At 69.6% G+C, this 57,061-nt stretch carries 53 protein-coding genes and 3 tRNA genes; 39 read left to right on the plus strand and 17 right to left on the minus strand.

Annotated elements, in window-relative coordinates; all coding sequences use genetic code 11:
- Positions 1–273 precede the first annotated feature (273 nt).
- The 5 genes from ME121_RS15590 to ME121_RS15610 form a co-directional block, all read right to left on the minus strand.
- Positions 274–594, minus strand: coding sequence for a hypothetical protein (locus ME121_RS15590; RefSeq protein WP_059409145.1), 321 nt, complete (start codon positions 592–594; stop codon positions 274–276).
- 52 nt (positions 595–646) lie between these two features.
- A complete protein-coding gene (locus ME121_RS15595) occupies positions 647–2,107 on the minus strand; it encodes a primase-helicase family protein (protein WP_059409146.1) in 1,461 nt (486 codons plus the stop codon).
- Between the two features lie 62 nt (positions 2,108–2,169).
- Complete coding sequence (locus ME121_RS15600) at positions 2,170–2,457, minus strand: hypothetical protein (RefSeq protein WP_059409147.1); 288 nt, start codon at positions 2,455–2,457, stop codon at positions 2,170–2,172.
- Positions 2,454–3,656 (minus strand): DUF7146 domain-containing protein, encoded by a 1,203-nt coding sequence (locus ME121_RS15605; RefSeq protein WP_059409148.1) that lies wholly within the window; start codon positions 3,654–3,656, stop codon positions 2,454–2,456. Before ME121_RS15605 ends, ME121_RS15600 begins: the two co-directional genes overlap by 4 nt.
- A gap of 261 nt (positions 3,657–3,917) precedes the next feature.
- Complete coding sequence (locus tag ME121_RS15610) at positions 3,918–4,514, minus strand: hypothetical protein (protein ID WP_491892840.1); 597 nt, start codon at positions 4,512–4,514, stop codon at positions 3,918–3,920.
- Between ME121_RS15610 and ME121_RS15615 the strand changes: the two genes are divergently transcribed.
- On the plus strand, positions 4,513–4,827 hold the full coding sequence (locus tag ME121_RS15615) for a hypothetical protein (RefSeq protein ID WP_059409150.1): 315 nt from the start codon (positions 4,513–4,515) through the stop codon (positions 4,825–4,827). The two genes, ME121_RS15610 and ME121_RS15615, sit on opposite strands and share 2 nt — an antisense overlap.
- Positions 4,828–4,829: 2 nt before the next feature.
- On the opposite strand, the gene ME121_RS15620 is transcribed toward ME121_RS15615, so the two are convergent.
- Positions 4,830–5,081 carry a hypothetical protein gene (locus ME121_RS15620; protein WP_059409151.1) on the minus strand — a complete coding sequence of 84 codons (252 nt, stop codon included), beginning with the start codon at positions 5,079–5,081 and terminating at the stop codon, positions 4,830–4,832.
- Positions 5,082–5,154: 73 nt separating this feature from the next.
- On the opposite strand from ME121_RS15620, the gene ME121_RS33680 reads away from it, so the two are divergent.
- From ME121_RS33680 to ME121_RS15680, 14 genes are all read left to right on the plus strand, one after another.
- Complete coding sequence (locus tag ME121_RS33680) at positions 5,155–5,865, plus strand: S24 family peptidase (RefSeq protein ID WP_491892841.1); 711 nt, start codon at positions 5,155–5,157, stop codon at positions 5,863–5,865.
- Between the two features lie 795 nt (positions 5,866–6,660).
- On the plus strand, positions 6,661–6,951 hold the full coding sequence (locus ME121_RS15625) for a hypothetical protein (protein ID WP_059409152.1): 291 nt from the start codon (positions 6,661–6,663) through the stop codon (positions 6,949–6,951).
- Entirely contained in the window at positions 6,948–7,289 is a 342-nt protein-coding gene (locus ME121_RS15630; protein WP_053608900.1) for a YfdP family phage-associated protein, read from the plus strand. The genes ME121_RS15625 and ME121_RS15630 overlap by 4 nt, the downstream gene beginning before the upstream one ends.
- A 14-nt stretch (positions 7,290–7,303) precedes the next feature.
- Positions 7,304–8,353: a DUF2303 family protein gene (locus tag ME121_RS15635; protein ID WP_059409153.1), complete on the plus strand. Its 1,050-nt coding sequence runs from the start codon at positions 7,304–7,306 to the stop codon at positions 8,351–8,353.
- An 89-nt stretch (positions 8,354–8,442) separates the two neighbouring features.
- Positions 8,443–9,564, plus strand: coding sequence for a DNA polymerase III subunit beta (gene dnaN, locus ME121_RS15640; protein WP_059409154.1), 1,122 nt, complete (start codon positions 8,443–8,445; stop codon positions 9,562–9,564).
- 35 nt (positions 9,565–9,599) lie between these two features.
- Positions 9,600–9,875 (plus strand): hypothetical protein, encoded by a 276-nt coding sequence (locus ME121_RS15645; RefSeq protein WP_491892842.1) that lies wholly within the window; start codon positions 9,600–9,602, stop codon positions 9,873–9,875.
- A 211-nt stretch (positions 9,876–10,086) separates the two neighbouring features.
- Positions 10,087–10,383: a hypothetical protein gene (locus ME121_RS15650; protein ID WP_059409156.1), complete on the plus strand. Its 297-nt coding sequence runs from the start codon at positions 10,087–10,089 to the stop codon at positions 10,381–10,383.
- Between the two features lie 100 nt (positions 10,384–10,483).
- A complete protein-coding gene (locus ME121_RS33685) occupies positions 10,484–10,723 on the plus strand; it encodes a hypothetical protein (protein ID WP_491892843.1) in 240 nt (79 codons plus the stop codon).
- Positions 10,724–10,785: 62 nt separating this feature from the next.
- The gene (locus ME121_RS15655) at positions 10,786–11,343 is read left to right on the plus strand and encodes an HD domain-containing protein (protein WP_059409157.1); all 558 of its coding nucleotides are present in this window, start codon (positions 10,786–10,788) and stop codon (positions 11,341–11,343) included.
- A complete protein-coding gene (locus ME121_RS15660; protein ID WP_059409158.1) occupies positions 11,336–12,235 on the plus strand; it encodes a phage Gp37/Gp68 family protein in 900 nt (299 codons plus the stop codon). Before ME121_RS15655 ends, ME121_RS15660 begins: the two co-directional genes overlap by 8 nt.
- Positions 12,232–12,618, plus strand: a complete 387-nt coding sequence (locus ME121_RS15665) for a DUF4031 domain-containing protein (RefSeq protein ID WP_491892844.1) — start codon at positions 12,232–12,234, stop codon at positions 12,616–12,618. The genes ME121_RS15660 and ME121_RS15665 overlap by 4 nt, the downstream gene beginning before the upstream one ends.
- Positions 12,615–12,971, plus strand: a complete 357-nt coding sequence (locus tag ME121_RS15670) for a hypothetical protein (protein WP_491892845.1) — start codon at positions 12,615–12,617, stop codon at positions 12,969–12,971. The genes ME121_RS15665 and ME121_RS15670 overlap by 4 nt, the downstream gene beginning before the upstream one ends.
- Positions 12,972–13,026: 55 nt before the next feature.
- Positions 13,027–13,311, plus strand: coding sequence for a hypothetical protein (locus tag ME121_RS15675; protein ID WP_491892846.1), 285 nt, complete (start codon positions 13,027–13,029; stop codon positions 13,309–13,311).
- Positions 13,304–14,566, plus strand: coding sequence for a site-specific integrase (locus ME121_RS15680; protein ID WP_059409161.1), 1,263 nt, complete (start codon positions 13,304–13,306; stop codon positions 14,564–14,566). Before ME121_RS15675 ends, ME121_RS15680 begins: the two co-directional genes overlap by 8 nt.
- Before the next feature lie 89 nt (positions 14,567–14,655).
- On the opposite strand, the gene ME121_RS15685 is transcribed toward ME121_RS15680, so the two are convergent.
- The 3 genes from ME121_RS15685 to aroA all read right to left on the minus strand — a co-directional run bounded on the left by ME121_RS15685 (position 14,656) and on the right by aroA (position 16,817).
- Positions 14,656–14,731 (minus strand) — tRNA-Lys (locus ME121_RS15685).
- 92 nt (positions 14,732–14,823) lie between these two features.
- Entirely contained in the window at positions 14,824–15,462 is a 639-nt protein-coding gene (gene cmk / locus ME121_RS15690) for a (d)CMP kinase (protein WP_059409170.1), read from the minus strand.
- 5 nt (positions 15,463–15,467) lie between these two features.
- Positions 15,468–16,817 (minus strand): 3-phosphoshikimate 1-carboxyvinyltransferase, encoded by a 1,350-nt coding sequence (aroA, locus tag ME121_RS15695; RefSeq protein ID WP_012322503.1) that lies wholly within the window; start codon positions 16,815–16,817, stop codon positions 15,468–15,470.
- 268 nt (positions 16,818–17,085) lie between these two features.
- On the opposite strand from aroA, the gene ME121_RS15700 reads away from it, so the two are divergent.
- The 3 genes from ME121_RS15700 to ME121_RS15710 all read left to right on the plus strand — a co-directional run bounded on the left by ME121_RS15700 (position 17,086) and on the right by ME121_RS15710 (position 17,841).
- On the plus strand, positions 17,086–17,472 hold the full coding sequence (locus ME121_RS15700; protein WP_012322502.1) for a TIGR02300 family protein: 387 nt from the start codon (positions 17,086–17,088) through the stop codon (positions 17,470–17,472).
- A 162-nt stretch (positions 17,473–17,634) separates the two neighbouring features.
- Positions 17,635–17,710, plus strand: a tRNA-Ala gene (locus ME121_RS15705).
- A gap of 55 nt (positions 17,711–17,765) precedes the next feature.
- Positions 17,766–17,841, plus strand: a tRNA-Ala gene (locus ME121_RS15710).
- Between the two features lie 98 nt (positions 17,842–17,939).
- Here ME121_RS15710 and ME121_RS15715 read toward each other — a convergent pair.
- A complete protein-coding gene (locus ME121_RS15715) occupies positions 17,940–18,428 on the minus strand; it encodes an Lrp/AsnC family transcriptional regulator (RefSeq protein WP_012322501.1) in 489 nt (162 codons plus the stop codon).
- A gap of 198 nt (positions 18,429–18,626) precedes the next feature.
- Between ME121_RS15715 and mdeB the strand changes: the two genes are divergently transcribed.
- The 6 genes from mdeB (at position 18,627) to ME121_RS33690 (ending at position 26,228) form a co-directional block, all read left to right on the plus strand.
- Complete coding sequence (mdeB, locus tag ME121_RS15720; RefSeq protein ID WP_059409171.1) at positions 18,627–21,302, plus strand: alpha-ketoglutarate dehydrogenase; 2,676 nt, start codon at positions 18,627–18,629, stop codon at positions 21,300–21,302.
- Between the two features lie 75 nt (positions 21,303–21,377).
- On the plus strand, positions 21,378–22,739 hold the full coding sequence (locus ME121_RS15725) for a 2-oxo acid dehydrogenase subunit E2 (protein WP_058621157.1): 1,362 nt from the start codon (positions 21,378–21,380) through the stop codon (positions 22,737–22,739).
- Between the two features lie 11 nt (positions 22,740–22,750).
- Positions 22,751–24,472 carry a dihydrolipoyl dehydrogenase gene (gene lpdA, locus ME121_RS15730; protein ID WP_024827994.1) on the plus strand — a complete coding sequence of 574 codons (1,722 nt, stop codon included), beginning with the start codon at positions 22,751–22,753 and terminating at the stop codon, positions 24,470–24,472.
- A 190-nt stretch (positions 24,473–24,662) separates the two neighbouring features.
- Positions 24,663–25,409 (plus strand): hypothetical protein, encoded by a 747-nt coding sequence (locus ME121_RS15735; RefSeq protein ID WP_059409162.1) that lies wholly within the window; start codon positions 24,663–24,665, stop codon positions 25,407–25,409.
- Between the two features lie 34 nt (positions 25,410–25,443).
- The gene (locus ME121_RS15740; protein ID WP_012322496.1) at positions 25,444–25,854 is read left to right on the plus strand and encodes a DUF2147 domain-containing protein; all 411 of its coding nucleotides are present in this window, start codon (positions 25,444–25,446) and stop codon (positions 25,852–25,854) included.
- Between the two features lie 251 nt (positions 25,855–26,105).
- Positions 26,106–26,228 (plus strand): hypothetical protein, encoded by a 123-nt coding sequence (locus ME121_RS33690; protein WP_408902498.1) that lies wholly within the window; start codon positions 26,106–26,108, stop codon positions 26,226–26,228.
- Positions 26,229–26,398: 170 nt separating this feature from the next.
- Here the strand turns inward: ME121_RS33690 and alaS are convergent, their stop codons facing one another.
- Positions 26,399–29,077, minus strand: coding sequence for an alanine--tRNA ligase (alaS, locus tag ME121_RS15750; protein WP_059409163.1), 2,679 nt, complete (start codon positions 29,075–29,077; stop codon positions 26,399–26,401).
- 229 nt (positions 29,078–29,306) lie between these two features.
- On the opposite strand from alaS, the gene ME121_RS15755 reads away from it, so the two are divergent.
- The 5 genes from ME121_RS15755 (at position 29,307) to ME121_RS15775 (ending at position 33,884) form a co-directional block, all read left to right on the plus strand.
- Positions 29,307–30,473: a transglycosylase SLT domain-containing protein gene (locus ME121_RS15755; protein ID WP_012322493.1), complete on the plus strand. Its 1,167-nt coding sequence runs from the start codon at positions 29,307–29,309 to the stop codon at positions 30,471–30,473.
- Positions 30,474–30,593: 120 nt separating this feature from the next.
- The gene (locus ME121_RS15760; RefSeq protein ID WP_083743781.1) at positions 30,594–31,190 is read left to right on the plus strand and encodes a response regulator; all 597 of its coding nucleotides are present in this window, start codon (positions 30,594–30,596) and stop codon (positions 31,188–31,190) included.
- Positions 31,191–31,263: 73 nt separating this feature from the next.
- Positions 31,264–32,193: a transglutaminase family protein gene (locus ME121_RS15765; protein ID WP_024828000.1), complete on the plus strand. Its 930-nt coding sequence runs from the start codon at positions 31,264–31,266 to the stop codon at positions 32,191–32,193.
- Between the two features lie 77 nt (positions 32,194–32,270).
- Positions 32,271–33,089, plus strand: coding sequence for a transglutaminase-like domain-containing protein (locus ME121_RS15770; RefSeq protein ID WP_024828001.1), 819 nt, complete (start codon positions 32,271–32,273; stop codon positions 33,087–33,089).
- 147 nt (positions 33,090–33,236) lie between these two features.
- Positions 33,237–33,884: a L,D-transpeptidase gene (locus ME121_RS15775; protein WP_012322489.1), complete on the plus strand. Its 648-nt coding sequence runs from the start codon at positions 33,237–33,239 to the stop codon at positions 33,882–33,884.
- Positions 33,885–33,984: 100 nt separating this feature from the next.
- On the opposite strand, the gene ME121_RS15780 is transcribed toward ME121_RS15775, so the two are convergent.
- Together ME121_RS15780 and ME121_RS15785 are read right to left on the minus strand one after the other, a co-directional pair.
- Positions 33,985–34,320, minus strand: a complete 336-nt coding sequence (locus ME121_RS15780; protein ID WP_012322488.1) for a hypothetical protein — start codon at positions 34,318–34,320, stop codon at positions 33,985–33,987.
- A 131-nt stretch (positions 34,321–34,451) separates the two neighbouring features.
- Complete coding sequence (locus ME121_RS15785; RefSeq protein WP_012322487.1) at positions 34,452–34,940, minus strand: phasin; 489 nt, start codon at positions 34,938–34,940, stop codon at positions 34,452–34,454.
- Between the two features lie 259 nt (positions 34,941–35,199).
- Between ME121_RS15785 and ME121_RS15790 the strand changes: the two genes are divergently transcribed.
- The 5 genes from ME121_RS15790 to ME121_RS15810 all read left to right on the plus strand — a co-directional run bounded on the left by ME121_RS15790 (position 35,200) and on the right by ME121_RS15810 (position 44,074).
- A complete protein-coding gene (locus tag ME121_RS15790) occupies positions 35,200–37,740 on the plus strand; it encodes a sensor histidine kinase (protein ID WP_089231812.1) in 2,541 nt (846 codons plus the stop codon).
- A 271-nt stretch (positions 37,741–38,011) separates the two neighbouring features.
- Entirely contained in the window at positions 38,012–39,958 is a 1,947-nt protein-coding gene (gene acs / locus ME121_RS15795; protein ID WP_024828003.1) for an acetate--CoA ligase, read from the plus strand.
- A gap of 136 nt (positions 39,959–40,094) precedes the next feature.
- The gene (locus ME121_RS15800; RefSeq protein WP_024828004.1) at positions 40,095–40,466 is read left to right on the plus strand and encodes a DUF485 domain-containing protein; all 372 of its coding nucleotides are present in this window, start codon (positions 40,095–40,097) and stop codon (positions 40,464–40,466) included.
- Complete coding sequence (locus ME121_RS15805) at positions 40,463–42,145, plus strand: cation acetate symporter (protein ID WP_012322483.1); 1,683 nt, start codon at positions 40,463–40,465, stop codon at positions 42,143–42,145. Before ME121_RS15800 ends, ME121_RS15805 begins: the two co-directional genes overlap by 4 nt.
- 294 nt (positions 42,146–42,439) lie before the next feature.
- Positions 42,440–44,074: an MFS transporter gene (locus ME121_RS15810; protein ID WP_024828005.1), complete on the plus strand. Its 1,635-nt coding sequence runs from the start codon at positions 42,440–42,442 to the stop codon at positions 44,072–44,074.
- Positions 44,075–44,677: 603 nt separating this feature from the next.
- Here ME121_RS15810 and ME121_RS15815 read toward each other — a convergent pair.
- From ME121_RS15815 to ME121_RS15830, 4 genes are all read right to left on the minus strand, one after another.
- Entirely contained in the window at positions 44,678–44,917 is a 240-nt protein-coding gene (locus ME121_RS15815; RefSeq protein ID WP_059409164.1) for a hypothetical protein, read from the minus strand.
- 390 nt (positions 44,918–45,307) lie between these two features.
- Positions 45,308–46,906, minus strand: a complete 1,599-nt coding sequence (purH, locus tag ME121_RS15820) for a bifunctional phosphoribosylaminoimidazolecarboxamide formyltransferase/IMP cyclohydrolase (protein WP_012322480.1) — start codon at positions 46,904–46,906, stop codon at positions 45,308–45,310.
- Positions 46,907–46,989: 83 nt separating this feature from the next.
- On the minus strand, positions 46,990–48,738 hold the full coding sequence (locus ME121_RS15825) for a heparinase II/III family protein (RefSeq protein WP_059409165.1): 1,749 nt from the start codon (positions 48,736–48,738) through the stop codon (positions 46,990–46,992).
- Between the two features lie 176 nt (positions 48,739–48,914).
- The gene (locus ME121_RS15830; protein WP_024828008.1) at positions 48,915–49,853 is read right to left on the minus strand and encodes a metal ABC transporter solute-binding protein, Zn/Mn family; all 939 of its coding nucleotides are present in this window, start codon (positions 49,851–49,853) and stop codon (positions 48,915–48,917) included.
- A gap of 156 nt (positions 49,854–50,009) precedes the next feature.
- Here ME121_RS15830 and ME121_RS15835 point away from each other — a divergent pair, with 156 nt between their 5' ends.
- The 5 genes from ME121_RS15835 to oxlT all read left to right on the plus strand — a co-directional run bounded on the left by ME121_RS15835 (position 50,010) and on the right by oxlT (position 56,995).
- Positions 50,010–50,543 carry a Spy/CpxP family protein refolding chaperone gene (locus tag ME121_RS15835; protein WP_012322477.1) on the plus strand — a complete coding sequence of 178 codons (534 nt, stop codon included), beginning with the start codon at positions 50,010–50,012 and terminating at the stop codon, positions 50,541–50,543.
- A 92-nt stretch (positions 50,544–50,635) separates the two neighbouring features.
- Positions 50,636–52,396 (plus strand): ABC transporter ATP-binding protein, encoded by a 1,761-nt coding sequence (locus ME121_RS15840; RefSeq protein WP_059409166.1) that lies wholly within the window; start codon positions 50,636–50,638, stop codon positions 52,394–52,396.
- A 103-nt stretch (positions 52,397–52,499) separates the two neighbouring features.
- On the plus strand, positions 52,500–53,588 hold the full coding sequence (locus tag ME121_RS15845; protein WP_043075103.1) for a branched-chain amino acid aminotransferase: 1,089 nt from the start codon (positions 52,500–52,502) through the stop codon (positions 53,586–53,588).
- 183 nt (positions 53,589–53,771) lie between these two features.
- On the plus strand, positions 53,772–55,574 hold the full coding sequence (locus ME121_RS15850; RefSeq protein ID WP_059409167.1) for a DEAD/DEAH box helicase family protein: 1,803 nt from the start codon (positions 53,772–53,774) through the stop codon (positions 55,572–55,574).
- A 134-nt stretch (positions 55,575–55,708) separates the two neighbouring features.
- A complete protein-coding gene (gene oxlT, locus ME121_RS15855; RefSeq protein WP_012322473.1) occupies positions 55,709–56,995 on the plus strand; it encodes an oxalate/formate MFS antiporter in 1,287 nt (428 codons plus the stop codon).
- Positions 56,996–57,061: the final 66 nt, after the last annotated feature.

The raw sequence follows: 57,061 nt of genomic DNA on the forward strand, positions 1-57,061 counted from the left end.
TTTCTGCCCCAACTTCGATCCGTGCCCCATCTAGTTGGGGCACGAGGCTCACATGGGGCTTACGCGCAGCTGCGCACCCAGCCTGTTGATAGATCTGCGCACATTCGGCGCTTCTATGGAAGCCTGTCCATACTCAGGACGGCCGACAGGGCGCCCATGCTCGACGTCGGGGCACAATCAATCGGCGCCACGGAAGCCGCGCCCTATGCTGGCCGGCCTATCTATCCGGCGAAAAACCCGGTCTCTCACCGGCTGGAGGATGCCCCCTCTGCCCTACCGGCGGCCCCGCATGCTGACGCCCATGCCGGCCTCTACGTCGCCGCTCACGTCTTGGCAGTTCACACCCATGCCAGCCCGCACGTCTCCGCCGACGTTGCCGCAGTTGACCTCCATCCCGGCCCGGACGTTGCCGCTCACGTCCCCGCAACGCACGGCCGCATCGCTGGTGACGGAGACCGGCGAGCCTTCCGTGATCTGCACCTCGATTACACCCTGCGCGGCTTCCTTGACCGTCTTGCCGTCGATCGTGATGCGGCCTCCCGAAATCGAGAGGTTGTTTCCGTCGAAACGCACGCCGTTGATGATGACTGCCATTGTCTGTTCCTCGCGTTCGAAATAGTTCCCGTCCGCCCAGGCCAAGCCAGAGCTAAGCGTCGACGTCAGCAAATCCGATGTCCTGACCAACCTCCGACGCGAAAGCCTCTCGGCAGTCGGCAAGATCCGGCATGATGTAGCACCAGCGCCGCCGGGCAGTGTCTTCGTGGTAGCGCTTCTGTCGACTGATGTTCGGCACGAGCTTGCGCATCTTCATGCCGAAGGCGATCTCTTCAGCCTTGCGCTTGATGCCGATCCGCTCGGATGCTTGGATGTAATCTTCGAAGAGCAATTCGCACGGCACTTCGGCCTGCCAGTACTCCTGCCCCTTGAGCGTGTTTCCTGCGTAGAGCCTCTGAACCCACCAGCTTTCGACCGAGTCGAGGGAGCGGAGTTTCTGCTCAAGCAAAGCCTCCGTCATCGGAATGCGACGGAGATTGATCTTGGAAAGGTCATAGCTGAGCAGATCATAGAGAAGGGCCTCCCTCCCCCCGTTGTCGAGCTCGGCGTCCAATTCCTTGAAATACTGATGGTTCTGAGCACACCGTGGGTTGATGTCGAGGACACAGAAGCGGCGCTCATCCTTACCGGCCGGGATCACCCAATCTTCGTTCGATGTCATCAGCAGACGAACGAAGTTGTCCAAACGGATCGGATCCACGCCCTTGGATTCGATCATTTGCGTTTTCGCTGTCACGAGGCTCTTGAGGCGGCCCTCGGCATTTTTATCGCCGGCCCAAACCGCTTCCTCAGCTTGCAGCAGAAGGCAGCTGGCCATGTGGGCGTTGAAGTTGCCCGTCACATACCGCGCATCATCCACCAGGAAGTAATGCGACGGGAACAAGCTTCCGATCGCCTCGCCGATCTTCGTCTTGCCGGTGCCCATCTTGCCCCGCATCACCAGGGCGGTACCGATCCTTTCCCGCGGCCGCTGAACGATGTGGGCGAACCATCCGAAAACCCAGGCGTACAGTTCCGCCGAGCCACCACAGCAATTGTTGAGGATGTGATCCCTCAGCACCGCATAGCCGTTGACCTTCGCTTTCGGCTCGACGGCAAAGCCACGCCAGAGATTGAGATAACCTTCTGCCCCGTCGACCAAGTCCGGATCTGGCTTAAACTCGATCCCGCGATACTGCCTCCGCTTTCGGCTTTGCAGCCACGCGGCCGCCCAGGTCACCGCTTTAATCTTGCCGTCGGGCCCGATGTACTCCGTTCGCGTATTGAGGAACCACGCACGGAACGCGTCGAGGGTCAGCACTCGAACGCGATCCTCAATCGGCCCGGTGCTCTGCTCGTGAACGATGACAGCCTTGGAACCCATCAGCACCAGTGCCCACTCGCGGTTCATCCGGGGCACGTCGAATCCCCATGCGCGCGGCACTGGCGTGTCGCCGCCGTCTCCCGCTTGGGTTGTCGCCTCGACGTCAATCACCTCGTCAGCGTCGTCAGCGCCAATCGGCTGCGCCTCATCGATCAGCCGGGCGATGTGCTGGTGCGGATCTTCAGACATGCCGGCCTACGCTACGAAAATCAGTGTCGAGAGGGGTTCTGTCGGACTGGTGAGCCGGGCGGTCACGGATACCCCCGACGCATCACGCGCAGCGCGCGCCACACCGCGGGCGGCGTCGTCTTGAGCCGAGCCGCCACAGCCCGCACCGGCATCTCGGTCGAGAGCGCTACAGCCACGCCGTAATCGAACCGGCGCGCCGCCCCCATCGGGGCGCTCACCCTCAGATGCCGCGTGTGCGCCCCTACCGTGACGTCAGTCACACCGTGGTCAGCCGCAATGCGTGCGCACGGCTCTCGGTCAAGGCGCCGCCGGGCGAACTCGCCGAGCATGGCTGGAGTGACCTTCTTCATGCCGCAGCCCTTCTGAGTACGTCGTTGAAATCCTCGCCCGTCGGCGCCCAGGCCACGCGCACGTCGAGATCCGGACGGCCCGCAAGGAAGCGGCGGGCAGCGCGCGTCAGGGCCGTCTTGGTCGTGAAGTGATCGCTGTCCCCGTCGCCCAGCAGCCAGATCCGCTGCACACTCGCGGGAATCGGCAGGCCGGGCCGGCTCAGGTCGGGCATGGGGCCCGGCACCTTCCGCGCACGCTCGCGGCCGAGCGCATCCACCAAGCGCTGGCTGGGATGCTTGACGCTCTCGGTCGCCGGACCGGCGATGTTCACTAGGCTGTAGGCCGACCAGAACGCCGCTCCGGGCAGGTACTCCCAATTCCGAGCCGACAGCGCACGCCACACCGACAGGGTGGTTTCGTTCCCCTCGCCCACGACGAGGTCGGTGGCCGCAGCGCAGGGCACCAGCGGTATGTGTCCGCCGGTCGCCGAGCCACGCACCTTCTTCGCCGGCACGAGCTCGCCCGTAGCCGGGTCGGCGATCAGCACCTTCCCGCCTGGAGCCGAAAGGTCGATCCACGTGGCATGCAACCCCGCGAACCGGCCGCTCGGCCCAACGATGGCCCCTAAGAGCGCCGGGCCCCGATGCACGATCTCGGCCTTGGCTCCCCCGTCAGCGTACAGCGGGTGATCCGCAGCGCATCGGAGCGCGGCCATGGGTGGCAGCGTCAGACCCCGAAGCGCGAGGTATGCCTCAGCGGGCGAGCCGGGCACCGGGCCGGCACCGCTCCACGCCTCCCAACATTTCCGGCGCTCTCGCTCCCGGAAGCGCGCCTGCTCCTGCTCTTTCGCCTCGGAGATGCGCGCGCGAGCGGCGGCACGCTTTGCCAGCGCGGCCTCGCGGACCGCGCGCGCCTCCGGCGTTTCACCCTCACGTCGGCCAGGGGCAGGCCGACCGGTGAGGATCTCGCACGCCACGTTGAAGTCGCATGCTTCGAGGTAGCGCGTCAGCGCGATCACGTCCCCACCCTGGCCAGAGCCACGGCAGACGAAGACCCCCTTCCGGAGATTGATCGCGAATCGATCCGTCCCACCGCACACAGGGCATGGGCCGACACGCTCGGCACCGGCGCCCTTGAGCCGAACTCCGCGGCGTTCGAGCGCCGTCTCGATCGGGACGGTGCGCGCTTCTGCTATCCACTCGTCACGGTCCAGGGACACGGGCAAGCTCCTGCGTTTGCGAGCGGGTGAGCGCGCGCGGCGGATGGGCATCGATCGACTGTGAGGCGAGCTCAGGCGGGCGGGACGGGCGCCGGGCCATTGCCCACCATCACCGGCCGCCCCGGCTCTCCAGAGCGGGCCGGGCCCGGCGCTCACATCCGGCCGCGAGGCCGATGAGCACGGCACCACAGCCAAGAGGCGCTCTGGCCAGGGAACGGAGAAGGCAGCCGATAAGAGCGAAGAGGATGCGACGCAGGCCGATCATGCCGGCCGCCTCAGCTGGGCCTGCAGCGCCGCGAGCCGCGCCTCGATGCGCGCCTGCTCCGCCCCGCGGGCTGATGCGTCGAGCCAGCCGGGCGGATCCCGCAACATCGCGCGCAGCAACTCCGGGCCGTAGCAGCACGCGAGCACGAGCACCGCGCGGCCATTCGGTAGCGCTACGCCTGCCAGCCACTTCTTCACGGTGTCGGCGGGAAGCCGCGTGCGTGCCGCAACGTGGATCGCCGTCTTCCCCGGATGCGCCGCGCGGAGAAACCGCACGAGGCCGTCACCGTCGACCTGTGCCGACCAATCCCGGTCTGCCTTCGGGAAAAAATGGTCCAAGGCCGCGCCAGACATTCCCGACCCGTCGGGGCACCGTGCGGAGGCTTCGGATCCAAACAGCCAATCGAGCACAGGAAACGGTGACGTGTCGGGCATCCAATCGAAGGACGGGGCCGAGAGGCCGGCAAGCGCATCGCCCGCCAAGGTCGACACCGACGCGTACACGTCGGTTGCGGAGCGCGAACCGGCGTCGAGCAGGCCCCATGCCCCGTCTACCGCCTCCGCGAGGCTGGGCAGTGAGAACCGGTCAAGCATGATCGGCTCCAGCACGTTGCCCGACGGTAAGGACGGTGATCCATTCGGCCACCGCCTCATCGTGAGCGAGAGAACGTGTATGTCCGAAACCGATCCGACCTTCCGACCCGCTGAGGGAACCCCCGAAACGAGCGGCTTCCAACTCCAGGTCGGACCCGGCGGCAAATGCCGCCTCATCCTCGGCGCGGCGGGGGCCGAGATCGCTATCTTGACCCTTTCCCCTGCAGACGCTGACCGGCTTGCGCACGAGTTGCGCGAGCGCCGCCATACCTATGAGAAGGCCAGCCAGAGCCAGGGCCGCTCGCGACACTGACATCAGCCGGCCCTCTGCTCGGACACGGGCGCGCGCCGAGCTCGACGCTGTCTCCCTTCTTCGAGCAGCCGATACAGAACGTCGAAGCTGATCCCCTTTGCCCGCCCGGCCTCGGAGTCGACGATCCTCTTGAAATAGTCAGCCGGGATGCTGTCGCGCGCCTTGAGCGTGCGAACGTGGCTCTCCGGTATGCCCATGACCTCGGCGGAGACCGGGATGCTGAGCGCATCAATGATGGCGCAAAACGACTTCATGGCGGTATCGCTACATCAGGTAGCGACACCGGTCAACACGGCACGTAGCGCTCCTGTCGCTACGCTACGTGGCATGGATGCGAAGAAGATCAGGAAGGAGCAGGGTCTCCGTCTGAAGGCCGCTCGGGCCGCGGCCGGCTACCGGTCGGCGCGAGATGCGGCCCTGCAGAACGAGTGGCCTGAGAGCTCGTATCGGGCGCACGAAGGTGGCACACGGACGATCGGCCAAGACGACGCCGAGCGCTATGCTGCGCGCTTCCGATTCGACGGCGTAGAAGTCACGGCGCGGGGTATCCTATTTGGCGATACTGACGCGCCCGCTCGAGCAATCGAAGGACAGAATATCGTCGGAGTGAAAGGATTGGTCAGCGCGGGCGGCTTGATAGAGACCGCGTCAGAGCAGCTGCCGGATGGCGCCGATTTGTACGAAATTTCCGTCCCATTCCCGGTCGAGGAAGGAACAATAGCCTTTCGTGTGAGCGGAACTTCGGGCTATCCAAAGTTTGACCCAGATGACATTGTGCTTTGCTCTAAGCACGGTGAAAACCCAGAGCGTCTTGTCGGGCTGTATGCCGTCGTTATGACCGGAACTGGCGACCGTTACCTGAAGCGAGTCCTTCAAGGTTCGAAAAAGGGCCGTTTCCATCTAGAAAGCTACAATGCGCCCCTGATCTCAGACGCGCGCATCAAATGGGCTTCGGGCATTATCAGCACCGTTCATGCCCGAAGCTGGTCGCAGATTTCTCGGGTTGCCGCCCAGGCCACAACCCAGGCTGCCGAGTAGAAGATCTAGAAAGGTATATCGTCCGTGATTTCTGGCGGGCACGCGCCATAAACGCCGACGGTGACAGGCCCTTCGGTCTCTCCAATATAGTCATCGCCTCTGAGCAGATATGCTACCGCGCCGCGATCCTCTTTCCCCATGCAACTCTGCTCTGCCTTGGCGAGAGCCTCCTGTAGCGTTTTGCACGGGACAGATCGGCCCGCATTGAAATTGCCCGCTGGCATCTTTCTGAACGTCTGCATGGCATAGCGCTCGGCACTGGACATAGGGCTCCTCCAGAACGACGCCGGATCATCAGCCCCAACAATGGAACATATCAAGAACGAAATTTCGGCTACCTGTGGACGAATGTGGAAAGACCGATACGTCCTGCGGTTTAGCCACGACCGCGCGAGCGGCAATCGCTACATGGCGTATTGACTAAGATCGCTACAACCCGTAGCGATATGGCTCGTCGCGCCGCGATGGAGCCCTCCGATGTCGCCATACCTGACACCGCCCACACCCGCGCACGTTCGCGCCGCTCTCGTCGCGCATCTCTCCAGAAAGCTCGGTTGGTGCGATCGAACCGCGAGCCACATCCTCGGTCCGTTGAGCAACAGCGAGATCGCGCGCTGCCTAGCTGAGGATCCCCATCAGACGCGCCGAGCGCTTTGGGACCGTTCCTGCGCGGCCATCGCCGCTGCGCGGGCCGCCTGAGATGGGCGCCGTCGTCATCTGCGGCGTTGTGCTGCCGGTCTTCGCCTTCTGCATCGCGTGGGGCACCGGCCACCACTTCTTCGGGCGGCCGGCCTGATGTCGGAGCCTGCCCACTTCACTCTGGCGGGCCAGCCCGCAGCCTATCCGCGTCTCTGCCGCATCGAGGCAGAGACGCGCCTTGCTTTGGCGACACTCTGCCAGTGCCGGGCCGCCCTGCGCCTCGGCGAGATCGGTCTCGCGCGGCTGCTGATCGGGTCCGTCGCGGTCCAGGCAGGACGCGCGCCCTCATTCCTCGCCGCCCGCCTTCTGCGCGAGTTGCCGCAGCTGCACTGCGCCCTGGCGGTGGCCGAGAGCCTGTCCCAACCACCGGAGCCCCAGCGCCCATGATCCTCTCTACCACGGACGAAATTCTCGGCGCCCTGGAGCGCGGAGATCTGTCGAAGGATCTCGCTCAGTCCATCCGCAACGTCCTGCAGGCCCTCGTCGACGCCGACGGCGGCAAGGGCGGCGTGACGCTGAAGCTCAAGATCACCGCCAAGGGCGAGATGGTCTCGTTCAAGGCCGACATCGTCGAGCAGCTGCCACCGAAGGAGCGGCGCACGTCGACCTTCTTCGTCACGGGCGATGGCCGGCTGTCGCTGCAGCACCCCGATCAGGTCGAGATGTTCCGGAGCGGCGACCGCCGCCGGGACGCCACTGACCTTACCCCCGCGCATCGCGCCTAGAAGAGGTCATCACCATGGAACAGGACAAAGTCGTCGGCGAGGCGCTCGCTCCGGCACAGCCGCCAGTCTTTTGGCAGCTGACCGGCTCGGCCATCGCTCCCGTCGCGGAGTTGGCGCGTCAAGCCTCGGCGCGGGTCGAGTTTCTCGAGATCCCGGCCGAGGCGCTTCCCGTCTCCGCCCTACTCGGCGCCCCGCACCTTAGCGTGCGGATCGGCGCTGACGGGAAGCCGGAGGTTCAGAGCCTTAAGGCCGAGATCGACGCCTACCGCACGAAGCCGGCCTTCCGCGAAGGGACGGCCACCGCCACCACCGCCCATTCGTTCACCGACTTGGTGAATCGGCACGCCAACGCCGACACGGCGATCTTCGTGGATGCCAACTGGCGCGCCCCGAAGCTCACCGCCGTGATTGACTATCATGCTATCGCCGCCGAGGCGCCGGACCATGGCGCTGATCACCTCGGGCGGGAGAGCAGCGCGGATGGCGAGGATCCGCACGCTCGCTTCGGACGCCACCGCATCGTCTACGCCTTCCCGCTGTCCGAGCCATGGAAGATCTGGACGGCGAGCGACGGCAAGTTCATGACACAGGCGGATTTCGCCCAGTTCATCGAAGATCACGTTCACGAACTCGCCTCGCCGCTTCCGAACGGGCAAGACGAGACACTCTGGCGGGACCTGTTCAAGACCACGATCGCCTCGCCGTCCGACATGGTCGACTTGGCTCGCGGCCTGGACATCAAGGTCGGTGCGGCAGTCAAGAACCGCGTTCGTCTGGCCACCGGTGAGACCAGCTTCCAGTTCGAGACGGTACACACTGACAGCGAAGGCAGGGAGCTGACTGTCCCCGGTCTGTTCATCCTGTCGGTGCCGATCTTCTACCGCGACGAGGCCGCACGCATCCCCGTCCGCCTCCGGTATCGCGTCCAGAATGGCGCGATCACCTGGGCCTATCAGATGCACCGGCCCGACGAGTTCGTGGACAACACCGTCCGCGAGAACGTGGACCAGATCGCCGCCAACACAGGGCTTCCTGTCTACGACGGCGCCCCCGAGGCCAAGTAGCCCGCCGGCCGCCAGCACCCGACAGCGGCCGCGGCGCCCGCCGCCGCGGCCATCACCGGCCCTTCGTATCCTCCCGCTCGGATCATTCGATGCAGTTCACGGTCGACCGCGCTGCCTTCGTTCGCGCCCTCATCGTCACGGCGCGCGTGGTCGAGCGCCGAAACACGATCCCGATCCTGTCCAACCTGCGGCTCGATGCGAGCGACGGGCGGGTGACCATTAAAGGCACAGATCTCGACATCGAGGCATCGAGCGCCTGCGCTGCCGTCGTCGACGAGCCCGGCGCCATCACTGTACCGGCCAAGACGGTCGAAGATATCGCCCGGAAGCTTCCGGACGGCGCCCAGATCAACGTCGACACGTCGAAGGCCGGCGCGCTCGTCCTCAAATCCGGTCGCGCCCGCTTCTCGGTTCCGACCCTCCCAGCCGACGACTATCCGGATTTCAGCGCTGGAGAACTGCACCATCACTTCAGCTTCCCGGTGAGTGACGTCATCCGCATGGTCGCGGAATGCAGTTTTGCGATCTCGACTGAAGAGACGCGGTACTATCTGAACGGCATATTTCTGCACGCCCCAGCGGAGCTCGACCGTCACGAAGGGCTGCGGGCCGTGGCGACCGACGGCCATCGGCTGGTGCGCTTGTCGCTTCCCCGTCCCGTGGGAGCCGAAGGCATGCCCGGCCTCATCCTGCCGCGCAAGCTGGTGACCGAGCTCGGCAAGCTCTCGAACGTCGAGGGCGAAGCCATGTTCGAGGTCGGCGTCTCGGCGACGAAGGTCCGCTTCGCCAGGGGCGACAACGTTCTCGTCAGCAAGGTGATTGACGGCACCTTTCCAGACTACGGCCGGGTGATCCCGGAGGCCAATCCGAACGTCGTGGCGGTGGCCGGCGCCGAGCTCGCGGCGGCGGTGGATCGCGTCGCCTCGGTCTCATCCTCGCGCACCCGAGCCGTGAAGCTCACGGTCGAGGAAAGCCGGATCGGCGTATCGCAGCGCGACCCGGATTGCGGTGCAGGCGACGACGAGGTGGACGCCGCGCTCGACGGGAAGCCGGTCGAGATCGGGTTCAACGGCAAGTATCTCGGCGAGATCCTCAGCCTGCTCGACGCTGAGACGGTCGAGATGGCGCTCGCCGACCCCGGCAGCCCCGCAGTCCTCACCCGGAAGGGTGACGAGGCGCTGCTTGTCGTTCTCATGCCGATGCGGTGCTGATCATGGCGCGATGCCCGAACGCCGAGCGTCAGCTTATGGACGCCTTCACCCGCGAGCTCCGGGACCATCCCTCAGCCATGGCGGTGGCTGGAGTCATTGAGGTTCACGAGGACGGAGGCGGCTACCGGGTCGCCGTCGGCTTCGTGGACAACGATCCGGTCACGCTCGCAGCCCTGGCGCAAGCCTGCCTTGAACGGGCGGCCGACCAGATGGTGACCCTGCGCCTCGCCGCAGGCTTTCCCGAGCTCTGGGAGAACATCGAGCGAGCCAAGGCGGCTCTCTGCCTCGTGCAGCCGGGGACGCCGTCATGACCCCCGAGGCCCTGCGAGCCCGCCGCATCGAGCTCTCCGGCGCCTACGCGCGCGCTCGGCGCCAGCACCAAGGGCAGGCCCGCGCGTCCGAGCGCCTTCGCGAGGCGACCACGGCCCTGCTCAAGGCCGAGGTCCAGAGGGCGAGGCCGCGCCGCGGGCGGCCGCCGAGCCCGCGTCCCGTCAATCCTGACCTGTTCGAGGAATCACGCCCATGACGGCCCCATCGCTGCTGCAGGCCGCTCGCACGGCTACCGACCGCGCCGCTCGCACTCGCCTGATGGCGGAGACGATGCAGCACCATCAGTCCGGCCCCGAGGGAGCATGCACCTTCGGCCACCTGATGGCCGCAGGCTTCACCCCGGCCGAAGTCGAGGTCTACCGGGACGACGCGCGAGCCCTGCTCTCAGGCCGCCGCCTCATCGTCCTCGCCAAGCCGCCCGGTCGCGCCGAAGGGCGGGCCCTCGTGCGGCAGGCGCAAGCAATCCGCAAACATGCAGGAGGTCGGTGATGGTGATGGGTACGATTATCTTCAGCTTCGGTGCCAGCTTCGGAGTTATCTTCGGCATCATGTTGATGTGCGTCTTCACCAATACGAAGCGGGGTGCTTGATGAGAAGCCTGCCGCTCACTGATGTCACGCGCCGCATGGCTCCGCCGCCCGACTGGAATCACGAGCGGGATGGCATTTGCCACACGCTGGAGATTTGCGACCGCGACGGCTGGATGATTTCGGCGTGGGAGCTCAGCCCCGCTGAACTGGCTCGATTGCAGAGCGGCGCGCCGTTGTTACTGCATATTCAGGGCAGCACTCATCCCGTGGTTGCTCTGTCAATTGGAGGCGAAGGCTAATGTTGGGGACGGCCCGCAATACTGTCGCGAAATCAAGCGGATCTGAGCGCCGCGGCGACTGGATGCAGACCTATCTGGGCCTGCGTTTCTGGCCACTCGACCCGCGCCCTGAGGACGTCATGTTCCGGGACATCGCGCACGCTCTGGCTATGCAGTGCCGCTACGGCGGCCACAGCATGCGCTTCTACTCGGTCGCCGAGCATAGCGTCTTGCTCGCGCGATGGGCCCTTGCCCATGGCGCTGGCAGCATCGGCGAGCGCCGGATCCTCGCCCTGTGGCTCCTGCTGCACGATGGCGGCGAGGCGTACGTCTCCGACATGATCAGGCCGCTCAAGAGGCACATGCCGGAGTTCAGACAGATCGAGGACGGGATCACCTGGGCAATCTATGAGCGCTACGGGTTGGATCCGGCCATGGAACCCCGCGAGGTCAAGGAGCTAGACAACCGGATCCTGATCGATGAGCGGGCGCAAGCGATGCGCCACACGCCCGAAAAATGGAACTTCGGCGGCGAGACCGAGCCACTCGGTGTCACGCTGCAGTTCTGGTCCCCGGAGCGAGCCGAAGACGAGTTTCTCGCGACCTTCCACCTTCTCGCGAAGGATGGTGCCCGTGGCTGAGAACAGCAAGATCGAGTGGACCCACCACACGATGAACTTCTGGCTCGGCTGCACCGCGCTGAGCCCGGCGTGCAACCATTGCTATGCAGAGGTATGGGCGAAGCGCACCGGCAACGCGGACCTGTGGCAGGGCGAGCGCCGCCGCACCAGCGCTGCGCTGTGGCGCCAGCCAGCGAAATGGGACGCTGCCTGTGCCTCAGCCGGCATCCGCCAGCGGGTGTTCACCAACTCGCTCGCCGACTTCTTCGACAACCAAGCTCGCGAGGATTGGCGGAGCGACGCGTGGGTGACGATCCACCAGACGCCGCATCTCGACTGGATGATCCTCACCAAGCGGCCGGAGAACATCCGGAAGATGTTGCCCGGCGGCGATACCTTCCGGTTGCAGCCGTGGGGCGACGGTTGGGCGAACGTTTGGCTCGGCACGACGATCGAGGATCGGGCGCGTCTGCACCGCCTCGACAAGCTGCGGGCCGTTCCCGCCGCGGTCCGCTTCCTGTCGATCGAGCCGCTGCTGGAGGACCTCGGCGAGCTGGACCTGTCCGGCATCCACCTCGTGATCGTCGGCGGCGAGAGCGGCCCGAAGTCCCGCCCGATGCACCCGGCTTGGGTGCGTTCGCTTCGCGAGCAGTGCGCCGTCCAGGGCGTGCCCTTCTTCTTCAAGCAATGGGGCGAGTGGCAACCGCGCGAGTGGTGCCGAGATGGAGGCACGCACGCGATGCGGGCTTGGTCCGGGCAGATCTCGTTCCAGGCCATCCAGTCCCACCCCAACTCGATCGAGCGCGTGGGCGCAGGTCCGGAGTGGAGCGCGTTCGCCCGGGTCGGCAAGAAGGCCGCCGGCCGCCTACTCGACGGCGTCGAGCACAACGGATTTCCGGAGGTGCGACGGTGAGCTGTTACGTCGACCAGCCCATCTTCCCATTCGGCCGGATGATGATGTGCCACCTCTGGGCCGACAGCCTCGATGAGCTGATGGCGATTGTTGACCGCATCGGCGTCGATCGGAAGTGGATCCAGGGCCACCCGGATCTCTCTTTCGGCAAGCACCGCGACGCCTCGTGGGTCCACTTCGACATCGCCAAGAGCAAGCGCGCTCTCGCGATCCAGGCCGGCGCAGTTGAGACCGACCGCTACGGGGCAAGCTACTTCGACGCGCAACAGCGCGGGCGCACGAAGATGATCGCGGCCATTGAGGAACTACGCACCAAGGCCGGCACCCCTACAGACGGTATTCTTCGCCAGACAGAGCAACTCGATATAATGGTGGCGAAATGAAAGTCTGGGCCAAGACGAAAGAGTTCTTCGAAGGTAAATTCTTGGTCGTGAGGCGTGACGGCACGATTCCGGCTTGGCCGCATTTCGTCATGGGTGCGCGCGATCCAGCAGTTCCCGCCGCCCTTCGCTCCTACGCTGACGAGGCCGAACGCCTCGGCTTTGATCCGGAGTATGCCGCCAGCATTCGCGAGCTTGCCGACGATTTCGAGCGCTACCGGCTGGTGGAGGGACGCGGCGACGCGGACGCCGCGCCGCACCGGAAGGACGATCCGGCCGTGATCGCATTCATGTCCGGCCGGTCCCGGCGGGGCTACATCTGCGTTGAGCGCGACGAGCGCAACGTGGCCAAGTAGCGGGGAGCGCCACGTGCCACCAAGCGTACCCCGCGCACCCGAGATCCGATTCCGCGTGGATCCGATCTATGCTCCGGCCGATAAGGTCGCTCGCCGGATGTGCCTGACCCTCAGCCAGTTCACGGCGTGCCAAAGACGCCTGTTCGCCCGCGGCTTCCCTACCCCGGACGAAACCACCGGTATGTACGATCTTGAGGCGGTCGACCGGTGGCGCAAGCGTCAGCGCCCTGACCTATTCCCCGAGTTGACGGGCGGCGCCGCGCCTGTCGAAGTCGAGCGTCCACGTACCGATTGGGGCGCCGTCTTTGCCGAGGCCCAGAAGCGCAAGCGGAATGGTTGACCTGCCCCGGTACGTGAAGCCGTACCGAAAACCGAACGGCAGGGTCTTCTACTATTACGAGAAATTCCGGAACACACCGCGCGCTTGGCCGCGTTTCCGGATGCCATACGCGACGGACGAGCCTGCCTTCTGGAGGCTCTGCGAGCACCTCGAATCACTGACTGCCGAACAAGTCGACGGGCAATGGATCTGGGCGTGGCAGCCAGAGAGCGGCCGGCGGTATCCCATCCCAAGCCCACTGGCCGAAGCCGGCGCCGAGGCATTCTGCAGGGCCCTGGAGGACGCCGCCACGCAGGAGCGGCTGGGCGACGCCGTCCAGCGAAAAACCTTCGCGGCGCTCATAGCTGAGTACAAAGCCCATGCCGATTACGACGGTCTGAGCATCCTCACCAAGCGGGATTACGACCGCCACCTGCGCGAGATCGAAACCCTCTGGGGCGAGGCGCCCGTGGCCGAGATCACGACGGTTGACGCTCAGCGCGCTATCGATTCGCTTCAGTCGGCGCCAACCGTGGCGCGCTACTTCCGCGCCGTCCTTTCCCGCCTGATCGGGTTCGGCATCCCCCGCGGCTACAGCACCCACAACGTGGCCAAGCCGACCGAGAATGTCCGCCACGAGGCCGACCCTCACGAGCCCTGGCCAGATTGGGCGTTCGAGCTCTTCCTCGAACATGCGCGCCCCTCTCTTCACCTGCCGGTCCTGTCAGCCTTCTACACGGGGCAGCGGTCGATCGACGTCATCCCGATGGCGCGTCCGGCAGGCGGGGAAATCAGCCTCATCGCCCGCAAGACCGGAAAGACCGTCTGGCGGCCGATCCATTCCGAGTATGCCGACCTGATCACGCGCCTCGCGCCCGGCGAGAGCGAGCGTCTGCACATGCGCGAGGATGGCGAACCCTGGACGCTGGCCGGCTACCGGACCGCTTGGCAGCGCGAGCTCACCTCGGTGAACGCCAAGGGACAGCCGACCAGCGCAACGCCCGCGAAGAAGGCCGCCATGGCGCGGATCCGCGACGCCGGCCTCGTTTTCCACGGCCTGAGGAAGAACGCCGTCAACACGCTGCTGGAGGTCGGCTGCACCGAGGCCGAGGTCTCGGCGATCGTCGAGATGTCCGAGCAGATGGTGCGTCACTACGCACGCGATGTGAACAAGCGGCGGCTGGCGCGGAGCGGGACTGCGAAGATGGAAGCGGGTTGGTCCGAGACCCGCAAACAGATCTTCGGCAAGGCCCTGGAGCGCCCCGCATCCGCCTGAGTTTGGAAACCGGAGCCCGTATTTTGGAAACCGGAGCAGCCAGGAAACAGCCACCTAATCCCAAAATCGCAGTGTTTCCAGTGAGTTGGTGGTGAGCGCGCTGGGACTCGAACCCAGGACCTACAGATTAAAAGTCCGTTGCTCTACCAGCTGAGCTACGCGCTCGCGTCCCGGGCCGCGCGGCGGCCCGTCGGGGACGGCGCGTCCGCAATAGGTGAGCGGGCCCGGGGGGTCAACACGACGGAGGTGGACAACCCTCAGGCCGCGTCGCCGCGGGTCCGTTCGACGATGTCGCGGGCCTCGTTGAAAGCCGCGTCCGCGTCGAGCTCCGTGGTGTCGAGCCGGACCGCGTCGTCGGCCATGCGCAGGGGCGCGGCGCTGCGCGACGCGTCCCGAGCGTCGCGGGCCTCGATATCGGCCAGGATCGCCGCGAAGGTCGCGGCCTCGCCGCGGCCAGCCAGTTCCCGGTGGCGGCGGCGGGCGCGCTCCTCGGATGAGGCGGTGATGAACAGCTTCACCGAGGCCTCGGGGCAGACCACCGTGCCGATGTCGCGCCCATCGAGCACCGCCCCCTGCGGGTTGGCGGCGAAGCGGCGCTGCCACGCGAGCAGACCGGCGCGGACCTCGGGCACCGACGAGACGCGGGAGGCCGCCTCGCCCATCGCCCGCTCGCGCAGTCGCGGGTCTTCGAGCCGGCCGGCGTCGAGGGCCTGGGCAGCCCGCGCCGCGGCCGCGGCATCGTCCAGCGACAGGCCCGCATCGATGACCGCCAGCGCAACCGCCCGATAGAGGAGTCCGGTGTCGAGATGCGGCAGGCCGTAATGATCGGCCAGGCGCTTGGCGAGGGTGCCCTTGCCGGACGCGGCCGGTCCGTCGATCGCGATGACGAGCGGCATGGCGGTCACGCCCCGATCCGGCCGCCGAGGGCCTGCATGGTCGGAAGGAAGCTCGGGAAGCTCGTGGCGATCATCGCGCCGTCATCGACCGTGACCGGGTTCCGCGCCGCGAGTCCCATCACCAGGAACGCCATGGCGATGCGGTGATCGAGATGGGTCTCGACCGTCCCGCCGCCCGGCGCCGCGGCGCCGTCGCCCTCGACCACGAGGTCGTCGCCCTCGACCGTGTGGCGGACACCGTTGGCCGCCAGCCCGGCCGCTACGGCGGCGAGGCGGTCCGATTCCTTCACCCGCAGCTCGTGCAGGCCGCTCATCCGGGTCCGGCCCTCCGCGAAGCTCGCCGCCACCGCCAGCACCGGGTACTCGTCGATCATCGCGGGCGCCCGCTCGGCCGGCACGTCGACGCCGTTCAGGCGGCTCGCGCGCACGCGCAGGTCGGCCACGGTCTCGCCGCCCTCCTCCCGCTCGGCCACGCGCTCGATCTGCGCGCCCATCTCGAGGAGCGTCGTGATCAGCCCGATGCGCAGCGGGTTCATCATCACGCCCTCGATCACCACGTCGGAGCCGGGCACGATCAGCGCCGCCACCAGCGGGAACGCCGCCGAGGACGGGTCGGCCGGCACCACGACGTCGGTGCCGCGCAGGGTCGGCTGACCGGTCAGCGCGACCTTGCGGCCGTGGCCGCCCGGACCGTGCGGCTCGACGCTGACCGCGGCGCCGAACAGGCGCAGCATCCGCTCGGTGTGGTCCCGCGTCGCGGCCGCCTCGATCACGGTGGTGACGCCGGGCGCGTTGAGCCCGGCAAGCAGCACCGCCGACTTGATCTGCGCCGAGGCCGCCGGGGTCTCGTAGGTGATCGGGATCGCCTCCCTGGGGCCCCGCAGGGTCAGGGGAACCCGGCCGCCCTCCGCCTCAGACAGGACCTGCGTGCCCATCCGGGTGAGGGGGTCGAGGATGCGGCGCATCGGCCGCGAGCGGAGGGAGGCGTCGCCGTCGAAGGTCGCGGTCACCGGCTGTCCGCCGACCACGCCCATCATCAGCCGGGAACCCGTGCCGGCATTGCCGAAATCGAGCACGTCGGCCGGATCGCCGAGGCCGCCGATGCCGACGCCCTGGACCCGCCAGCGGCCCGGACCGAGGCGCTCGACGCCCGCCCCGAGCGCCTTCGCGGCGGCGGCGGTGCGCAGGACGTCGTCGCCCTCCAGCAGACCTTCGACCCGCGTCTCGCCCTGGCTGAGCAGGCCGAGGATCATGGACCGGTGCGAGATCGACTTGTCGCCGGGCGGGCGCAGGCGTCCGCGCAGCGGAGCGCCCGGCGCGGCGGTGAGGGGCTGGGGACTCGAATCGTGCGACACGGGACGTCCGTTCGGGCTCTGAGACGTGGGCCTGGATCCGGCGCGTCGCGCGGGCCTGCCGCGGCGCTGCAATCGGACGGTGAGATCGCCGCGCGGTTAACACGGGCACCGCCCGCCGTCATCCACCCGTCGCCCGCGCCGATCCCAGGCCGCGGAGCGCCGGCGCGCGCCGCCCCGAGCGCCCTGCGCGGGGTCGATTGACAGGGGCCGCCACCGCGACTAACGGGGCCCCTCCCCCGAGACAGTACTGACGACGAGGTGTCCGCCCGTGGCCCGACCGGAACTTGGCTTGAAGCGCCAGTGCATGAGCTGCGGCGCGAAGTTCTACGACCTCGCCCGCGATCCCGCCGTCTGCCCGAAATGCGGCGCGGTCTACCAAGCGGTCGCCACGTCCAGCCGTGCGGCGCCCCCGGCACTGTCGCGGGGGCCGGCCAACAACGACGATGAGGACGAGACGGACGAGAAGGGGCCGGAGATGGTCTCCCTCGACGAAGTCGAAGCCGCCGAGGACGACGCGGATCCGACGCCCGAGGACGACTCGGTCGAGGACGGGGACTCTTCGGACGACGACACCTTCTTGGAGGAAGAGGACGCCGGCGACGACGACGTCTCCGACCTGATCGACGGCGATATCGAGAACGACGAGGAGGGTTGAGGCGGCCTCCATACCCCCGACCCAGCCCCCCGCAGAAACCTCGGGCGGCAGCGAAAAAGGGGGTTGAGTCCGCGAGGCGAGCCGCCTATAGAACCGGCCTCGCCGGCCGCGACCCGGAACGGCGAGACCCCGCGGGACCCAAACCGCGGCGGGTGTTAAAGTGGGGCCTTAGCTCAGCTGGGAGAGCGCTTCCATGGCATGGAAGAGGTCATCGGTTCGATCCCGTTAGGCTCCACCATTCCACCCTTGCGTGACGCAGCCCTGTCGGGGATGCGGACCGCTGTTGAAAATATGGGGCCTTAGCTCAGCTGGGAGAGCGCTTCCATGGCATGGAAGAGGTCATCGGTTCGATCCCGTTAGGCTCCACCATTCCTCTCGCGCGCGACGCGGCCCTCTCGGGCCTCCGCCCCCGAGATCCTTCGGTCCTCTAGATTCGACACCGGGAGCCCAGGCGGTCGCCGCGCTCGTCAGCGGGTCAGGTGCCCGAGCGGCAGGGCGGTCGTGTACTTCACCTGCCCGAGCGCGAAGCTCGAGCGGATGTTGGCCACGCCGGGGATCCGCGTGAGGTGATCGAGGACGAGCTTCTGGTACTGGCCGAGATCCTCGACCACGACCCGGAGCATGTAGTCGGCCTCGCCGCTCATCAGGTAGCACTCCATCACCTCCGGTCGGCCGCGCACCGCCTCGTCGAACGCCTGGAGCGCGGCCTGGGTCTGCTTCTCCAGCGACACGTGGACGAACACGTTGACCGCGAGCCCGAGACTGAGCGGGTCGACCACCGCCACGCAGCCGCGGATCACGCCCGCCTCCTTCAGGTCGTTGACGCGGCGCCAGCACGGCGACGTCGACAGACCCACCCGTTCGGCGAGGTCCGCGACGCTGATCTCGCTGTCCTGCTGCAAGCATTCGAGGATGCGCAAGCTCGCGGCGTCGAGGGCGGCCGGACGTGCGGGCATGGGTTCGATCTCCGGTCTCCGGCCGCTGTGCGCAGCCACGGGCGCCGGATCGGGAGCAATGACCGGCGCGGCATGATTTGCCGCCTATAACCGGCATCGCGAAATATCAATCCGCGCAACGCGGCAACACAGCAAATAATCGGCATGTCCCGCCGCGGCGATCCCCGTATGATCGCGCTGAACAGGGAGGCCGCGCCGATGAACGCCATACCGCCGAAAGCCACGATCGCGCGGTCCGCCGAGGTGGATCACGACCCGGCCGAGACCCAGGACTGGCTCGCCGCGCTGGAATCCGTCTTCCGCACCGAGGGCGCGGCCCGGGCCCGGTTCATCCTCGACCGCCTGGAGCGGCGCTCGAAGGAGATCGGCATCCTCGACGAGGCCCTGCCCTACTCGCCCTACCGGAACACGATCGCGCTGGAGAAGCAGCCGCGCTACCCCGGCGACCTCGACATCGAGGAGCGCCTGACCTCGATCATGCGCTGGAACGCCCTCGCCATGGTGGTGCGCGCCAATATGGCCTACGGCGAGCTCGGCGGCCACGTGGCGAGCTACGCCTCGGCGGCGGAGCTGTTCGAGGTCGGGTTCAACCACTTCTTCAAGGGCGGCACGGACGGCGACCTCGTCTATTTCCAGCCGCACTCGGCGCCGGGCGTCTACGCCCGGGCCTTCCTCGAGGGCCGGCTCTCCGAGGAGCAGCTGAAGCACTACCGCCAGGAGATCGCCGGCGACGGCCTGTGCTCCTACCCGCATCCCTGGCTGATGCCGGATTTCTGGCAGGTCCCCACCGGCTCGATGGGCATCGGGCCGATCCACGCGGTCTACCAGGCCCGGTTCATGCGCTACCTCGGCGACCGGGGCCTCGCCGACACCGCCGGCCGCCACGTCTGGGGCGTGTTCGGCGACGGCGAGATGGACGAGCCCGAGTCGATCGGCGGCCTCGCGCTGGCGGCACGCGAGAATCTCGACAACCTGACCTTCGTCATCAACTGCAACCTGCAGCGGCTCGACGGGCCGGTGCGCGGCAACGGCCAGATCATCCAGGAGCTGGAGAGCCTGTTCCGCGGCGCCGGCTGGAACGTCATCAAGGTGCTGTGGGGCTCGGAGTGGGACGGGATCTTCGCCCGCGACACCAACCACGCCCTGCTGCGCCGCTTCGCCGAGACGGTGGACGGCAAGTACCAGACGCTCGGCGCCAAGGACGGCGCCTACAACCTCGCGCACTTCTTCGGCGAGGACCCGGAGGTGCGCGAGCTCGTCGCCCACATGTCGGATTCCGACGTCGACCGGCTGAAGCGCGGCGGCCACGACTTCCGCAAGCTCTACGCGGCCTTCGCGGCCGCCAAGGCCACCAAGGGCCGGCCGACGGTGATCCTGGCCAAGACCAAGAAGGGCTACGGCATGGGCGGCGCGGGCGAGTCGCGCATGACCGCCCACCAGGCCAAGAAGCTCGACGTCGACGCGCTGCGGGCGTTCCGCGACCGGTTCGCCCTGCCGCTGTCGGATGCCCAGGTGGAGGGTCTCGCCTTCTACAAGCCGGCCGAGGACGGCGCCGAGATGCGCTACCTGCGCGAGCGCCGGGAGACACTCGGCGGCGTCCTGCCGGCTCGCCGCCGCACCGCGCCGACCGTCGCGGTTCCGGCGCTCTCCACTTACGCGGGCTTCGCCCTGGAGGCCGGCGGCAAGGAGATGTCGACGACCACGGCGGTGGTGCGCCTGTTCGGCAACCTCCTGAAGCACAAGGATCTCGGGCCGCGCATCGTGCCGATCGTCGCCGACGAGGCGCGGACCTTCGGCATGGCCAACCTGTTCCGGCAGGTCGGGATTTACGCGCCGCAGGGGCAGCTCTACGAGCCGGAGGATGCCGGCTCCATGCTCTACTACCGCGAGGCCCGGGACGGGCAGCTATTGGAGGAGGGCATCACCGAGGCCGGGGCGATCTCGTCCTGGACCGCGGCGGCCACGTCCTACAGCGTCCACGGCCTGTCGATGCTGCCGTTCTACATCTACTACTCGATGTTCGGCTTCCAGCGGGTCGGCGACCTGATCTGGGCGGCGGCCGACCAGCGGGCCCGCGGCTTCCTGATCGGCGCCACGGCGGGCCGCACGACGCTCGGCGGCGAGGGCCTGCAGCATCAGGACGGATCGAGCCACATGCAGGCCGCCGCGATCCCGAACTGCCGGGCCTACGATCCGGCCTTCGCGTACGAGATGGCGGTGATCGTCGACCGGGGGGCCCGGGCGATGATGGAGGAGGGCGAGGACGCCTTCTACTACCTCACCGCGATGAACGAGAACTACGCCCAGCCCTCCATGCCGCAGGGAGCGGAGGCCGGGATCCTGAAGGGCATGTACCGCCTGTCGGGGCCTGAGGCGGGAAGCGCCGCCGTGCGCCTCCTCGGCTCCGGAGCGATCCTGCCGGAGGTGATCGCGGCGGCGGCGCTGCTCGCGCAGGATTTCGGCGTCGCGGCCGAGGTGTTCAGCGTGACGAGCTTCAGCGAGCTGGCCCGCGATGCCCGCGAGGCCGAGCGGCAGGCGATGCTCAACCCGGAGGCCGAGGCGCCGGTCAGCCACGTGGCGGCGCTGCTGCCGGGCCCGGCGCCCGTCGTCGCGGCGAGCGACTACGTCCGGGCCTACCCGCAGCTGATCGCCTCCTATGTCGGCGCGCGATTCGTCGCCCTCGGCACCGACGGGTTCGGGCGGAGCGACACCCGCAACGCGCTCCGCCGCTTCTTCGAGGTCGACCGGCAGCACGTCGTCGTCGCCGCCCTGCACGCCCTCGCCGAGGCCGGCACGGTGCCGCGTGCGACGGTGGCGGACGCGATCCGCCGCTACAGCATCGCGGCGGACGCGCCCGCGCCCTGGACGATCTGAGGCCGGGCGCCCCGCCGAGGGGCGCCGCCCGTCCCACCCCTTCTCCGAACGCCCGACCTACGGACATCCGACCGCATGAGCGCCGCGCTGCAGATCGCCCTTCCGGATATCGGCGACTACCGGGACGTGCCGGTCATCGAGCTTCTGGTGAAGCCCGGCGACCGTCTCGCGGTGGACGACCTGATCCTGAGCATCGAGTCCGACAAGGCCACCATGGAGGTCCCCTCCCCGGTCGCCGGCATCGTGCGCGAGTTGCTGGTCGCGGTGGGGTCGAAGGTGTCGGAGGGAACGCCGATCCTGACGGTGGAGCCCGCGGAGGGCGGCGGGGCCGCACCGGTGCCCGACACATCGCCCGCTGTCGCGGCCTCGGCGCCCCCCGACCGGAGCGCGGCGCCCCTCTCCCGTGCGGGAGAGGGACAGGGTGAGAGATCAGGGCATTCCGGAGACGGCGCCCCCCTCACCCCGCCCCTCTCCCGGACGGCAGACGGAGTCGGTCGCGCCTCGTCGGAGCCGATTCAGGCGACCCGCGGCGACGTGCATGCCAGCCCGTCCGTCCGCCAGCTCGCCCGCGAGCTCGGCGTGGGTCTCGACCGCGTCGCCGCCACCGGGCCGAAGGGGCGGATCCTGCGCGAGGACGTGCACGCCTTCGTCAAGGCGGCCCTCGGTGCGCCGGCCCAGGCGCCCGTCGCCGCGTCCGGGATCGGCGCCGGCCTACCGCCCTGGCCGGAGGTGGACTTCGCCAAGTACGGGCCGGTCCGGCGCGAACCGTTGTCGCGCATCCAGAGCCTCTCGGGGGCGAATCTCAGCCGCAACTGGCTGACGATCCCGCACGTGACCAATTTCGACCGTGCCGACGTCACCGAGATCGAGTCGTTCCGGCTCGGCCTGAACAAGGAGACGCGCACGCCGCCTGCCCGGGTCACCATGGTCGCCTTCCTGATCAAAGCGGCGGCCTCGGCGCTGCGCGCCTACCCGCGATTCAACGCCTCGCTCGAGGGCGGCGACCTCGTCCTGAAGGACTACGTCCATGTCGGCTTCGCGGTGGATACGCCGAAGGGCCTGATGGTGCCGGTGGTGCGCGACTGCGACCGCAAGGGCCTCATCGAGATCGCCACCGAGATGGCCGCGATGGCCGAGAAGGCCCGGTCCGGAACCCTTCCGGGCTCCGACATGCAGGGCGGCTGCTTCTCGGTCTCGTCGCTCGGCGGCATCGGCGGCGACGGCTTCACCCCGATCATCAACGCCCCCGAGGTCGCCATCCTGGGCGCGGCGCGCTCCCGCACCGAGGCGGTGTGGGACGGCAAAGCCTTCCAGCCGCGCCTGATCCTGCCGCTCAGCCTCTCTTGGGACCATCGCGTCGTGGACGGCGTCGCCGCCGCCCGCTTCCTCGGCCACGTGGCGTCGGTCCTGTCGGACCTGCGCCGCGCCCTCCTGTGACGGCCGCCGCCATGCCCGAGACCTTCGACATCCGCGTCCCCGATCTCGGGGACTACGCCGACGTGCCCGTCATCGAGATCCCGGTGGCGCCCGGCCAGCCGGTCGACAAGGACCAGACCCTACTGGTGGTCGAGTCCGACAAGGCGACGCTGGACATCCCTTCCCCAGCGGCTGGCCGCCTCGTGGAGATGCTGGTCGGCCTCGGCGACACGGTCTCGGCCGGCACCCTCGTCGCCCGCCTCGCGGTCGAGGCGCCCGGCGCGCGCGCCGAGCCGCTCACCGCTCCGGTCCCCGCGCCGCGCCCCGCCGCGCCGCCGCCGGAGCCCCGGGCGGAGGCGGGCTGCGACCTCCTGGTGATCGGCGGCGGACCGGGCGGCTACTCGGCCGCCTTCCGGGCCGCCGATCTCGGGCAGCGGGTGGTCCTGGTCGAGCGCCACGCGACCCTCGGCGGCGTCTGCCTCAACGTGGGCTGCATCCCGTCGAAAGCGCTGCTGCACGTGGCCGCGGTGACCGAGGAGGCCGTCCGGCTCGCCGCGCACGGGATCAGCTTCGGCGCGCCGACGATCGACCTGGACAAGCTGCGGACCTTCAAGGCCGGCAACGTCCGCCGCCTCACCGACGGGCTCGCCCAGATGGCGCGCCAGCGCAAGGTCGAGGTGATCCGCGGGACCGCGCGCTTCACCGGCCCCGACACGGTCTCGGTGGCGCTGCATGGGGGTTCCGCGCGGGACGTGACCTTCTCCGCCGCGATCGTGGCGGCGGGCTCGTCGCCGGTGGCGCTGCCGATGCTTCCGGACGATCCGCGGATCGTGAATTCCACCGGTGCCCTCGAACTGCCCGCGGTGCCGCGCCGGCTTCTGGTGATCGGCGGCGGCATCATCGGCCTGGAGATGGCGACCGTCTACAGCGCGCTCGGCGCGCGGGTCGACGTGGTGGAGCGCCTGCCCAGCCTGCTCGAGGGCGTCGACCGGGATCTCGTGAGCGTCTGGACGAAGCGCAACGCGCACCGTTTCGACCGGATCCTGACGGGTGTTCAGGTCGTATCGGCAGAGGCGAATCCGGACGGCATCGCCGTGGCCCTCTCGGACGGGTCCGAGCCCCGGACCTATGACCTCGTGCTCCAGGCCGCCGGTCGCCGCCCGAACGGCGCGACGCTCGGTCTCGACGCGGCCGGCGTGGCGCTGGACGGCGGCTTCGTGCCGGTGGACGCCCAGATGCGCACGAACGTGCCGCACATCTTCGCCATCGGCGATTGCGTCGGCCAGCCGATGCTCGCCCACAAGGCGGTGCATCAGGGCCACGTCGCCGCCGAGGCGGCCGCCGGCCACAAGGCCGGGTTCGACGCGGCCGTCATCCCCTCGGTCGCCTACACCGACCCGGAGATCGCCTGGGCCGGACTCACCGAGACGGCCGCGAAGGCGGCCGGGCGGGCCGTGGAGGTCGCGCGCTTCCCCTGGGCCGCCTCGGGTCGGGCCATCGCCAACGGCGCCGATTACGGTCTGACGAAGCTGCTGTTCGACGCGCAGACCGGGCGCGTCGTCGGCGGCGCCATCGTCGGTCCGAGCGCCGGCGACATGATCGGCGAGGTCGCGCTGGCGATCGAGATGGGCGCCGACGCCACCGATATCGGCCGGACGATCCACCCCCACCCGACACTCGGCGAGACCATCGGACTCGCGGCGGAAGCCGGCCTCGGCCTCTGCACCGACCTGCCCCCGTTGGCCCGTCGGTAGGCGCGTCGACGGGCCCAAACTCGGCCGTCCCGACGCGCGGCCGGCTCGACGGATCGCCGCGTGTTGTCTAGATCTCGCCCTCCGTCGCCGGCTCGGCCGGGAAGCGGCCCGGCCGGCGCGTTCTGCCGGGCCTCGGCGCTGGGGCAGCTGGCGAAGATCTGGTGGTTCAGCTGCGAGGATATAGCCCGAGATGCTGTGGCACACCGGAAAGTCTTCCCGCCATGCCGTCCGCATTGTGCCGTCACGGGTGCGGGATCGATCGGCGTGCAGGGACCGTCGGCGCACCGGGCCCGCACCCGGCCTCCGGGTGCCGCCCCTTGCCCTCGCGGTGCTGCTGGGATCGGTCGCGGTGACCGTGTCACCGGGCTGGGCACGCGATGCCGCCGTCGCGCCGAAGCCGGCCGACGCGCCGTCACCGGCCGAGGGACCGCAGGCGCTCATCGCCTCGCTACGCAGCCGCATCCTGGCGGCGCACAGCGCGACCTTCGCCCTTGAGAGCTGGTGTGCCGACTACAAGCTCGCCGGAGACCCGCACCTCGTGGCGGAACGCGTGCCCGTGGCCGACAAGCCCCTGACGGCCGCGCAGCGCGCCCGTCTCGGGATCGGCCCGGACGAGCCGGTGCGCTACCGCCGCGTCCGCCTCGCCTGCGGGGACCGCGTGCTGTCCGAGGCGGATAACTGGTACGTGCCGGCCCGGCTCACGCCGGAGATGAACGCGACGCTGGACACCACCCGCACCCCCTTCGGCCGGGTCGTGCGCCCCCTCGCCCCGGTGCGCAGCACCGTCGAGGTACGCGCGCCGGTGCGGAGCGCCGCGCCCGGACCGGACGATCCGCTCTTCGAGATCGACGCCGTGCTGTCGACCGGGGCCGGGCAGCCGTTCTGCGAGGTCGTCGAGACGTATCTGGGCGGTGCGCTGCCGCAGGCATCGCGGTAGAACCCGACCGCGTTCTCGGTTGGGAGGAACAGGTATGGGTTCGAGGTTTCGTCGCACGGTACTGGCCCTGCTCGCGACGGGCGCGGCGTGCGCGCCGGCCCTGGCGGCCGATCCGGCCGGCGTGTGGCTGACGGAAACCGGCAGCTCGAAGGTCCGCATCGCGCCCTGCGGCGGCGGCTTCTGCGGCACGATCATCAGCGCGCCCGGGAAGGGGCTCGACGCGAAGAACCCAGATCCGGCCCTGCGCGGCCGCAGCGTCGTCGGCGTCCAGATCCTCGACGCGCGACAGCCCGAAGGCGGCGGCTTCTCGGGGTCTCTCTACAACCCGAATGACGGCAAGACCTATTCCGGTTCGCTGAAGCTCACGGGACCCGACTCGCTCGAGGTCTCCGGCTGCGTCATGAGCGTGTTCTGCAAGCGGCAGACCTGGACGCGCGTGAAGTGAGCGCGCGCGGCCGGTGCCGAAGCGAGACGGTGCCGCGTCGCAACATCGCGGGATCGATCGCGCGCGACCGAGGTTGCCAGGGTCTGGAATCAGCAAGGATTCTCATGACCCGGACATGTCTCGCCGCCCTTCTCGCCCTCGCCACCGTCGCTCCGGCCAGCGCCCAGGTCGAGGCCCGGCCCGTCGCGCCCGCTCCCGGCGCGCCGGGCGTGGTGAGCCAGTAGATCGACGCCACCGGGAACGAAGCCGCCGTGAGCTACTCGCCCACCGGCCGGCCGGCGGACACGATCTCCAACAACTCGGCGGCGGCGGGCAATGCCAACCAGCCGTCGCGGGTCGCGCCGCAGGGCGGTGGTGGCGGCGGCAGCCGGTGATGGCGCCTGCCCCCCGGTGACCCGCGCGGTGCAGGACCCGCGAGGGGGGCCGCGGTGTTCGCCCGGGGCCGGAGCGGGCGCGGGGCCCTCTCGGGGCGACCGCGCCGGTCTCGCGGAAGACGATCGGGCCGCGCCGGTGACGCTGCGGCCGCTCCGCGGGCCGTCGCGCCTCAGGCGGCCTCGGTGAGGGCCTGCGCGACGGCGTCGAGGGCGGCCTCGGCCCCGGCCCCGTTCGGGCCGCCGGCCTGCGCCATGTCGCGGCGGCCGCCGCCGCCCTTCCCGCCGAGCGCCCCGGCGCCGGCCCGGACCAGCCCGACCGCGTCGTAGCGCGCGGTCAGGTCGTCGGTGACGCCGACCACCAGCCCGGCCTTGCCGTCCGGTCCGATGCCGACCACCGCCACGATGCCGGAGCCCAGGCGCTTCTTCTCCTCGTCGACGATCGGCTTGAGGTCGCGCATGTCGAGCCCCTCGATGACGGAGCGGCGGAAGGCCACCCCGCCGATCTCGGTCTGCTGCGCGCCCGAGCCCGGGCCGCCCTCGCCGCCCATGGCGAGCTTGCGACGGGTCTCGGCCAGCTCGCGCTCCAGGCGGCGCCGGTCCTCCATCAGCGCGGTCAGGCGGTCGGGCGCCTCCGCGACCGGCGCCCTGAGGATGCCGGCGAGCGCCGCGAGCGTCCGGGCCTCCTCGGCCCGATGGCGGCGCGCCGCGTCGGCCGTCAGCGCCTCGATCCGGCGCACGCCCGCGCCCACCGCGCTCTCCGCCACGATGGTGATCGCCCCGATGTCGCCGGTGCGCGCGGCGTGGGTGCCGCCGCAGAGCTCCACGGAGAAGTTCCTGGCGCGCGGTTGCGCGGCCTCGCCGTCGACCGGCAGCCCCATCGAGACCACCCGCACCTCGTCGCCGTACTTCTCGCCGAACAGCGCGCGGGCGCCCGACGCGATCGCGTCGTCGACCGCCATCAGCTTCGTGACGACGGGCGCGTTCTGCAGCAGCACCGCGTTGGCGATGTCCTCGACCCGGGCGAGTTCGTCGGCCTCGATCGGCTTCGGGTGGCTGATGTCGAAGCGCAGGCGCTCGGGGCTGACCAGGGAGCCCTTCTGAGCGACGTGGTCGCCCAGAACCTGCCGCAGGGCCTCGTGCAGCAGGTGGGTGGCCGAGTGGTTGGCCCGGATCGCCTTCCGGCGGACGTTGTCGACCTTGAGCTCGACCGGCTGGTTGAGGCTCAGAGCCCCCTCCTCGACAGTGACGTGGTGGACGAACACGTCGCCGAGCTTCTTCTGTGTGTCGGTGACCCGCGCCCGCACGCCCGGAGCCAGGATCAGCCCGGTATCGCCGACCTGGCCGCCCGATTCTCCGTAGAACGGCGTCTGGTTGACGAGCACGAGGCCGGTCTGGCCCGCCGCGAGGGTGGTCACCTCGGCGCCGTCGCGCAGGAGCGCCGTGACGATGCCCTCGGCGTTCTCTGTCTCGTAGCCCAGGAACTCGGTGGCGCCGACGCGCTCGCGCAGGCCGAACCACACCGTCTCGGTGGCCGCTTCGCCGGAGCCCTTCCAGGCCTCGCGGGCCGCCTGCTTCTGGCGCTGCATCGCCGCCGCGAAGGCGTCGGTGTCCACGCCGATGCCGCGGGCCTTGAGGGCGTCCTGCGTCAGGTCGAGGGGGAAACCGTAGGTGTCGTAGAGGGTGAAGGCGGTCTCGCCGGAGAGCTTGTCGCCCTCCCGGAGGTCGCGGCTCTCGGCGTCGAGGATCGACAGGCCCCGCTCCAGAGTGCGGCGGAAGCGGGTCTCCTCGAGCTTCAGGGTCTCGGCGATCAGGCTCTCGGCCCGCATCAGCTCCGGGTAGGCCTGGCCCATCTCGCGCACGAGGGTCGGCACGAGGCGGAACATGGTGGGCTCGCGAGCGCCGAGGATCTCGGCGTGACGCATGGCTCGGCGCATGATCCGGCGCAGCACGTAGCCGCGGCCCTCGTTGCCCGGCAGCACGCCGTCGGCCACCAGGAAGGAGGACGCCCGCAGGTGGTCGGCGATCACCCGGTAGGACGCCATCGTGGCCGGCTCCGGCGCCCGCGAGACCGCGTGGGCCACGGCGTCGATCAGGGCGCGGAACAGGTCGGTGTCGTAGTTCGAGTGGACGCCCTGGAGGATCGCCGCCATGCGCTCCAGGCCCATGCCGGTGTCGATCGACGGCCGCGGCAGCGGGTTCCGGACGCCCGGCTCCAGCTGCTCGTACTGCATGAACACGAGGTTCCAGAACTCGAGGAAGCGGTCGCCGTCCTCGTCCGGGGAGCCGGGCGGGCCGCCCTGCAGCGCCGGCCCCTGGTCGATGAAGACCTCCGAGCAGGGGCCGCACGGGCCGGTATCGCCCATCTGCCAGAAATTGTCGGAGGTCCCGATCCGGATGATCTTGTCGTCGGAGAAGCCGGCGATCTTCTTCCACAGGCCTGCGGCCTCGTCGTCGTCGGCGTAGACGGTGACGAGGAGCTTGTCGGGCTTGAGGCCGAACTCCTTGGTGATCAGCGTCCAGGCCAGCTCGATCGCGCGGTCCTTGAAGTAGTCACCGAACGAGAAGTTGCCGAGCATCTCGAAGAACGTGTGATGGCGCGCGGTGTACCCGACATTGTCGAGGTCGTTGTGCTTGCCGCCGGCCCGCACGCATTTCTGCGCCGTCGTCGCCCGGTCGTAGGCGCGCTTCTCCATCCCGGTGAAGACGTTCTTGAACTGCACCATGCCGGCGTTCGTGAACATCAGCGTCGGGTCGTTCTTCGGCACGAGGCTCGAGGACGGCACGACCTCGTGGCCCGCCTTGGCGAAGTAGTCGAGGAAGGTCGACCGGATCTCGTTGACGCCGCTCATCGGGGCTGACTCTGGCAGGACGGACGGGAAAGGGCGGCCGCGCATCATCCGCCCGGCGCCCGCATGGCGCCCTCTTAAGGAGGGATGCCGCGCGAGTCACGGGCGGCCTGCCCCGAAATCTCCTCGGGACGCCGCAACTCGGCCACAAGCACGGCCGTGTTGTCGCCACATCTGTCAAGCGATGGTGAGTCCGTCGCGCCACGACGGCGTGTGGAGAGTCGGGATAACGATGCAGGGCCGCACGGTCGGATCGCCGAGGACCATCGCCGGTAAGCAGGGCCATTTCGGCTCGGGCCGCGCCGACGTGATCGCCGCACAGCCCATGCTGGGCCGCGCCCATGGCAGCCGCCCCGCGCTGTTCCGCTCGCTGCTCACCGTCTCGATGATCGCGGGCGGACTCAGCGCCGCGCTGATCGGATCGGGCGTGGACCTCGCCAAGGTCGGCCTGTCGCCGGCCGTGTCGGTGGCGGAGGCCGCTACCGAGATCCCGATGCCGCGCCCGCGCATCCACACCGTCGCCCTCAGCACCCCGCTCGAGCAGACGCCGCTGCGCGCAGCCGCCAGCTTCGCCCCGGTTCACGACCTCGACACCGAGCTCGGCTCCAACACGGTCGACCGGGTGTCGTACGACTTCCTGCTCTCGGAGAGCGCCGTCGGCGACCCGAACGACATCCTCGAGTTCGGCCCGATGAAGATCCGGCGCCACCTCGTGCAGACGATCGTCCGGGCGGCCCAGGCGGTCCAGACCGATCCGGTGCTGCTGATGGCGGTGGCCGACAAGGAATCGAGTTTCGTCACGGCGGTCCAGGCCAAGACCTCCTCGGCGACGGGCCTCTACCAGTTCATCGAGCGGACCTGGCTCGGCGTGGTGCGCGACTTCGGCGCCAAGTACGGGCTGGAGAAGGAGGCCGCGCTGATCACATCCGACGCCAACGACCGGCCGGTGATCACCGATCCGGCGGAGCGCGCCCGGGTGCTGGAACTGCGCCGCGACCCGTACCTGTCGGCCCTCATGGCCGGCGAGATGCTGAAGCGCGACGCCGCCCGCATCGCCCTGCGCATCGGCCGCGAGCTGACCCTCGGCGAGGTCTACCTCGCTCACTTCCTCGGGCCGGACGATGCCGAGGAGTTCCTCGCCAACGTCGTGAACAAGCCGGCCGCCGCCGCGGCGGCGCTGCTCCCGGGTCCCGCCCGCGCCAACCGCTCGATCTTCTTCGCAGCCGGGCGCTTCGTCGGGCGCGGCCGCCACCGCAAGCCCCTGAGCCTGTCGGTCGCGCAGGTGCACGAGAAGTTCGAGGCGATGATGAGCACCCGCGGGACGCGCTATCAGAACGTCCGCCAGGTCTCCGGAATCATGGCCTATGCCGACGCCGACGCCGGCCTCGTCACGCAGTAACGGCCCTGTGACGCCGGGCGGGATTCCGAACCCCCGGCGCAACCAGCGGCGGATTGCCGACTTTCCTCCTGTGAGCGCCGAGTCCTCGAGCGGCGCGGAAGTCGACTTCGGGGGGAGTCCTTGAAAAAGCACCAGACGAGCGCACCCCTGCCGCTCACCGATACGCTGTCACCGGGTATTCCGCTCGACCAGATCGGTCAGACACTGGCGTCGTTCTACGATAATCTCGTCACCGAGGGCGTGCCGGAGCACCTCGCCGCCCTGGTCCGCCGCGTCCGGCAGAGCGAGGACGACGAGACCGCCCGGAGCGGGCCAGACGTCGCGGTGCCCGAGGCCGATCCGCCGCGCCTTGCCCTCGTCGTCGAGGACGATCCTGAGATCCGCGCCCTGGCCGAAACCCTCCTGGAAGAGACCGAACTCGACGTGGTCGGCTGCGACAGCGCCGAGGCCGCCCTGTCGGTCCTCCAGGCGCGCGGCGGCGACGTCGCGCTGGTCTTCGCCGATGTCCGGCTGGCCGGACAGATGGACGGCCTTCAGCTGGCGCGCGCCGTGGCGACGCTGTGGCCGCGGGCCCGGCTGGTGATCACCTCCGGCCATGGCCTGCCGCGCCCCGAGCTGCCGGCCGAGGCGGTCTTCATCGCGAAACCCTGGCGCCCCCTCGACGTGCTCGTCGAGGCGGAGCGCGCCGCGGCCGATCCGGCTCCCCCGGTGGTCTGAGGCGCTCCGCGCGGACGGGCCCGGCCCTTGCATCGCCGGTGAGCGTGTCGGCGCGAGCCCGGAGCCTGCGACCTTGCCGATCCTCTCCGTCCGCCATCGCACGGTCTACCGGTACCGGCGTCCGGTCGCCTTCGGCGAGCACCGGATCATGTTCCGGCCGCGCGACAGCTACGACCAGCGGCTGATCGCGGCGACCCTCGACATCACCCCGGAGCCGGCCTCGCTGCGCTGGCTGTTCGACGTGTTCGGCAACTGCGTGGCGGTCGCGACCTTCGACACCCGGGCCGAGACCCTGACGTTCGACTGCGGCATCACCCTCGACCACGCACCGGAGCACGCGCCGGTCTTCCCGCTGGCGCCGCACGCGACCCACTACCCGTTCGGCTACGGGGCCGAGGACATGCCGGACCTCGCCCGGTCCATCGAGCGGCAGTGGCCGGACCCGCGGCACGAGGTCGATGCCTGGGCGCGGAGCTTCCTGCCGCCCGAGGGCCGGATCCCGACGCAGGAGCTGCTCGCCGCGATGACGCGCAGCGTGCGGGCGAACTTCACCTACCTCGCCCGCTCCGAGAAAGGCGTGCAGGACCCGCTGACGACCCTGCGCACCAAGCTCGGCTCGTGCCGGGACTTCGCGGTGCTGATGATGGAGGGCGTCCGGGCACTCGGCATGGCCGCCCGCTTCGTCTCCGGATACCTCTACAACCCGCGCAACGACCGTGCGCGCCACGTCGGGGGCGGCTCCACCCACGCGTGGCTGCAGGTCTACCTGCCGGGCGCCGGCTGGGTCGAGTTCGACCCGACCAACGGCATCGTGGGCAATCGCGACCTGATCCGCGTGGCCGTGACCCGCGACCCCGCGCAGGCGGTGCCGCTGCACGGCTCCTTCTTCGGCCTCGCCAGCGACGATCTCGGCATGCGCGTCGACGTCGACGTGGTGGAGCTGCCCGCCGACGGGCCGGCGGCCCGAACCGTGCAGGGGCCGCACACGTCCCTGGCGCGTTGAGTCCCCTCGAGCACCGGGACCCGGAACGAGCGTGCGTGGCGACCCCGCGCGGAAGGCGACAGAGCAAGGTGGCCGCGATGAAGATCAGGACCGGTTTCGATATTGCCTTCACGCTGTCGCAGCCGACGCCGATGATCCTGATGCTGAGCGTCCATCCCGCGCGGACCGGGGACGTGCTGACCCCGCAGGCGATCCGGTTCGACCCGCCGGTCGAGGCGCGCGAGTACCGGGACGTCTTCGACAACATCTGCCACCGCATCGTCGCGCCGCCGGGCCAGCTGACGATCGCGGCCGATTTCACGGTTCAGGATTCGGGTCAGCCGGACCCGGTCGTGCCTGAGGCCCGGCAGATCCCCGTCCAAGACCTTCCTGACGACGTCCTGATCTTCCTCCTGGGCTCGCGCTACTGCGACACCGACAAGCTCTCGCAGACCGCGTGGTCCCTGTTCGGAGGCACCCCGGAGGGCTGGGCACGGGTCCAGGCGATCGTCGACTACACGCACGAGCGGATCCGCTTCGACTATCAGCGCGCCGACGCCACCCGGAGCGCGCACGATGCCTTCATGCAGCGCGAGGGCGTGTGCCGGGACTTCGCGCATCTGGCGATCACCCTGTGCCGGTGCATGAACATCCCGGCGCGCTACGCCACCGGCTACCTCGGCGATATCGGCGTCCCGAAGGACCCGGCGCCGATGGACTTCTCGGCGTGGTTCGAGGTCTTCCTCGAGGGGCCCGAGGGACCGCGCTGGTACACGTTCGACGCCCGCCACAACCGGCCCCGCATCGGCCGCATCGTCATGGCCCGCGGGCGCGACGCCACCGACTGCGCCATCTCGACGAACTTCGGTTACGCCCACCTCGCGCGCTTCGACGTCCACACGGACGAGATCCCCTGAGCCGAACACGCCTTCGTGATGAGGCGCACCGCACGGCCAAGCTGGCCTGCGTATTCCGCCGGAGAGCGAATTCTTGGCGGGTGTATGGAACTGCCTGCCTATGCTCACGCTTGTAATGGCAAAGGTTATTGCACAGGTAGGCCACTCATGAAGACCACGGTCACCGCACTCGCCGCGCTCCTCGGCGTGTCTGTTCTTGCCGCCACGCCCGTTCTCGCCGCCTCGTCGTACGATCCCTTCGGCACGGACAATGCCGATGAGTACTACTCCGATCAGGGACAGTACGGTTACCAGGGCACTTACGCCCCGGGCTACGGCCAGGGCGTGCAGGCCGCGCCGCAGGCGCAGGTCCAGCCGATCCCCCGTGAGATCGTGGCGTTCAACGGACCCTACGCGCCCGGCACGATCGTGGTCTCCACCGCCGAGCGGCGCCTGTACTACGTGCTCGGCAACGGCGAGGCGATCCGCTACGGCGTCGGCGTCGGCCGTCCGGGCTTCAGCTGGAGCGGCACCAACAAGATCACCGCCAAGCGCGAGTGGCCGTCGTGGACGCCCCCGAAGGCCATGATCGCCCGTCGTCCCGACCTGCCGCGCTACATGGCGGGCGGCATCGAGAACCCCCTCGGCGCCCGGGCCATGTATATCGGCAGCACTGAGTACCGCATTCACGGCTCCAACGAGCCGGACACGATCGGTCAGGCGGTGTCGTCGGGCTGCATCCGGATGACCAACGAGGACGTTACCGATCTGTACGACCGCGTGAAGGTCGGCGCCAAGGTCGTCGTCCTGAACTGAGGACGCGGCGCGGGAATGCTCGCGCCCAGGTCCGCCTGCGCCGCACGGGCCGCGTCATCCGAAAGGGGGCGCGGCCCGTCGCCGTCGAGACCGCGTGCAATCAGGGAACGACGTGACCGACGGCCGTCTGCGGCGGGCTGAACGAGGCGATCGGCAGGTCGCAGAAGCAGCGCACGCCGAGGGGACGCGGCCCCGGCAGCGGGCACGAGAACGGCTTCGGGCCCGTGATCCCCTGCTGGACCGCGTCGCAATTGTAGCCGACGGGGGCGCGCTGCGCCCGGCGCGGGACCGGGCGGTATCCGCCGTCGTAGCCCGGATCGTCGTAGTACTGGGCCCAGGCCGCGCCGCTCGGAACGACGGCGGCGAGCGCCAGGGCGGCGACCGCCAGGCGGAGAGGTCCACGCAGGCCGGATCGGCCGGAAACAGTGAGGCGCATCCCTGAACCCTTCAGTCGGCGCGGACCCAACGCGTCCGCCCGGCGGCTCTCGGCGGCAATACCGGCGAAAACGAGACGGCCCGCCCCCCTGAGACGGGAGCGGGCCGCGGCTCGTTTCGTCGATGTCTGCCTCAGTGCGAGGCGCGCTCGGCTGCGTCCTGGGCGTTCTGAGCCGTCTGCTTGGCGGCGTCCTGGCCCTGCTCCATGGCCTTGCGGGCCTCGTCGGCGCCCTGCTGCATCGCCGACTTGGCGCGTTCGGCGCCCTGCTGCATCGCGCTCTGCGCGAGGCCGCTGAACTCTTTCGCCTGCGCCTGGATGGCGGCGAACTGGCTGCGGACGAACTCGGCCTGATGCTGCATCGCCTCCTGCATGTCCCTGGAGCGGACCAGCTTCTGGGCGAGGTCGAAAGCCGCGTTCACGTTCTGCTCGGCATATTCGAAGCCGCGGGAGGAGGCGTCCAGCGCGTTCGAGCGGGCCAGTTCGGCCGAACCCTGCACCGTGTCGGCGGTGCGGCGGGCCGCGCCGATGAAGCTGTCGAACGCCTTGCGGGCCTGCTCGACGCTCTTCTCGGCGAAGTCGCGCATCTCGGCCGGAACTTCGTAGTTCGGGGGGTTGCTCATACGTCGTCTCCTCTCTTCATTGGCCTGTGGATGGCGCTTTGTGCGGTGCACAATAACTGATTCGCCGCCATATGCCACCCGCGCTCACGGCGTTAAGGTTGACATAACGTAAACGTGTGACGGTTGCGCCGAGAGTCCAGCGTCGCGGCGCGAGGGAGTTTACAATAGGGCTACGGTCGCGGGCGTTTCTCGGGCAAAGCGGGACCGCGGAGCGTCTGGATCGCGTTGGGGTTCGAGGTCGCGGGCTTTGGAGACGACAGTGACACCGACGGCCGCTGCAGTCCCGGCCGGGCTGGCGAATGCCTTCGCGACCTGGGAGCGGCTGCCCGCCCTGGCGGCCGCGCTGGCCGCGCGCGACGCCGTGCATCTCGTGATCGATTCGACGGACGCGCGGATCCTGTCCGCGTCCGAAGCGGCGGCCGGTCTCGCCGAGTCGCTGGCCGGCCCCGCCCTCGCCGGTCTGAACCGGCAGATCGCGGCGGCGGTGGCGGGCGACGCCGCGCCCCGCCTCGCGCGCCTGCGCCTCGATGCCCGCCGGATCGCGCCGCCTGTTCTGTGCTGGCTGGCGCGGGGCGCGCAGGCCGACGGCCGGCCCGCGATCCTCGTCGTCCCGACCGCGCCGGTGTCGGCGGGCCGCGCCCGTCCCGCCCGCCCGGTCGAGGCTCCGGTCGAACCGCGCGCCGCGCCTTCTGGGGCGGAGGGCGCGCCACCCCTTCAGCCGCAATCGCCCTCAACGGTGCCGCTGCGGCGCGACGACCGCTTCCTGTGGCGCCTCGATGCCGCGGGTGTCTTGACCACGCTCACCGGCCCGGAGGCCCTGTCCGGGCTGGTCGGGCAGCGCTGGCAGGATCTGGCCGCGAGCGGGCGACTCTCCGGCGCCGACGCCGTGCTGGCGGCCCTGCGCGACCGGCGCACCTTCCGCGGCGAACCGGCGGTACTCGATGCCGGCACCGGAGCGTTCCGGGTCGATCTGTCGGGCGCCCCGCTGGGGCGGGGCGACGCGGCCTTCTCGGGCTTCGGCGGCTTCGGTCTGATCCGGAGCGTCCCGGCCGCGCCTCCGGAGCCGACCCCCGAGGCAGTACGGGAGCCGACGCCGATTGCGACACCGGAGCCCGCAGCCTGTGAGGATGCGGGGGCCGCGATAGTCCCGGCCGAGCCCGGCGAGGTCGCTATCCCTGTCGGGGTGGACGCGGACCCCGTCGCCGCGCCGCTGTCGAACGACGAGCACGCCGCGTTCCGCGAGATCGCCCGGGCGCTGGGGGCCCGCTACGCCGGCGACGAGGCCGAATCCGGTTCGCCCAGGACCGAGAGCGGTTCGGTGATGCCGTTCCCCGCTCCACAGGCCGGTCCGGCGGAGACCCGCGCCGTCTCGGACGATGTCGGCGCGGACCCGGACACGGCGGAGATCGCACCGGTCGACGACGCGGCACCGGCGCCCGCGACCGATCTCCTCGGCGGATTGCCGCTGCCGGTGCTGGTCCATCGAAACGGCACGATCGTCGCGGCGAACGGCGCCTTCCTGGACCTGACCGGCTATCCTGATCTGCCGAGCCTCGCGCGCGTCGGGTTCTCGGGATTGCTGCCCGGTCTTCCCGCGGCGGAAGCACCCGAGCCGTCCGCACGCCGCACGACCGTCACGACGGCCGACGGCGGCGCCCGCCCCGTGGAACTGCTGGGGGGTGCCCTGCCCTGGGCGGGCGCGACCGCCACGTGCCTGGTCGCGCGCCCCGTCGAGGAGGCCGACGTCGCGGACGCGCTCAGGGCCGAGCGCCTCGCCCGCGCCGCCCAGACCGAGCGGACGGCCAGCGCCGAGGCGACCCTCGACGCGCTGGAAACGGGCGTCGTCACGGTCGACGCGGCCGGGCGCATCGTCGCGCTGAACCGCGCCGCGACCGACCTGTTCGGCTGCGACCCGCGCGAGATCGTCGGCAGCACTTTTGTCACGCTGTTCGACGGGGACAGCGTCCTGACGGTCGCCGATGCCCTTCGCGGCGCGGCGCCCGGGCGGCGCGTCGTGCGCCTCGCCGGGGCGCCCGTGTCGCTGACCGTAGCGGCGGCGCAGGGCCGACGGGTGGTCCAGATCGGGCGGGCCGAGAGCGAGGCGGCGGAGCGGGCCGCCGAGGGCCGCCCGGATCCCGCGCCGGCTCGCGCCGACGCCCTCGGCCGGCTCGAGGGCGCCGTCCGCCAACCGCTGACCGGGATCATCGACCTCGCCGCCGCGATGCTGAAGGAGCCGTTCGGCCCCCTCGGGGACGCGCGCTACAGGGGCTGCCTCGCCGAGATCAAGGCCTCGGGCGAGGCGATGCGGGAGCGCGTCGGGAAGCTCCTGGACCTCGCCGCCGTCGAGGCCGGGTCGCTCCACCTGGAACCGCGCGCCCTCGATCTCAACGACGTGGTGGCGAGCTGCGTCGCCCGGCTCCAGGGCGAGGCGGCCCGGGGCCGCATCGTCATGCGGACGAGCTTCTCCACCGATATCGGCGACCTGGAGGCCGACGAGCGTTCGGTCAGCCGCGCGGCCAGCTTGGTGATCGAGAACGCGATCCGGCGGTCGACCGCCGGCAGCCAGATCATCGTGTCCACCGGTTCGACGGAGCGGGCGGGTATCGCCGTGCGGGTGCGCGACACCGGTGCAGGCCACGCCCCGCGGCCGGAGGCTCCGCAGGACGATGTCGAGGACGGGCTGGCGCTGCCGCGGGCGCTGGTGGAGGCCAATGGCGGGCGGCTGGAGCTCTCCGCCCGGCCGGAAGACGGCACGCTCGTGGAGATCATCATGCCCACGCGCCGGGCGGCCAACGGCTAGGGTCGATCGCGACCACGGGCGGTCTCCGGCAGCGGAAACAGAGGGCTGCCGGTGACAGCCGCCTCGTGCGGGCGCGCTTGACAGCGCAGCATCGAAGCCTCAATCAGCTCTTACATTGTGCCCAATCTATTCACGGGGATTGTGCTGCGCAGGTGCGCGCCAAACTGCGATGATATCGCCATCGTAGATTGTCGGCTACGTTACTTTGGAAGTCCTGGCTGCGCGGCGGCGACCGCGATACGATCGGGCACCAAAACAGGGATGGGACGCCATGGAAGGCAAGGTGATCGAGGTCCAATCCGCGTGGCGCGAGGGTGCGCACGTGGACGATGCCAAGTACCGGGAGATGTACGCGGCTTCCGTCGCCGATCCCGACGCGTTCTGGGCCGAGCACGGCAAGCGCATCGACTGGATGAAGCCGTTCTCGACCGTGAAGAACACCAGCTTCGAGCCCGGCAAGGTCTCGATCAAGTGGTTCGAGGACGGCACGACCAACGTCGCCCACAACTGCATCGATCGCCATCTCGAGACCCGGGGCGACCAGACCGCGATCATCTGGGAGGGCGACAACCCCGACGAGGCCAAGCACATCAGCTACCGCGAGCTGCACGCGCAGGTCTGCCGGATGGCCAACGTGCTGCGCAACCGCGGCGTCGGTAAGGGTGACCGCGTCACACTCTACATGCCGATGATTCCGGAGGCCGCCTACGCGATGCTCGCCTGCGCGCGGCTCGGCGCGATCCACGCCATCGTGTTCGGCGGCTTCTCGCCGGACTCCCTCGCCTCGCGCATCCAGGGCTGCGGCTCGAAGGTGGTGATCACCGCCGACGAGGGCCTGCGCGGCGGCCGCAAGGTGCCGCTGAAGGCCAATGTCGACGAGGCGATCAAGCGCCTCGACGCCGACCTGGTCGACCACGTGATCGTCGTGCGCCGCACCGGCGGCAGCGTCGCCATGGAGGCGGGCCGCGACGTCTACTACGACGAGGCCGCCGAGCAGGTGACGGACGAGTGCCCCGCCGTGGCGGTGGAGGCCGAGCACCCGCTCTTCATCCTCTACACCTCGGGCTCGACCGGTCAGCCAAAGGGCGTGGTGCACACCACAGGCGGATACCTCGTCTACGCGTCGATGACGCACGAATACGTCTTCGATTACCGCGAGGGCGACGTTTACTGGTGCACGGCCGATGTCGGCTGGGTCACCGGCCACAGCTACATCGTCTACGGGCCGCTCGCGAACGGCGCCACGACGCTGATGTTCGAGGGCATCCCGACCTACCCGTCGACCTCCCGGTTCTGGGAAGTGGTCGACAAGCACAAGGTCAACATCTTCTACACGGCACCGACCGCGATCCGCTCGCTGATGGGCGGCGGCGAGGGCCCGGTCAAGAAGACCTCGCGGCAGTCGCTGCGGGTTCTGGGCTCCGTCGGCGAGCCGATCAACCCGGAAGCCTGGGAATGGTACTACAACGTCGTCGGCGACAGGCGCTGCTCGATCGTCGACACGTGGTGGCAGACCGAGACCGGCGGCATCCTGATCACGCCGCTGCCGGGCGCCACCGCGCTCAAGCCGGGCTCGGCCACACGCCCGTTCTTCGGCGTGAAGCCCCAGATGGTCGACGCCGAGGGCAAGGTGCTGGAAGGGCCGTGCGAGGGCAATCTCTGCATCGCCGATTCCTGGCCGGGCCAGATGCGCACGGTCTACGGCGACCATGAGCGCTTCGAGCAGACCTACTTCTCGACCTATCCGGGCAAGTACTTCACCGGCGACGGCGCCCGGCGGGACGCCGACGGCTACTACTGGATCACCGGCCGAGTGGACGACGTCATCAACGTCTCGGGTCACCGCATGGGCACCGCCGAGGTCGAGTCGTCGCTGGTCGCCCACCCGAAGGTCGCCGAGGCGGCGGTGGTGGGATACCCGCACAACGTGAAGGGCCAGGGCATCTACGCCTACGTGACCCTCAACGACGGCGAGGAGGGCGACGACGCCCTGCGCAAGGAGCTCGTGACCTGGGTCCGCAAGGACATCGGGCCGATCGCCTCGCCGGACCTGATCCAGTTCGCCCCCGGCCTGCCCAAGACCCGTTCGGGCAAGATCATGCGCCGGATCCTGCGCAAGATCGCCGAGGACGATTTCAGCTCGCTCGGCGACACCTCGACGCTGGCCGAGCCGGCCGTCGTCGACGACCTGATCGAGAACCGGCAGAACCGGGGCTGATCGCATCCGCGCCGCCCCGGCGGCGCGGGTCCGGACCGGGGCGGGTGCCGGGGCGGCGCCCGCCTCCAACAAGAACCACGAATCCCAACGCGCAGAACCGGGGGGCCGCGAGCGTGCCCTCGCGGGAGGAACACCCATGAGCGGCACGACACTGAACACCCGAGGGCGCACGGCGCCCCCGGGAACACGCCCACGCGAGATCGCCGCCGATCCGCAGGTCGAGCGGATCGCCCGAACCCCCGAGTTCCAGCAACTCGTTCACGAGCGCACCCGCTTCGCCTGGATCCTGACGATCCTGATGCTGGTGGTCTATTTCGGCTTCATCGGGCTGATCGCCTTCGACAAGTCGCTCCTGGCCGTGAAGGTCGGCGGCACCGCCTCCCTCGGCCTGTTCGCGGGCGTGTTCGTGATCCTGTTCGCCTTCGCGCTCACGGGGGTCTACGTCGCCCGGGCCAACACGCGCTTCGACGCGCTGAGCGAAGCCCTGAAGCGGAGCGTGGCCCGATGAACCGCCTCCTTCTCGGCCTGACGCTCGCCACGATCGTCGCGAGCGCCGCCTACGCGGCCGGCCCGGATCTCGGTGCCGTCGCGCAATCGGCCACGAACTGGCCGGCCATCCTGATGTTCCTGTTCTTCGTGCTGCTGACGCTCGGCATCACCTACCGGGCCGCCAAGGGCACCAAGTCGGCCGCCGACTTCTACGCGGCAGGCGGCGGCATCTCGGCAGGGACGAACTCCCTGGCGATCGCCGGCGACTACATGTCGGCGGCCTCGTTCCTCGGCATCTCCGGCCTCGTCTACACCTCGGGCTTCGACGGGCTGATCTACTCGACGGGCTTCCTGGTCGGCTGGCCCATCGTGCTGTTCCTGATCGCGGAGCGCCTGCGCAACCTCGGCAAGTTCACCTTCGCCGACGTGGCGAGCTTCCGCCTCGACCAGACCGCGATCCGCATCATCTCGGCGGTGGGCACCCTGGTGGTGGTGGCCTTCTACCTGATCGCCCAGATGGTCGGCGCGGGGAAGTTGATCCAGCTCCTGTTCGGCCTGCCCTACCTCTACGCGGTGATCATCGTCGGCGTCCTGATGATCGTCTACGTCGCCTTCGGCGGCATGAAGGCGACCACCTGGGTGCAGGTGATCAAGGCCTGCCTGCTGCTCGGCGGCGCGACCTTCATGGCCGGCGCGGTGCTGCTGAAGTACGGCTTCAACCCGGAAATGCTGTTCGCCAGCGCCGTTCAGGTCCACCCGAAGGGCGACGCCATCATGGCGCCGGGCGGCCTCGTGTCGAACCCGGTCGAGGCGATCTCGCTCGGCGTCGGCCTGATGTTCGGCACCGCCGGCCTGCCGCACATCCTGATGCGGTTCTTCACGGTCTCGGACGCCCAGGCCGCCCGCAAGTCGGTGTTCTACGCCACCGGCCTGATCGGCTACTTCTACATCCTGACCTTCATCATCGGCTTCGGCGGCATCGCGCTGCTGATGTCGGACCCGGTCTACTTCAAGCTCGGTCCGGCCGGCGCGTTCGACAAGCTGAAGGACATGATCGGCGGCACCAACATGGTGGCGGTGAACCTCGCCAACGCGGTGGGCGGCCCGTACTTCCTGGGCTTCATCTCCGCCGTGGCCTTCGCTACGATCCTCGCGGTCGTCGCCGGCCTGACGCTCGCCGGCGCTTCGGCGATCAGTCACGACCTCTACGCCCAGGTGATCGCCCGCGGGCGGACCACCGAGAAGCACGAGGTCAACCTGTCGAAGATCTCGGCCGTGGTGATCGGCATCGTGGCGATCTATCTCGGCTACGTGTTCGAGAACCAGAACGTCGCCTTCATGGTCGGCCTCGCCTTCGCGGTGGCGGCGAGCTGCAATTTCCCGGTGCTCGCCATGTCGATCCTGTGGCGGGGCACCACCACCTGGGGCGCGCTCGCCGGCGGCCTCGTCGGCTTGCTCGCGGCGGTCATCATGGTGGTGCTGTCGAAGGCCGTGTGGGTGACGACGCTGGGCAACCCCGCCCCGCTCTTCCCCTACGACAACCCGGCGCTGTTCTCGATGCCGCTGGCCTTCGCGACGATCTGGGTCGTGTCCCTCTTGGACAAGACCCGGCGCGCGCAGCGCGAGCGGGCCGCCTTCGAGGCCCAGTACGTGCGTTCCGAGACGGGCATCGGGGCCGCCGGCGCGCACGCGCACTGACGGCGATCCGACGGGTCTGACAGGCGGAGGGCGCGGCGCGAGCCGCGCCCTTCGTCGTTCCGGTGACAACTCGGTACGCGCCCATGTTGATGAGGGTCTTCACAATCGCTTTACCGGTTGACCGCCCCACCACGTGCGATAACGCATAGGTGATCTGCGCCTCGCGCAGAACCGCCCGGGAAACGGGCCGGTGAGCGGGCGATCCGTGTCTCGGGCCGCCCATGTGCGTCTGGGAGGACCTGTTTCATGCCTGTGGCAACCGCGATCCCGCGAGCGGGAGACGCTGCGAGGCCGATGACGTCGGCCGAGAAGCGGGTGATCTTCGCATCCTCGCTCGGCACCGTGTTCGAGTGGTACGATTTCTATCTCTACGGGTCGCTGGCGGCGATCATCGGCGCGCAATTCTTCTCGGCCTACCCGCCGGCCACGCGCGACATCTTCGCTCTGCTGGCCTTCGCGGCCGGCTTCATCGTCCGGCCGTTCGGCGCGCTGGTGTTCGGCCGTGTCGGCGATCTCGTCGGTCGCAAGTACACCTTCTTGGTCACGATCCTGATCATGGGTCTGTCGACCTTCATCGTCGGCATCCTGCCCAACGCGGCGACCATCGGCATCGCGGCGCCGATCATCCTGATCGTCCTGCGCCTCGCCCAGGGCCTCGCGCTGGGCGGCGAGTACGGCGGCGCGGCGACCTATGTGGCGGAGCACGCCCCCAATGGCCGGCGCGGCTTCTACACGAGCTGGATCCAGACGACCGCGACGCTGGGCCTGTTCCTGTCGCTCTTGGTGATCCTGGCGACCCGGACCATCACGGGCGAGGCCGCCTTCGCCGAGTGGGGCTGGCGCATCCCGTTCCTGGTCTCGGTGCTGCTCCTCGGCATCTCGGTCTGGATCCGTCTCCAGCTCTCCGAATCCCCGGCCTTCAAGAAGATGAAGGAGGAGGGCAAGACCTCGAAGGCGCCGCTCACGGAGGCCTTCGGCGAGTGGCGGAACGCGAAGTTCGCGATCATCGCCCTGTTCGGACTCGTCGCCGGCCAGGGCGTGGTCTGGTACACGGGCCAGTTCTACGCGCTGTTCTTCCTGCAATCGATCCTGAAGGTCGACGGCTACACGGCCAACCTGCTGATCGCGTGGTCGCTGCTCCTCGGGACCGGCTTCTTCGTCGTGTTCGGCTGGCTGTCCGACAAGATCGGCCGCAAGGTCATCATCCTGGCGGGCTGCGCGATCGCGGCGGCGACGTTCTTCCCGATCTTCAAGGGGATCACCTCCACGGCGAACCCGAAGCTCGAGGCGGCGATCGAGAACGTGAAGGTGACGGTGACGGCCGATCCGGCCGCCTGCGGTACCCTGTTCAACCCGGTCGGAACGCGGGTCTTCACCCAGCCCTGCGACCTCGCCCGTGACTTCCTGTCGAAGTCGTCGGTCCGCTACACGACGGTGCCCGGCGCGGCCGGCCAGCCCACGGCGATCCGCGTCAACGACACCGAGATCCCGTACCCGCAGGGCGGCAACGTCGAGGCCAACAAGGCCACGACCGCCGCGCTGCAGGCCGCGGGCTATCCGAAGGCCGGCGATCCCGAGATCGTCAAGATGTCGAACCCGTTCGACATCTTCCGGGCTCAGCCCGCGCAGGTGATCGGCCTGCTGTTCATCCTCGTGCTCTTCGTCACGATGGTCTACGGCCCGATCGCCGCCATGCTGGTGGAGCTGTTCCCGACCCGGATCCGCTACACCTCGATGTCGCTGCCCTACCACATCGGCAACGGTTGGTTCGGCGGCCTCCTGCCGGCGACCGCCTTCGCCATGGTGGCACAGACCGGCGACATCTATTTCGGCCTCTGGTACCCGATCGTCATCGCGGTCGCGACGGTGATCATCGGCGTGTTCTTCGTGCCGGAGACCAAGGATCGCGACATCTTCGCCGACACCTGACCGGCGCGAGCCGACCGGACCCCGGTCAGACCCGCGGCAACGGCGCCCAGGCAGCACACGCTGCCTGGGCGTTCTCGTTCGGGACAGCGCCCCGCGTCAGTCGCGCTTGTGTCGACCCAGCAACGCCATGGCGAAATTGCGATCCGTGCGGTTCGTCACGGATTGCGTTTTGTCGGATCCTATACGGAGGTGACAAGTATCGAGGCTCGGCTGAAACGTCGCCCCATCGGACGATGGCCGTAACGCCGACTGTTTTCGAAAAGATTATTGACGTTGTAAGAGGATGTTTATTGCAACTGAAAGTAAATTGTCGGGCAGCCCCGGACTTCCCTGGAGGCGCGCCGACCACATGAATCTGTACGAATTTTAATTCGCCGACAATCGGCCCGGCGGAACCCTATGCGGTACAAGTCCGTATGAGGTTTCCCTCCGCTCCAGGCCCTTGGGATCTCGAACGTGAACACCGTCCTGGCACATCTGCGCCGTCAACCCGGGTCGAAGCCGCCGCTTCTCCTTGTGATTACCTGGTCCCTCATCGCTGCGGGGTTGTGGATCCTGATCAACAGTCTCGCCGGACGCGTCGTCTGGTGGTGGTGATCCGCCTCAACGCCCCCCGCTGTTCTCGGGGCAGCCGCTGAGATAGGCGCCGAGGAGATATCCCGCCTGGTGCGCGGTCAGATATCCGATCACGATCAGCACGCGCAGCAGGTCCATCCCGTAGACGGACATGAAGATCGTCATGGCCGCGAACAGGATAACCGACGAGGTCATGGCGACGACGATCACCGAGTAGGATCGGCCGATCAGCCATCCCACGAGGAACAACAGCGCTGCGACCACCATCTCGTCACCCGACCCGGACCTGTTCCAGGAAGTTCTTCACACGATCTTCCGGCGCATATCCGTGTGATGATGGCGCGCGACCGAGAAAATTTCAACCCAGGCAGCAGACGCCGAACATATTCGCGAAGACCGAGATATTACACCGGTAATAATGCCCGAAAAATAGCATTTCTGGATGCCAGACATCCATTGCCGAGCTTCGAACCGACCCGCACCTGTTCACGGCAATGCTGGCCGGAATTGCGCGCCCGGCCCAAAATCGGTCCGGCCGATATGATCGCGGCGGATCGTTAACGGCGCGCAACAGGGAGACCTCCGCGGTAGCCGGACAGTTCCGGACACCGCGGAGGTCGCGCGCCTTCTCGGAGAACCGGGGAACGGCCTGCCGGCTCAGTGCCGGAAGTGGCGGTGCCCCGTCAGGACCATGGCGAGCCCGGCCTCATCGGCCGCCGCGATGACGTCCGCATCGCGCATCGAGCCGCCGGGCTGGATCACCGCGGTGGCGCCCGCCTCGGCGGCGGCCATCAGCCCGTCCGCGAACGGGAAGAACGCATCCGATGCCACGACCGAACCGAGCGCGAGGCTCTCCGCGACCCCGAGACGCTTCGCCCCCTCGGCGGCCTTCCAGGCGGCGATGCGCGAGGAATCGACCCGCGACATCTGACCCGCGCCGATACCGACCGTGGCGCCGGCCTTCGCGTACACGATGGCGTTCGACTTCACGTGCTTGGCCACCCGGTAGGCGAACCGGAGATCGGCCAGCTCGGCCTCGCTCGGCGCGCGCTTGGTCACGACCGTGAGCGGCATGTCGTCGACGACCGCCGCGTCCCGGGTCTGGACCAGCAGGCCGCCCGCGAGGGTCCGCACGGTCTCGCCGCCGGCCCGCGGATCGGGCACGCCACCGGCCAGCAGCAGGCGCAGGTTCTTCTTGCCGGCCACGATCGCCGCCGCCTCGGGCGTGGCGTCGGGGGCGATGATCACCTCGGTGAAGATCTCGACGATCCGGCGGGCCGCCTCGGCGTCGAGCGTCCGGTTCAGGGCGACGATGCCGCCGAAGGCCGAGGTCGGGTCGCAGCTCAGAGCCCGCTCATAGGCCTCGAGGAGGCTGGCCCCCTCGGCGACGCCGCAGGGGTTGGCGTGCTTGATGATCGCCACGGCGGCGGTCCGGGCCGGGTCGAACTCGGCCACGCACTCGTAGGCGGCGTCCGTGTCGTTGAAGTTGTTGTAGGACAGCTCCTTGCCCTGGAGCTGGCGGGCGGTGGCCACGCCCGCACGGACCTTGCCGGGCGCGCGGTAGAAGGCCGCCGACTGGTGGGGGTTCTCGCCGTAGCGCAGCTCCTGGCCCAGGGCACCCCCGAAGGCGCGGAACCGGGCCGGCGCGTCGGCGCCGAAGCGGCCCGCCATCCAGTTGGCGATGGCGGCATCGTAGGACGCGGTGCGGGCGAACGCCTTCTGCGCCAGGCTCCGGCGCAGGTCCGCGCCGAGCGACCCGTCCTGCGCCTCGAGGGCGGCGAGCACGCCGGCGTAGTCCGACACGTCGGTGACGACGGCGACGTCCGCGTGGTTCTTGGCCGCCGCGCGGATCATCGCCGGGCCGCCGATATCGATGTTCTCGATGCAGTCGGCGTCCGACCGGTCGGCCGCGATGGTGGCCTCGAACGGGTAGAGGTTGACCACGAGAAGATCGATGGCGCCGATCCCGTGGGCGGCGAGCGCGGCCTGATGCTCCGGGTTGTCGCGGATGGCCAGCAGGCCGCCGTGGACCGCCGGGTGCAGCGTCTTGACCCGACCGTCCATCATCTCCGGGAAGCCCGTCAGGTCGGCGACCTCGGTGACCGGCAGGCCGGCCTCCACCAGGGCGCGGTGGGTGCCCCCGGTCGAGACCAGCACGATGCCGCGGGCGTGGAGCGCCCGGGCGAAGTCGACGAGTCCGGTCTTGTCCGAGACCGAGAGGAGCGCGCGGGAGACCCGCACCTGATCGTGCGCCATAGCTTCGTGCCGAAAGTTCGAGATTTTCCGGCGCGGTAGCATGGAAACGGTGACCCCGGCCAGCCGCCCCCGTCGCGAACCTGTCAGGGCGCCACGCCGCGCAGGGGCGCGGAGGCCTGGCGCTCGAAGGTCCACCGGACCTCGACGTCGTCGGCGACCCGCAGGTGAAGGACGATCTGGTCGGTCCGGCGCGGCCCGGTCAGCCCCGAGAAGTAGACGCTCTCCTCGATGGCGATCGCGGCGTTCTCGGCGCGGAACGTCCAGATCTCCCCGAGCGCCGAGGCGAGTTCCAGCCCCTCGGGGATGCTGCGCACCGCGATCCCGGGATGGAGGTGGAAGCGGATCGCCACGTCCTGCGGGCGCAGCCGCCGCCCGCGGCTGAGCCCCTTGCCCTGGCGCAGGAAGGCGTCGCGGCCCTCCAGGCGGGCCGTCGCGTGGAAGAGCTGCCAGCGGCGCTCGTGCACGATGCCGAACTCGGGGCCGTAGCCGTTGTGCCGGGCCGCGAGGACGACGCTGTCGGTCTCCTCGGCGCGCTCGGCGGCCACCGCGGACGGACCGCTCAGCACCACCGGGCCGCGCCGGCGGATCAGCCAGTCGGCCAGGAGCCGCTCGCCCCACCAGCCGGTGCGGGTGAGGAACCGGCAGGACGAGGCGTGGGCCACCGCGGCCGTGGAATGGGCCGGCGTCGAGCGGGCCAGGAGGCGCAGATCCGCGCCGCTGGCCGGCAGACCGCAATTGACCACGATGCGCTGCGGTCCGCTCGACATCTCGAAGGCGAGGCAGCCGGCACCGGCATTGACCGAGTAGGGCAGCGGCGGGCTGGCGCCGACATCGGCCACGATCACGACCCGGCCGCCCTCAAGGCGCTCGTAGCCGGAATTCGGCGCGTGCATCAGCGGGCGGGCGAGCGCGCCGTCGTAGACCAGCAGGGTCGCGAGATGGTCCGCGTCCGTGGCGCCCATGCCGTTGAAGTGGCTCAGCGAGGCGTCCGGGTGCCGCAGGAGACGCAGCAGCGGCAGCATCCGGTCGATTGCGCGCAGGAGCGAGAGCGGCGGCTCGACGCTGCGGCTCAGATAACTCTGGCGCAGGGGCAGCAGGTCGAGGAGCAGCTCCATGGCGAAGCGCGGGTCGCGGGAGCGGTGGCCGCCATCGGTCAGGATCTGCCGGTCGAGTTCCCGCGTCAGGATCCGGGTCGCCCGTCGCAGGATCGGCTGGATGCCGTCGCAGCACAGGCCGGCGTAGCAGAGCGCCACCGCGGCGTTCAGGCGCCATTGCGGCGGCACGCCCCGCCGGAGGTCACGCTCGAGCTGCTGCGCGTTGCGCCCGATCGCCTTCAGGAAGTTCTGGTAGAAGCCGTGGTCGGCGCCCTCCAGCACGAGGGGCGACTGGCACAGGAACGAGATCAGCCGGCGCGCCGCCACCGGCGTCTGCCGGGCGAGCACCGCGTCGCCGCGGCCGGCGATGAAATCGGCCACGAAGGCGCGGGCATTGGCCCGGGCGAGCGCGGTGTCGGCGGCGCGCAGGTGACGCAGCCAGCCGAAGCCGTAGAGCTCGTCGGCCCATTCCGGTGACGGCGCCGCGTAATCGAAGGGCGAGCCGCCGCTCGCCGCGAGCGACCGGCCGGCGAAGACGAACAATCCGGCATAGATGTCGTCCGCGAAGGTCGCGTCGGAGGTGCGCAGGTCCTGCGGCGCGATCACGAGCCCGGCCACCCGCATCCGGGCGAGGATGTCGGGCGAGGCGGTGACGCTGGCGCCGGCGGCGCGCACCGCGCGCGCGGCCTCGCGCGCGACGAGCCGATAGAAGCGCCAGCGGTCAGGCCCCCAAGCCACGCGATCTCCGAGCTACGCGTTCTGACAAGGCCCCAAGGCCTTGAGCCCTCGCGTACGAGGATCGGCTGGCACCCGTTTCGTAAGGCTAGTGGGGGCCTCTTAACCGGCGGTTTACGCTATGTCATGTCCGACGCCGCCAAGGCGAACGGCGGCGGCGGGCCTTCTCCGCGGCGGGGCTAGCCCGGCATCAGCGCCGCGTCGAACGCCTTGAGGTTCGACCGCATCAGATCGAGATAGGTCGCGGCCGGACCGCCCGGCGCCGAGAGCGCGTCGGAATAGACCTTGCCGCCGACGCGGGCGCCGCTCTCGCGGGCGATCTGCTGCATCTGGCGCGGGTCGCTGATGTTCTCGAGGAACACCGCCGGCACGCGCTCCTTCCGGATCTGGCGGATGATCGCCGCCACGTCCCGCGGACTCGCCTCGCTGTCCGTCGACACGCCCTGCGGCGCGATGAAGCGCAGGCCGTAGGCCGCCGCGAAGTAGCCGAAGGCGTCGTGGGTCGTGATGATCCGCCGCCGCTCCGGCGGAATGCGGGCGATCGCCGCCCGCACGTCCCGCTCTAGCGCGTCGAGCTCGGCGAGATAGGCGGCCGCCGCCGCCCGATAGGCGTCGGCATGGGCCGGATCGACCTTGGCGAGGCCGTCCCGGATGTTCGCCACGTAGATCCGCACGTTGGCGACATCCTGCCAGGCATGCGGGTCCACGGCGTGGTCGCCGTGCCCGTGGTCGCCGTCGCCGTGGGCGTGCTCGTCCTGCGCGGGGATCGGCTTCACGCCCGCGGAGGCCACCACGACGGGGGCGCGCGTTCCGGAAGCTCGGATCAGCCGGTCGAACCAGCCCTCCAGCCCGAGGCCGTTGACGAACACGATGTCGGCTTCGGCGAGCTTGCGCGCGTCGGCCGGGGACGGGCTCAGGCCGTGGGCATCGGAGTCCGGCCCGACCAGCGTCGCCACCGTCACGTGCGATCCACCGACCTGCCGGACGAGGTCGCCGAGGATCGAGAACGTCGCCACCGCCCGGACCGGCCCGTCCTGCCCGGCAGCCGAGGCCGGCCCCGCCGACCCGAACCACAGGGATAGGATCGCGAGCGCCGTGATCCGGAATGTTCTCGCCACGCGCCGCACCGCTCCACCTGCCCGATTCCCCGTCGCGCCTGCCACTAATGTAACATTGTTACATACACAAGCGGGATACACGGTCGGTGCCTCATGCGCGGCGTTGGGCGCCGCCGCGGGCCGCGACGACGTCCCGAGCGTAAGACGGAGATGTCCATGTCCCGACGTATGAGAGCGGCCATTCTCATCAGCGGCGCCCTCGGCCTGGGGCTCGCCGGCGCGGCCTTCGCGCACGATCACGGGCCCGGCGGATTCCGCGGGCACGGGCGCTGGAGCGCGCTGACGCCCGAGGACCGCGCGGCCTTCACGGATGCCCGCATCGCCGCCCTGCATGCGGGCCTGAAGCTGACGCCCGACCAGGAGAAGCTCTGGCCGCCGGTCGAGGCGGCGATCCGCGACATGGCCAAGCTGCGCCAGCAGCGCCGCGCGGCGATGCGCGACCGGCCGAAATTCAGCGACGACGCCCCGGCGGCGCTGCGGGCGATGGCGGACGCGGCGAGCGCGCGGGGCGACGCCCTGCGCAAGCTCGCCGACGCGTCGCAGCCGCTCTACGCCAGCCTCGACCCCGATCAGAAGCGGCGCGCCCTGATCCTCGCCCGGCCGATGGGCCCGATGGGCGGCCACGGCATGCGGGGCGGCTGGCAGCGCGAGCACGACGACGATCGCGGGCCGCGCGGCGAAGACCGCTGAGCAAAAGCCTTGATCCGCGGCGGCGGCGGCGGCAAACCGCTGCCGCCGCGCATCCTGACCGGGGGCGGCACTGATCCGACCCGGTAGGTCTCATGGCGCGCCTTCCCGGCGACACGGCTCCCCTCCTCGCCCGGCTCTGGCGCACCTGGCTGTACCCGCACCGGGCCACCCTGGCGGTGGTGCTGGTGCTCATCGCGCTGGTGGGCGCCTCGACGGGGCTCTACCCCGCGCTGATCAAGGCCGCCTTCGACGCCTTCGACCGCAAGGACGCCGCCGCCATCGCGTACGGACCGCTGGTGGTGATCGTGGTCACGGCCACGCGCGGCTTCGCCCTCTACGGCCAGACGGTGCTGACCAACCGCGTGGTGACCCGGGTCGAGGCCGACATGCAGTCCGCGCTCTACAGCCACCTGATCGACTCGGACCTCGCCCAGCTCGGCCGCGAGAGCCCGGCGGCGCTGACCCAGCGCTTCACCACCGACTTCGCCTTCATCAAGGAGGCGCTGACCCGCATCTCGACAGTCCTTCTCCGCGACATCGCGATGCTGATCGGGCTCGTGGCCGCGCTGATCTGGATGGATCCTGTGCTGACCCTGGTGGCCGGTGTCACGGTCCCGTTCGTCGCCGGGCCGATCGGGCGGATCGGCCGGAAGCTGCGGCGGGTCTCGACCTCGACCCAGGAGCAGATGGGCGCCACCGCCAGCCTGATCTCCGAGAGCCTGCAGGGGGCCCGGGTCGCCAAGACCTTCGCCATGGAGAGCTACCTCAAGGGCCGCGCCGCCGCCGCCCTCGACGAGGTGCGCCGCCTCAAGATGAAGGCCGCCAACGCCCGCGGCCGCCTCGACCCGCTGCTGGAGATCGGCGGCGGCATCGCGGTGGCGGGCGTGCTGGTGCTGGTCGGGCAGCGCGTGCTGGCCGGGGAGAAGACGGTCGGCGACTTCACCGGCTACGTGGCGGCGCTGCTGCTCGCGGCGCAGCCGGCCCGGGCGCTCGGCAACCTCAACGCCATCCTGCAGGAGGCCGCGGCCGCGATGCGGCGCTACTTCGACGTGATGGACGAGGTCCCCACGATCCGCGAGGCGCCGGACGCCCGGCCGCTGGCGATCGCGGGCGGCGGCATCCGGTTCGCGGACGTGCATTTCCGCTACCGGCCGGACGCGCCGGCGCTGGAGGGCATCGACCTCGCGGTCCCCGCCGGCTCCGTGACCGCACTCGTCGGGCGCTCGGGCTCCGGGAAGTCCTCGCTGCTCAACCTCGTTCCGCGCCTCTACGACGTCACCGGCGGCGCGGTGACCATCGACGGCCAGGACGTGCGGACCGTCACGCTGGCCTCGCTGCGCGCCGCGGTCGCGGTGGTGTCGCAGGAGGTCGTGCTCTTCGACGACACGATCGCCGCCAATATCGGCTTCGGCCGGCCCGGAGCGACGCGCGCGGAGATCGAGGCGGCGGCCGCGGCCGCCGCGGCCCACACCTTCGTCACGGCCCTGCCGGAGGGTTACGACTTCCGGGTCGGATCGGGCGGCGGGCGGCTCTCCGGCGGCGAGCGGCAGCGGGTGGCCCTCGCCCGCGCCTTCCTCAAGGACGCGCCGATCCTGCTCCTCGACGAGGCGACCTCGGCCCTCGATTCCGAATCGGAGCGGCTCGTCCAGGAGGCGCTGACCCGGCTGATGCGCGGCCGGACCACCCTGGTGATTGCCCACCGGCTCTCGACGGTGCGCGAGGCCGATCAGATCGCCGTGATGGACGCCGGCCGCGTGATCGAGATCGGGCGGCACGACGACCTGCTCGCGACTGGCGGCCCCTACGCGCGCCTTCACCGGTTGCAGCTGTCGGAACCGGCGACCGCGGAGTGACACGCAGGGTGACTCGCATGTGCGGCGACGCCGTCATGCGCCGGCTCCGTAGATTCGCGCGCCGGAGCGCGCCATAAGGGCCTCAGTCGATGAGGACCACACCGTGAGCGACCTGACGTTCGAGATCCAAAGTCATCCCGCGCCGCGGACCGCCGAGGAGCGGGCCGCACTGATGGCGAATCCAGGCTTCGGCAAGGTGTTCACAGACCACATGGTGGTGGCGCGGTACACGGCCGGCCGCGGCTGGCACGACGCGCGGATCCAGGCCCGCGAGGCCATCCCGCTCGACCCCGCCGCCGCGGTGCTGCACTACGCGCAGGAGATCTTCGAGGGCCTCAAGGCCTACCGCACCGCTGACGGCGGCGCGGCCCTGTTTCGACCCGAGGCGAACGCCCTGCGGTTCCGCCGCTCGGCCGAGCGCATGGCGATGGCGCCGTTCCCCGAGGACGCCTTCGTGGAGGCGATGCGCAAGCTCGTCGAGATCGACCGCGCCTGGATCCCCGACACGCCGGACGGCAGCCTCTACCTGCGCCCGTTCATGATCGCCAGCGAGGCCTTTCTCGGGGTCAAGCCGGCCTCGGAATACCTGTTCGTGACGATCGCCTCGGCCGTCGGCTCGTACTTCAAGGATCCGACCGGCACCGTGACGGTGTGGGTCTCGGAGCACTTCACCCGCGCGGCCCCGGGCGGCACCGGCGCGGCCAAGTGCGGCGGCAACTACGCCGCGAGCCTCGCGGCGCAGTCGGAGGCGGCGTCCCAGGGCTGCGAGCAGGTGGTGTTCCTGGACGCGGCCGAGCGCCGGTTCGTCGAGGAACTCGGCGGCATGAACGTGTTCTTCGTCTTCGAGGACGGCACGCTGGTGACGCCGCCGCTCTCGGACAGCATCCTGCCTGGCATCACCCGCGACTCGGTGATCACCCTGGCCCGGGAGGCCGGCCTGACGGTCAAGGAGGAGCCCTACACGATCGACGCGTGGCGCGCCGACGTGCGGGAGGGACGCCTCACCGAGGCCTTCGCCTGCGGCACCGCCGCGGTGATCACGCCGATCGGCACCGTGAAGGGCCGGGAGGAGAGCTTCACGATCGGGAACGGCAAGGCCGGCCCGGTGGCCCAGCGGCTGCGGAGCCTGCTGGTGGACATCCAGCGGGGCAATTCCAATGACGCCCATGGCTGGTTCCAGAAGATCTTCTAGGAGCCGTCTCCCGTCCGCGGCGGTGCGTTCATCGTCGGGACGGCCGGGTTCACCGCTCGGACCCGGAGGGCGCCTGTCCAGCTCCTATCCTGAGGTCCCGGACGCCTCCGGGGCCGCCGTGCGGCCCCGCGGCCCGCGGCCGGCCGACCGGAGCGTCCGCCTCAGGATACGGCGGCCGCGCGCGTGACGGACGCGGCGGTCCGCTCCCCCGAGGCAGCGATCGGCCCCTGGAATCCGGGCGTCCGGTCCGATCTGCCGTCCGCGTTCGTGCCGCTGGTCACCGTCTACCGGCCGGAGCACGTCGAGACGCCGCTCCGCGACGCCCTGGATCTGAGCGACCTCTGCGGGCTGCCCGCCCGCCAGCTCACCCGGTTCCGGGCCGGCCGCCTCGTCGTCCACGAAGTCCTGATCCGGGTCATGTCGGACCTGTCCGTGCCGGTCGGCGCGGTCTACGCCGATCTCGGCGTGAACTTCCGCGCCATCGTCACCACGATCCTGCGCGAGGGGATCGAGCCGCGCCTCGGCGAGATCGAGACCGCCCTCGCGGGGATCCGCGCCGAGGCCGACGCGGTGCTCGCCCGCGAGGTCGCCGCCATCCTGGACGACCGGCCTCCACCGCCGCCGGAGCCGCGCTGGCTCGACCGCCTCCTCGGACGCCGCCCTCCGGCGCTCGAGGCCCCGCGCGAGGATCTCGCGACCCGCGCCCTGCGCCATCTGGAGACCTGGCAGCGGCGCGCCGCCGAAGCCGGCGACGCCCTGGAGATCGCCGCCTGCGAGGCTCTGCGTGCCGTCGTGGCCGGCCTGATCGCCCGGCAGAACACGGTCATCCGCGACGCGGCCCTGCTGCGGACCATCGCGGGGACGCTGGTCTCGAACGGCTACGGCAGCCGGCGCATCGGCGAGCAGATCGAGCCCTGGATCGACGCGGTCGTGGAGGCGCAGCGCTACCGGCGGCTGGCGCCCCAGGATCATCCGGTGGTGATGAACGTGAAGGGTGCCTCGGCGTCCGGGAAGAGCACGATCCGCCCCTACCAGCTCGGCCTCGCCAGGCGCCTGGGCATGGCGTGGTCGGATTTCGCGGTGATCACCCCCGATGTCTGGCGCAAGTACCTCCTCGACTACGACAGCCTGGGCGAAGCCTCCCGCTACGCCGGGACGCTGACCGGCTACGAGGTCGAGATCATCGATATGAAGCTCGACCGCTACGTCACCCGCAAGGCGGCGGAGCGGCGGATCTCGAACCTGCTGATCGACCGGTTCCGGTTCGACAGCTTCCAGGCCGAGGCCGGCTCGGACGGGGGCGGCCAGCTGCTCACGCGGTTCGGCGATCGGGTCTACATGCAGTTCATGGTCACGCCCCCGGCCGATACCGTGGAGCGCGCCTGGAAGCGCGGCGAGCTGTTCGGCCGCTACAAGGCCGTGGAGGACCTGCTGGCCCACAACGTCGAGGCCTATACCGGGATGCCGCGCCTGTTCTTTAACTGGGCGCTCGCACGCGACAAGCAGGTGGTCTGCGAGTTCCTCGACAACAGCGTGCCGCTGGGCGAGCGCCCGCGCACCATCGCGTTCTGGGCGGACGGGATCCTCAACATCCTCGACGTGAAGGGGTTGATCGACATCGACCGCTTCCGGAAGGTCGACATCTTCGCCCGCGGCCCTGAGGCGGTGTTCAAGGGCGCCGACCTCTCTGCAGCCGCCAACACCACCTTCCTACGGGAATGCCTGCGCCGGATGGCCACCGTCCGATTCGTTCAGGCCGAGACCGGGCGGGCGATCCTGCGCCTCGACCGAGGTCGGATCACCGCGCTGGATCGGGACACTTTGGCGGCGGTGAAGGCGGGCCCGGACTGGGAGGCCGCCTGTGCGGCCATCGGCTTTCCGGCCGATCCAAGTTCCATCCCTACCCTGGAGGAGACGCTGCACCCGGCTGACGCGCCGACGCTCGGCGCGTGGGGCCCGATTCCTGCAGCGGGGCAAACGGAATAATATCGCCGCCCTGACAGTTCATCCGGTCCGTCTCACGCTGGTATATTGCATACCTAGAACGGATGTGCATGATCGTCGGTGCACCAGAGACGCCGCCACAGCAAGGCCGCGCCGCCCAAGAGAGAGGCTCAGGGATGGAACGCCAGGATTCGCCGTCGGCGAAATGGTGGCAGCTCGCCTTCGGCGTGATCTGCATGGCCATGATCGCCAACCTCCAATACGGTTGGACACTGTTCGTGGACCCGATCGATCAGCGTTACCACTGGGGCCGCGCGGCGATCCAGCTCGCATTCACGCTGTTCGTCGCCACCGAGACCTGGCTGGTTCCGGTCGAGGCTTGGTTCGTCGACCGCTACGGTCCGAAGATCGTGGTCGCCTTCGGCGGCGTGATGATCGCCCTCGCCTGGACCATCAACGCGTACGCCGACAGCCTGGCGATGCTCTATCTCGGCGCCGTCATCGCCGGCATCGGTGCGGGCTCGGTCTACGGCACCTGTGTGGGCAACGCGCTCAAGTGGTTCCCGGATCGCCGCGGCCTCGCCGCCGGTGCCACCGCGGCCGGCTTCGGCGCGGGTGCCGCCATCACGGTGGTGCCGATCGCCCGCATGATCGCGTCCAGCGGCTACCAGGACGCATTCCTGTATTTCGGCATCGGCCAGGGCGCCGTGGTCCTCGCCCTAGCCTTCCTGCTGCGCAAGCCGTCGACCAACACGCCGGTCCAGCGCAAGAAGACGCGCCTGCCGCAGACCAAGGTCGACCGCAGCCCGCGCGAGGCGGTGCGCACCCCGGTCTTCTGGGTGATGTACGTGATGTTCGTGATGGTCGCCTCCGGTGGCCTGATGGCGGCGGCGCAGATCGCCCCGATCGCCCATGACTTCCAGGTGGCCGGCGTCCCGGTGAGCCTGTTCGGCCTGCAGATGGCGGCGCTGACGCTGGCGATCTCGCTCGACCGGGTCTTCGACGGGTTCGGCCGGCCGTTCTTCGGCTACGTCTCCGACCATATCGGCCGCGAGAACACGATGTTCATCGCCTTTTCGACGGCGGCGCTGGCCGTGATCGTGCTGCTGACCTACGGCCACATCCCGATGGTCTTCGTGTTGGCCACCGCGGTGTATTTCGGGGTGTTCGGCGAGATCTACTCGCTGTTCCCGGCGACCTGCGGCGACACGTTCGGCTCCAAGTACGCCGCCAGCAACGCCGGCCTGCTCTACACCGCCAAGGGTACCGCGGCCTTCCTCGTCCCCTTCGCCAGCATCCTGTCGGCGGCCTACGGCTGGTCGGCGGTGTTCACGCTGATCATCGTCCTCAACGTGACGGCGGCGGCGCTGGCGATGTTCGTCCTGCGCCCGATGCGGGCCCGCTACCTCGCCTCGGAAGACCAGCCCGCGGCGCTCGGCGCCCAGCCGATCCGGGCGGCCTGACCGGCCTCCCACCCCACGGCGTCGCGGAAGCGACGCCCAACCTTCCCGGATCTCCCGCCCGCCCCG

This window comes from Methylobacterium sp. ME121 (assembly GCF_000974725.1).
GTDB classification, from domain to species: Bacteria; Pseudomonadota; Alphaproteobacteria; order Rhizobiales; family Beijerinckiaceae; genus Methylobacterium; species Methylobacterium radiotolerans.

Coding starts and splice junctions, on each gene's coding strand:
- ME121_RS15755 (WP_012322493.1), top strand. CDS start 29,307: ATGCAGGGCCGCACGGTCGGATCGCCGAGGACCATCGCCGGTAAGCAG.
- ME121_RS33685 (WP_491892843.1), top strand. CDS start 10,484: ATGAGAAGCCTGCCGCTCACTGATGTCACGCGCCGCATGGCTCCGCCG.
- purH (WP_012322480.1), bottom strand. CDS start 46,906: ATGGCGCACGATCAGGTGCGGGTCTCCCGCGCGCTCCTCTCGGTCTCG.
- ME121_RS15800 (WP_024828004.1), top strand. CDS start 40,095: ATGAGCGGCACGACACTGAACACCCGAGGGCGCACGGCGCCCCCGGGA.
- ME121_RS15835 (WP_012322477.1), top strand. CDS start 50,010: ATGTCCCGACGTATGAGAGCGGCCATTCTCATCAGCGGCGCCCTCGGC.
- ME121_RS15645 (WP_491892842.1), top strand. CDS start 9,600: ATGGACGCCTTCACCCGCGAGCTCCGGGACCATCCCTCAGCCATGGCG.
- ME121_RS15725 (WP_058621157.1), top strand. CDS start 21,378: ATGAGCGCCGCGCTGCAGATCGCCCTTCCGGATATCGGCGACTACCGG.
- lpdA (WP_024827994.1), top strand. CDS start 22,751: ATGCCCGAGACCTTCGACATCCGCGTCCCCGATCTCGGGGACTACGCC.
- ME121_RS15650 (WP_059409156.1), top strand. CDS start 10,087: ATGACGGCCCCATCGCTGCTGCAGGCCGCTCGCACGGCTACCGACCGC.
- ME121_RS15620 (WP_059409151.1), bottom strand. CDS start 5,081: ATGAAGTCGTTTTGCGCCATCATTGATGCGCTCAGCATCCCGGTCTCC.
- ME121_RS15840 (WP_059409166.1), top strand. CDS start 50,636: ATGGCGCGCCTTCCCGGCGACACGGCTCCCCTCCTCGCCCGGCTCTGG.
- oxlT (WP_012322473.1), top strand. CDS start 55,709: ATGGAACGCCAGGATTCGCCGTCGGCGAAATGGTGGCAGCTCGCCTTC.
- alaS (WP_059409163.1), bottom strand. CDS start 29,077: ATGAGCGGCGTCAACGAGATCCGGTCGACCTTCCTCGACTACTTCGCC.
- mdeB (WP_059409171.1), top strand. CDS start 18,627: ATGAACGCCATACCGCCGAAAGCCACGATCGCGCGGTCCGCCGAGGTG.
- ME121_RS15670 (WP_491892845.1), top strand. CDS start 12,615: ATGAAAGTCTGGGCCAAGACGAAAGAGTTCTTCGAAGGTAAATTCTTG.
- ME121_RS15625 (WP_059409152.1), top strand. CDS start 6,661: ATGTCGGAGCCTGCCCACTTCACTCTGGCGGGCCAGCCCGCAGCCTAT.
- ME121_RS15715 (WP_012322501.1), bottom strand. CDS start 18,428: ATGCCCGCACGTCCGGCCGCCCTCGACGCCGCGAGCTTGCGCATCCTC.
- ME121_RS15600 (WP_059409147.1), bottom strand. CDS start 2,457: ATGAAGAAGGTCACTCCAGCCATGCTCGGCGAGTTCGCCCGGCGGCGC.
- ME121_RS15615 (WP_059409150.1), top strand. CDS start 4,513: ATGATCGGCTCCAGCACGTTGCCCGACGGTAAGGACGGTGATCCATTC.
- ME121_RS15590 (WP_059409145.1), bottom strand. CDS start 594: ATGGCAGTCATCATCAACGGCGTGCGTTTCGACGGAAACAACCTCTCG.
- ME121_RS15815 (WP_059409164.1), bottom strand. CDS start 44,917: ATGGTGGTCGCAGCGCTGTTGTTCCTCGTGGGATGGCTGATCGGCCGA.
- ME121_RS15805 (WP_012322483.1), top strand. CDS start 40,463: ATGAACCGCCTCCTTCTCGGCCTGACGCTCGCCACGATCGTCGCGAGC.
- ME121_RS33680 (WP_491892841.1), top strand. CDS start 5,155: ATGGATGCGAAGAAGATCAGGAAGGAGCAGGGTCTCCGTCTGAAGGCC.
- dnaN (WP_059409154.1), top strand. CDS start 8,443: ATGCAGTTCACGGTCGACCGCGCTGCCTTCGTTCGCGCCCTCATCGTC.
- cmk (WP_059409170.1), bottom strand. CDS start 15,462: ATGCCGCTCGTCATCGCGATCGACGGACCGGCCGCGTCCGGCAAGGGC.
- ME121_RS15630 (WP_053608900.1), top strand. CDS start 6,948: ATGATCCTCTCTACCACGGACGAAATTCTCGGCGCCCTGGAGCGCGGA.
- ME121_RS15775 (WP_012322489.1), top strand. CDS start 33,237: ATGAAGACCACGGTCACCGCACTCGCCGCGCTCCTCGGCGTGTCTGTT.
- ME121_RS15780 (WP_012322488.1), bottom strand. CDS start 34,320: ATGCGCCTCACTGTTTCCGGCCGATCCGGCCTGCGTGGACCTCTCCGC.
- ME121_RS15770 (WP_024828001.1), top strand. CDS start 32,271: ATGAAGATCAGGACCGGTTTCGATATTGCCTTCACGCTGTCGCAGCCG.
- ME121_RS15595 (WP_059409146.1), bottom strand. CDS start 2,107: ATGTCTGAAGATCCGCACCAGCACATCGCCCGGCTGATCGATGAGGCG.
- ME121_RS15680 (WP_059409161.1), top strand. CDS start 13,304: ATGGTTGACCTGCCCCGGTACGTGAAGCCGTACCGAAAACCGAACGGC.
- ME121_RS15655 (WP_059409157.1), top strand. CDS start 10,786: ATGCAGACCTATCTGGGCCTGCGTTTCTGGCCACTCGACCCGCGCCCT.
- ME121_RS15735 (WP_059409162.1), top strand. CDS start 24,663: ATGCTGTGGCACACCGGAAAGTCTTCCCGCCATGCCGTCCGCATTGTG.
- ME121_RS15810 (WP_024828005.1), top strand. CDS start 42,440: ATGACGTCGGCCGAGAAGCGGGTGATCTTCGCATCCTCGCTCGGCACC.
- ME121_RS15785 (WP_012322487.1), bottom strand. CDS start 34,940: ATGAGCAACCCCCCGAACTACGAAGTTCCGGCCGAGATGCGCGACTTC.
- acs (WP_024828003.1), top strand. CDS start 38,012: ATGGAAGGCAAGGTGATCGAGGTCCAATCCGCGTGGCGCGAGGGTGCG.
- ME121_RS15635 (WP_059409153.1), top strand. CDS start 7,304: ATGGAACAGGACAAAGTCGTCGGCGAGGCGCTCGCTCCGGCACAGCCG.
- ME121_RS15740 (WP_012322496.1), top strand. CDS start 25,444: ATGGGTTCGAGGTTTCGTCGCACGGTACTGGCCCTGCTCGCGACGGGC.
- ME121_RS15610 (WP_491892840.1), bottom strand. CDS start 4,514: ATGCTTGACCGGTTCTCACTGCCCAGCCTCGCGGAGGCGGTAGACGGG.